General features: G+C 64.1%; 40 protein-coding genes and 1 pseudogene. 20 read left to right on the top strand and 21 right to left on the bottom strand.

Translation table 11 applies throughout. The features are described 5' to 3' along the window. Positions 1-193: 193 nt before the first annotated feature. Together AB7E35_RS08605 and AB7E35_RS08600 are read right to left on the bottom strand one after the other, a co-directional pair. Positions 194-1,555, bottom strand: a complete 1,362-nt coding sequence (locus tag AB7E35_RS08605; protein WP_428167413.1) for a TIGR03862 family flavoprotein — start codon at positions 1,553-1,555, stop codon at positions 194-196. A gap of 89 nt (positions 1,556-1,644) precedes the next feature. Next, entirely contained in the window at positions 1,645-2,601 is a 957-nt protein-coding gene (locus AB7E35_RS08600) for a LysR substrate-binding domain-containing protein (RefSeq protein ID WP_428163404.1), read from the bottom strand. A gap of 384 nt (positions 2,602-2,985) precedes the next feature. On the opposite strand from AB7E35_RS08600, the gene AB7E35_RS08595 reads away from it, so the two are divergent. Next, entirely contained in the window at positions 2,986-3,867 is an 882-nt protein-coding gene (locus tag AB7E35_RS08595; protein ID WP_428163405.1) for a pirin family protein, read from the top strand. After that, positions 3,864-4,835, top strand: coding sequence for a VTT domain-containing protein (locus AB7E35_RS08590; protein WP_428163406.1), 972 nt, complete (start codon positions 3,864-3,866; stop codon positions 4,833-4,835). Before AB7E35_RS08595 ends, AB7E35_RS08590 begins: the two co-directional genes overlap by 4 nt. A gap of 18 nt (positions 4,836-4,853) precedes the next feature. Here the strand turns inward: AB7E35_RS08590 and AB7E35_RS08585 are convergent, their stop codons facing one another. Further along, positions 4,854-8,198, bottom strand: a complete 3,345-nt coding sequence (locus tag AB7E35_RS08585) for a UvrD-helicase domain-containing protein (protein ID WP_428163407.1) — start codon at positions 8,196-8,198, stop codon at positions 4,854-4,856. Continuing rightward, positions 8,191-10,944, bottom strand: coding sequence for a PD-(D/E)XK nuclease family protein (locus AB7E35_RS08580; protein ID WP_428163408.1), 2,754 nt, complete (start codon positions 10,942-10,944; stop codon positions 8,191-8,193). Before AB7E35_RS08580 ends, AB7E35_RS08585 begins: the two co-directional genes overlap by 8 nt. A 115-nt stretch (positions 10,945-11,059) precedes the next feature. Here AB7E35_RS08580 and trxA point away from each other — a divergent pair, with 115 nt between their 5' ends. The 8 genes from trxA to AB7E35_RS08540 all read left to right on the top strand — a co-directional run bounded on the left by trxA (position 11,060) and on the right by AB7E35_RS08540 (position 21,697). Beyond that, the gene (gene trxA / locus AB7E35_RS08575; RefSeq protein ID WP_428163409.1) at positions 11,060-11,392 is read left to right on the top strand and encodes a thioredoxin TrxA; all 333 of its coding nucleotides are present in this window, start codon (positions 11,060-11,062) and stop codon (positions 11,390-11,392) included. 254 nt (positions 11,393-11,646) lie between these two features. Further along, positions 11,647-12,909: a transcription termination factor Rho gene (gene rho / locus AB7E35_RS08570; protein WP_428163410.1), complete on the top strand. Its 1,263-nt coding sequence runs from the start codon at positions 11,647-11,649 to the stop codon at positions 12,907-12,909. A gap of 162 nt (positions 12,910-13,071) precedes the next feature. Then, positions 13,072-14,118, top strand: a complete 1,047-nt coding sequence (locus tag AB7E35_RS08565) for an HlyD family secretion protein (protein WP_428163411.1) — start codon at positions 13,072-13,074, stop codon at positions 14,116-14,118. 40 nt (positions 14,119-14,158) lie between these two features. After that, on the top strand, positions 14,159-16,981 hold the full coding sequence (gene rbbA, locus AB7E35_RS08560; protein ID WP_428167412.1) for a ribosome-associated ATPase/putative transporter RbbA: 2,823 nt from the start codon (positions 14,159-14,161) through the stop codon (positions 16,979-16,981). Between the two features lie 4 nt (positions 16,982-16,985). Then, the gene (locus AB7E35_RS08555) at positions 16,986-18,113 is read left to right on the top strand and encodes an ABC transporter permease (RefSeq protein WP_428163413.1); all 1,128 of its coding nucleotides are present in this window, start codon (positions 16,986-16,988) and stop codon (positions 18,111-18,113) included. A 93-nt stretch (positions 18,114-18,206) separates the two neighbouring features. After that, entirely contained in the window at positions 18,207-18,461 is a 255-nt protein-coding gene (locus AB7E35_RS08550; protein ID WP_011805569.1) for a type B 50S ribosomal protein L31, read from the top strand. Positions 18,462-18,620: 159 nt separating this feature from the next. After that, positions 18,621-20,321, top strand: a complete 1,701-nt coding sequence (locus tag AB7E35_RS08545; protein WP_428167411.1) for a hypothetical protein — start codon at positions 18,621-18,623, stop codon at positions 20,319-20,321. Between the two features lie 20 nt (positions 20,322-20,341). Beyond that, the gene (locus AB7E35_RS08540; RefSeq protein ID WP_428163415.1) at positions 20,342-21,697 is read left to right on the top strand and encodes an MATE family efflux transporter; all 1,356 of its coding nucleotides are present in this window, start codon (positions 20,342-20,344) and stop codon (positions 21,695-21,697) included. Here the strand turns inward: AB7E35_RS08540 and phoR are convergent. From phoR to pstS, 7 genes are all read right to left on the bottom strand, one after another. Next, positions 21,663-23,060, bottom strand: a complete 1,398-nt coding sequence (gene phoR, locus AB7E35_RS08535) for a phosphate regulon sensor histidine kinase PhoR (protein ID WP_428163416.1) — start codon at positions 23,058-23,060, stop codon at positions 21,663-21,665. The genes AB7E35_RS08540 and phoR overlap by 35 nt on opposite strands. Before the next feature lie 97 nt (positions 23,061-23,157). Next, a complete protein-coding gene (phoB, locus tag AB7E35_RS08530; RefSeq protein ID WP_428163417.1) occupies positions 23,158-23,865 on the bottom strand; it encodes a phosphate regulon transcriptional regulator PhoB in 708 nt (235 codons plus the stop codon). Between the two features lie 17 nt (positions 23,866-23,882). Continuing rightward, complete coding sequence (phoU, locus tag AB7E35_RS08525) at positions 23,883-24,584, bottom strand: phosphate signaling complex protein PhoU (protein ID WP_428163418.1); 702 nt, start codon at positions 24,582-24,584, stop codon at positions 23,883-23,885. Between the two features lie 17 nt (positions 24,585-24,601). Continuing rightward, positions 24,602-25,384, bottom strand: coding sequence for a phosphate ABC transporter ATP-binding protein PstB (pstB, locus tag AB7E35_RS08520; protein WP_428163419.1), 783 nt, complete (start codon positions 25,382-25,384; stop codon positions 24,602-24,604). Positions 25,385-25,403: 19 nt separating this feature from the next. After that, positions 25,404-26,276 (bottom strand): phosphate ABC transporter permease PstA, encoded by an 873-nt coding sequence (pstA, locus tag AB7E35_RS08515; protein WP_428163420.1) that lies wholly within the window; start codon positions 26,274-26,276, stop codon positions 25,404-25,406. After that, entirely contained in the window at positions 26,273-27,298 is a 1,026-nt protein-coding gene (gene pstC / locus AB7E35_RS08510) for a phosphate ABC transporter permease subunit PstC (RefSeq protein ID WP_428163421.1), read from the bottom strand. The genes pstA and pstC overlap by 4 nt, the downstream gene beginning before the upstream one ends. A gap of 66 nt (positions 27,299-27,364) precedes the next feature. After that, entirely contained in the window at positions 27,365-28,405 is a 1,041-nt protein-coding gene (gene pstS, locus AB7E35_RS08505; protein WP_428163422.1) for a phosphate ABC transporter substrate-binding protein PstS, read from the bottom strand. A 200-nt stretch (positions 28,406-28,605) separates the two neighbouring features. Between pstS and AB7E35_RS08500 the strand changes: the two genes are divergently transcribed. The 4 genes from AB7E35_RS08500 (at position 28,606) to AB7E35_RS08485 (ending at position 32,307) form a co-directional block, all read left to right on the top strand. Continuing rightward, positions 28,606-29,100, top strand: coding sequence for a fasciclin domain-containing protein (locus AB7E35_RS08500; protein ID WP_428163423.1), 495 nt, complete (start codon positions 28,606-28,608; stop codon positions 29,098-29,100). A 28-nt stretch (positions 29,101-29,128) separates the two neighbouring features. Continuing rightward, the gene (locus AB7E35_RS08495; protein ID WP_428163424.1) at positions 29,129-30,259 is read left to right on the top strand and encodes an ABC transporter substrate-binding protein; all 1,131 of its coding nucleotides are present in this window, start codon (positions 29,129-29,131) and stop codon (positions 30,257-30,259) included. Between the two features lie 82 nt (positions 30,260-30,341). Beyond that, positions 30,342-31,820 (top strand): exopolyphosphatase, encoded by a 1,479-nt coding sequence (locus AB7E35_RS08490; protein ID WP_428163439.1) that lies wholly within the window; start codon positions 30,342-30,344, stop codon positions 31,818-31,820. Positions 31,821-31,890: 70 nt separating this feature from the next. Beyond that, positions 31,891-32,307 (top strand): hypothetical protein, encoded by a 417-nt coding sequence (locus tag AB7E35_RS08485; protein ID WP_428163425.1) that lies wholly within the window; start codon positions 31,891-31,893, stop codon positions 32,305-32,307. Positions 32,308-32,353: 46 nt separating this feature from the next. Here the strand turns inward: AB7E35_RS08485 and AB7E35_RS08480 are convergent, their stop codons facing one another. The 4 genes from AB7E35_RS08480 to AB7E35_RS08465 all read right to left on the bottom strand — a co-directional run bounded on the left by AB7E35_RS08480 (position 32,354) and on the right by AB7E35_RS08465 (position 36,634). After that, positions 32,354-32,818, bottom strand: a complete 465-nt coding sequence (locus AB7E35_RS08480) for a SixA phosphatase family protein (RefSeq protein ID WP_428163426.1) — start codon at positions 32,816-32,818, stop codon at positions 32,354-32,356. Further along, positions 32,818-34,995 carry a polyphosphate kinase 1 gene (ppk1, locus tag AB7E35_RS08475; protein WP_428163427.1) on the bottom strand — a complete coding sequence of 726 codons (2,178 nt, stop codon included), beginning with the start codon at positions 34,993-34,995 and terminating at the stop codon, positions 32,818-32,820. Before ppk1 ends, AB7E35_RS08480 begins: the two co-directional genes overlap by 1 nt. Before the next feature lie 117 nt (positions 34,996-35,112). Further along, a complete protein-coding gene (locus AB7E35_RS08470; RefSeq protein ID WP_428167410.1) occupies positions 35,113-35,949 on the bottom strand; it encodes a GNAT family N-acetyltransferase in 837 nt (278 codons plus the stop codon). Between the two features lie 277 nt (positions 35,950-36,226). Further along, positions 36,227-36,634 (bottom strand): PaaI family thioesterase, encoded by a 408-nt coding sequence (locus AB7E35_RS08465; RefSeq protein ID WP_428163429.1) that lies wholly within the window; start codon positions 36,632-36,634, stop codon positions 36,227-36,229. A gap of 280 nt (positions 36,635-36,914) precedes the next feature. Between AB7E35_RS08465 and AB7E35_RS08460 the strand changes: the two genes are divergently transcribed. Next, positions 36,915-38,183 carry an MFS transporter gene (locus AB7E35_RS08460; RefSeq protein ID WP_428167409.1) on the top strand — a complete coding sequence of 423 codons (1,269 nt, stop codon included), beginning with the start codon at positions 36,915-36,917 and terminating at the stop codon, positions 38,181-38,183. Positions 38,184-38,203: 20 nt separating this feature from the next. On the opposite strand, the gene AB7E35_RS08455 is transcribed toward AB7E35_RS08460, so the two are convergent. Next, positions 38,204-38,704, bottom strand: a complete 501-nt coding sequence (locus AB7E35_RS08455) for a flavodoxin family protein (protein WP_428167408.1) — start codon at positions 38,702-38,704, stop codon at positions 38,204-38,206. A gap of 167 nt (positions 38,705-38,871) precedes the next feature. Then, the gene (locus AB7E35_RS08450) at positions 38,872-40,509 is read right to left on the bottom strand and encodes a 3-(methylthio)propionyl-CoA ligase (protein WP_428163432.1); all 1,638 of its coding nucleotides are present in this window, start codon (positions 40,507-40,509) and stop codon (positions 38,872-38,874) included. A gap of 173 nt (positions 40,510-40,682) precedes the next feature. On the opposite strand from AB7E35_RS08450, the gene AB7E35_RS08445 reads away from it, so the two are divergent. From AB7E35_RS08445 to AB7E35_RS08425, 5 genes are all read left to right on the top strand, one after another. After that, on the top strand, positions 40,683-42,200 hold the full coding sequence (locus AB7E35_RS08445) for a protein adenylyltransferase SelO (protein ID WP_428167407.1): 1,518 nt from the start codon (positions 40,683-40,685) through the stop codon (positions 42,198-42,200). Continuing rightward, on the top strand, positions 42,197-42,610 hold the full coding sequence (gene msrB / locus AB7E35_RS08440) for a peptide-methionine (R)-S-oxide reductase MsrB (RefSeq protein WP_428167406.1): 414 nt from the start codon (positions 42,197-42,199) through the stop codon (positions 42,608-42,610). The genes AB7E35_RS08445 and msrB overlap by 4 nt, the downstream gene beginning before the upstream one ends. Continuing rightward, positions 42,607-43,167 (top strand): septation protein A, encoded by a 561-nt coding sequence (locus tag AB7E35_RS08435; RefSeq protein WP_428163435.1) that lies wholly within the window; start codon positions 42,607-42,609, stop codon positions 43,165-43,167. Before msrB ends, AB7E35_RS08435 begins: the two co-directional genes overlap by 4 nt. Continuing rightward, complete coding sequence (locus tag AB7E35_RS08430; RefSeq protein ID WP_428163436.1) at positions 43,164-43,442, top strand: BolA family protein; 279 nt, start codon at positions 43,164-43,166, stop codon at positions 43,440-43,442. The genes AB7E35_RS08435 and AB7E35_RS08430 overlap by 4 nt, the downstream gene beginning before the upstream one ends. Before the next feature lie 67 nt (positions 43,443-43,509). After that, a complete protein-coding gene (locus AB7E35_RS08425) occupies positions 43,510-44,295 on the top strand; it encodes a foldase protein PrsA (RefSeq protein WP_428163437.1) in 786 nt (261 codons plus the stop codon). A 70-nt stretch (positions 44,296-44,365) separates the two neighbouring features. Here AB7E35_RS08425 and AB7E35_RS08420 read toward each other — a convergent pair. From AB7E35_RS08420 to trbG, 4 genes and pseudogenes are all read right to left on the bottom strand, one after another. Next, positions 44,366-44,956 (bottom strand): annotated as a pseudogene (locus AB7E35_RS08420) (heparan-alpha-glucosaminide N-acetyltransferase); the annotation flags it as partial. A 279-nt stretch (positions 44,957-45,235) separates the two neighbouring features. Next, positions 45,236-45,481, bottom strand: coding sequence for a DUF2274 domain-containing protein (locus tag AB7E35_RS08415; protein ID WP_048629394.1), 246 nt, complete (start codon positions 45,479-45,481; stop codon positions 45,236-45,238). Further along, positions 45,478-46,746, bottom strand: a complete 1,269-nt coding sequence (locus AB7E35_RS08410; RefSeq protein WP_166311119.1) for a TrbI/VirB10 family protein — start codon at positions 46,744-46,746, stop codon at positions 45,478-45,480. Before AB7E35_RS08410 ends, AB7E35_RS08415 begins: the two co-directional genes overlap by 4 nt. Positions 46,747-46,748: 2 nt before the next feature. Next, positions 46,749-47,720: a P-type conjugative transfer protein TrbG gene (gene trbG / locus AB7E35_RS08405; protein WP_428167405.1), complete on the bottom strand. Its 972-nt coding sequence runs from the start codon at positions 47,718-47,720 to the stop codon at positions 46,749-46,751. Positions 47,721-47,722 lie beyond the last annotated feature (2 nt).

The following is a 47,722-nucleotide window of genomic DNA, read 5'->3' as shown; positions in this document are numbered from 1 at the left end:
CACGCGCACCGACCGGCTGAGAGCCCAGCCGCCCGTGACCGTACTGCGCGAAGAGCGCGGCGTGGCGCTGGTGCGGCGCGACGGGCCCTGACGAGCTGCCGCGCCCGGCCCGCGGCGACACGGCTGCGGCCCGCATCGGCCACACGCATCAGGCGCCCTTCACTGCGGTTCACGTGCCGATCACGCGCCTGCATCAGCTGCGCCGACAATCGGCGCCCGACAGCGATGCCAGCCACCGCGCCGCGCCCTCACCCGCCGCGCGCCCCGTGGCGCAGCAGGCCGTGAGCAGATAGCCGCCCGTGGGCGCCTCCCAGTCCAGCATCTCGCCCGCGCAGAACACGCCGGGCAGCGCGCGCAGCATCAGGTGCTCGTCCAGCGCCTCAAACGCCACGCCGCCCGCGGTGCTGATGGCCTCGTCAATCGGGCGGGCAGCCACCACGGTGATCGGCAGCGCCTTGATGGCGTGAGCCACTGCCACCGGGTCGCCCATACCCTCCTTGCCCAGATGCTCGTAGAGGATGCCCGCCTTGATGCCGTCCAGCCCCAGACGGCTCTTGAGGTGGCTGGACAGGCTGCGCGAGCCGCGGGGGTGGCGCACCTCCATCAGCACCCGCTCGGGCGCGTGGTCGGGCAGCAGATCCAGGTGAAAAGTCGCATGGCCGTGGGCCACGATCTCGTCGCGCAGCAGCTGCGACGCGGCATAGACCAGACTGCCCTCCACACCCGTGGCCGTGGCGACGAACTCGCCCCGCCGATCAAAGCTGCGGCCCTGGCTGTCGGTAAAGCGCAGCGCCACCGTCTTGAACGGCTGGCCGGCAAAGCGCTCGGCGAAGTGCGGCGTCCAACCCACGGGCGGCGCAGGCGTGCGGCCCAGCAGCTCTTGCAGGAAGGCGCGGCGCGTCTCGCCCGCTGGCGCATCGGCGCGCAGCACGTCAAAACCGCAGTTGGACGGGCGCAGCGGCGCCAGGGCCACACCGCGCTGCGCCAGCAGCGGCACCCACGCGCCGTCCGATCCCAGGCGCGCCCAGCTGCCGCCGCCCAGGGCCAGCACCACCGCGCGGGCGGCGACGCGCACATCGCCCGGTGGCGCGGCAAAGCGCAACGCGCCGTCATCCATCCAGCCCAGCCAGCGGTGGCGCATGTGAAACTGCACCCCCTGCCCGCGCAGGCGCTGCAGCCAGGCGCGCAGCAAGGGGGCGGCCTTCATGTCGGTCGGAAACACACGGCCCGACGTGCCCACGAAAGTGTCCACCCCCAGCCCTTGCGCCCAGGCGCGCAGCTCGGGCCCGCCGAACGCCTGGAGCAGCGGCTCGATCTGCGGCTGGCGCCCGGCGTAGCGGCTGGCAAAAAGCGTGTGCTGCTCGGAATGCGTGAGGTTGAGCCCGCCCTTGCCCGCCAGCAAGAACTTGCGCCCCACCGATGGCATGGCATCCAGCACATGTACGCGCACACCCGCGGCGGCGGCCGCCTCGGCAGCCATCAGACCTGCCGGTCCGCCGCCGATGATGGCCAGGTCGCACGCCAGCGCGCGGGAAGAACCGGAGGAATCAGGCATTGCAAAAGTCATGCGCCGATCATCCCACCAAGCTCACCGTCATTGCCCCACGCCGCAGCAATCCATGCCTTTTCGACGGACCCACCGCGTCACCGCCGCGCCGCCAGCTCCACGCACCGGCCGTCACGCACCAGGGCTTCAAAGCCGCTGGACAGCGCCTCCAGCAACTGACGCACCGCCGGCCGCATGCCCTGGCGGCTGGCAAATGCCGCCTGCACCAGGCCGGGCGCCGGAGCCCAGCCGGGCAGCAGCTCCAGCAGCTCGCCGCGTGCCAGCGGCCCGTGCACCATCATGCGCGGCAGTGCGGCGCAGCCCACGCCTGCCAGCGCGGCGCACAGCAGCGCGCTCATGTCGTCGGCCACCAGGCGCGGCGTGATGGGCACATCCGCCTGCGTGCCGGCCGGCCCCGTCAGGCGCCACAGGCTTTCGTCGGGCGAGTTGCCCAGCCCCAGCGTGGGCAGCCGGGCCAGATCCGCAGGGGTGACGGGTGCTGCGGGCGCACCATCGGCCCCGGCAGCGGCCAGCAGGCCTGGCGTTGCCACCAGCACATGCGGGCTGCGCGCCAGCGGCTTGACGATTTCGTCTTGCGGCAGGTCGGCGTCGGGCGCGCGCACGCGCACGGCCAGATCCACGCCGTCGTGCCATACATCGACATTGCGGTTGGTGGCCTGCACCTGCAGCCGCACCTGCGGCCAGGCGTTGAGAAAGCCCGCCAGCATGCTGCCCACGGCGTGCTGCAACAGCGCGGGCGGGCACGACAGGCGCACCGTGCCGCGCGGCGCGCTGACCTGCTCGTGCACCAGGGCCTGCACGCCGTCGGCCTCTGCCAGCATGGCGCGCGCGTGCTGCAGGGTGCGCTGGCCGATGTCGGTCAGCGCGAAGCGGCGCGTGCTGCGCTGGATGAGGCGCACGCCCAGGCGCTCCTCCAGCTCAGCCAGGCGCCGACTGAGTTTGGATTTGGGGATGCCCGTGGCGCGTTCAGCGGCGGCAAAACCGCCATGCTCGGCCACATGGGCGAAATAGGCCAGGTCGTTCAGGTCTTGCACTGCAAAGCTCCGGTTGCTTTTGATTTGATAGCTGCTTACGCTTGATTTATAAGGGCTTGAGGGTGTTTTGACGCTTGATTTTGATGCGCGCAAGCGCTGCGCAGCGCCAAACCGGCCTGATCTGGCAAGCTCTGGCCTCGCACTGGCTCAAAAGGCCCTGCTCACCCCGCTCCATCGTTCCAATTGCAGGATTATTTGGTGATAAATGGCTGTTTATCCATGTTTTATTAACACCTACAATACAATAAATCGACCATCACAGACCTTGCGGGCATTGCAGCCACCCACGCGGCAGCTATATTTTCAATAGCTGCTTGCGCTTGTGAATAAAGGGCTGCCGCCTTTTTTGCACCACAATCCACAGCCCCGCCGCCGGAGAACTGCATGACAGACCCCTTCATCCGCATCCCCGCCCGCACAGCCCACATTGGCGGCGGCGTGCCGGTGGCGCGCACGCTGCCGTCGCGGCTCAGGCGCACCATTGGCGCGTGGTGCTTTCTGGATCACGCCGGACCGGCCCAGTTTGCGCCCGGCGACGGCCTGCGCGTGGGCCCGCACCCGCACACCGGGCTGCAGACCTTCACCTGGATGCTGGAGGGCGAGGTGCTGCACCGCGACAGCCTGGGCAACGAGCAGCTGATCCGCCCCGGCCAGGTCAACCTGATGACCGCCGGCCACGGCATATCGCACACCGAAGAGTCGCCCGCCGGCGAATCCCGCCTGCACACCGCCCAGCTGTGGATCGCCCTGCCCGCGGGCGTGGCCGACATGGCGCCGCGCTTTGAACACTACCCCGACCTGCCCCGCTGGACCGAAGGCGGCGCCCAGGCGGTGCTGCTGGTCGGCGCACATGCCGGCCGGCGCTCACCCGTGCAGGTGCACACGCCGCTGGTGGGCGTGGACTGGTTCGCGCCACAGGATGCGGCACTCACGCTGGCGCTGAACCCCGCGTTTGAATACGGCCTGATGCCGCTGACCGGCCCCGCCACCGCGCAAGGCCAGGCGCTGGCGGCCGACGAACTGCTGTACCTGCCGCCCGGCGGCACGGCGCTGCAACTGGCGCTGCCCGCCGGCACGCGCGCCCTGCTGATCGGCGGCGAGCCGTTTCCGGACGACATCACCCTCTGGTGGAATTTTGTCGGCCACGGCAAGCCCTACATCACCCAGGCGCAGCGCGACTGGCAGGCCGGCAGCGCGCGCTTTGGCGAAGTGCGCGGCTTCAATGGCCCGCGCCTGGAGGCGCCCCCCATCCCCTGGGCACCATGACCAACTCCGCGCTGACCACCTCTTTTGCGCAATACGGCCCCTGGCTGGTCTTTGGCAACGTGCTGCTGCAACAGCTGGGCATGCCCGTGCCCGTGTGGCCCACGCTGCTGATCGCCGGCAGCCTGGCCGCGGGCTGGCTGCAGCTGGCAGCCGCACTGGCAGCGGCCGTGGCCGCCGCCATGGTGGCTGACCGGCTGTGGTACCTGCTGGGCCGCCGCTACGGCTACAAGGTGCTGGCGCTGCTGTGCCGCCTGTCCATCAACCCCGGCAGTTGCGTGACACAGACCGAGCAGCGCTTTGCCCGCTGGGGCGCGCCCGCGCTGCTGGTGGCCAAGTTCGTGCCCGGCTTCTCGGCCGTGGCGGCGCCAGTGGCCGGGCTGTCGGGCATGCCGGTGGTTCGCTTCACCCTGTCCGCCGCAGGCGGCGCGGCGCTGTGGGCGGGCAGCGCGCTGGCGCTGGGCTGGCTGCTGCGCGAGCAGGTTGCCCACGCGCTGGCGCTGATGCGCACGCACGGCCCGCTGGCGCTGATGGGGCTGGCCGCCGTGCTGGCGCTGTGGCTGGGCAGCAAGCTGTGGCGCCGCCAGCGCTTTTTGCGCTGGGCCACCATGCCGCACATCGACGCGCCCGCCCTGCGTGCCGCGCTGGCATCACCCACGCCGCCGCGCCTGCTGGACTTGCGCGGGCCGGCGCTGGCCGCCAGCGCCCCCATCGCCCAGGCCCACGCGGCCCAATTGCGCCGTCTGGCCCACCAGGTGCGCGACTGGCCGCGCAACGCGGCCATCGTCACCCTGTGCGCCTGCCCGCAAGACGCCAGCGCCATCCGCGCCGCCCAGGCGCTGCGCCGCATGGGCTTTGCCAACGCGCTGCCGCTGCGCGGCGGGCACGATGCCTGGATGGCCATGCTGGCGGGCTGTGCCGATGCACCGCAGGACACGCCCGCACAGGACGCATCGGTTTACGCGGCCTGAGGCCAGCCGCCGGGGCGGTCAGCCAGCTTCCAGAACCACCAGCCGCCCATCCCCGCTCAAGAACGCGGCCCCCACCGCTTCGCCCGGCATCTGCGCCTGCACGGCCTGGCGGTAGCGCTGCAGTTGTGCGATGAGCTGGGGCTGGCGCTCGGGGGTGGCTGCGGTTTTGTAGTCCAGCACCCACCAGCGTGCGCCCTGGCGCGGTTGGTGCAGACGCACCAGGCGATCCAGGCGCAGGCCCTGGCCCTGATGCACTAGGGGCGCTTCGTTGACGGCCAGCTCCACCTGCGCCGCGTCCCAGGCCCAGGCGCCCTCGCCCTGCAGGATGCGCCGCGCCATGGCGGCGGCCTGCGCGGCGGCGTCTGGGGTGATGTCAAAGTCGCGCGCCAGCTGTGCAAGACGCCGCGCGGGCCAGCCGCCGCCCTCGGGGGGCATGCCGGTCACGCCGGCCTGCTCCAGCAATTGGTGCATGGCCTCACCCTGGCGCGACTGCGCGGTGGTGACGGGCGGGCCGGCCTCGCCTGTGCGGCCGCCCTGGTCGGCTTCGGCAGTGCCTGCGGCGGCGCCCGCCTGGTAGGGCGGCAGTTGCGGCAGGGTGACGGCGGCACGGTCCTGCGCGGCGCCGTCCTGCGCGGCTGGCGGCACGGGCGCGTCCTGCACACTGGCGGCCAGGCGGTTCCACCAGCTGCCGGGGGTGGCCGTGCCGGATTGCACCGCCGACAGGGCCAGGCAGTGCTTGGCGCGGGTCATGGCCACGTACAGGGTGTTGAGTTCTTCGCGCTGGCGCTCTGCGCGCTCGGCCGCCAGCAGGTCCACGGCGCTGGGCGGCGGGTTGGTCTCGCTGGCCAGAAAGGCAAAGCGCAAGGGCGCGGGCTGCTCTCCCGGCCAGTCCACCAGGGCCCCCATGGTCTCGGCCTTTTGCGCGCGGGCGTCGGTGTCCAGCAGCAGCACGCTGTGGGCCTCCAGCCCCTTGGCGCCGTGAATGGTGAGCAGGCGAACGGCCTGCGCATCCACCCGGCCGGGCGCGCGCATGCCGGGGCGCTTCATGGCGCGCACGAAGGCGTAGGTGGTCAGATAGCGCCCCCCGCCCAGTTGCAGCGCGGCGGCCAGCAGCGCGCGCAGGTTGGCCAGCACGCTGGCGCGCTGCGTGGCAGGCGCGGCGGCGGCAAAGCGGGCGAGCACGTCGCGGTGCTGGTAGATGGCGTGCAGCGCGTCGTGCGGGGGCAGCGTGTCCACCCAATGCTTATACAGAGCCAAATCAGGCCCTAGCTCTTGTATATCAGGCGCTAGCAGCTCACTTTTTTGCAGCAGATCAAACCAGCTGCATTGGGCATGCGCGTCCTGGCGGGCCAGCAGCGCCAGCTGCACCAGCGCTTCGTCGTTCACACCAAACAGCGGCGACTTGAGCGCGCGCGCCAGCGACAGGTTGTGGCCGGGGGACACCAGCGCATCCAGCAGCGCCACGACGTCCTGCACCTCGGGCGCGTCGCCCAGGTCGGCCTTTTCGGGCTGCACGCAAGGGATGTGCAGGGCGCGCAGCGCGTCTTGCATGGTGGCCAGGCGGTCGCGCTTGCGCGCCAGCACCATGATGTCTTGCGGCGCGGTGCCCGCGGCGATCTGCGCGGCCACCCATTGCGCGGCCTGGGCGCTCTCGGCCATGCGCAGGGTTTGCTCGGCCTCGTGGCGTGGCTCGGTCAGGCTGTCGCGCCATGCGGGGGCGGCGCTGGTGTCCGCACCGTCGTCCGCATCGTCCGGGGCGACGATCGCAGGCAGGCGCAGCAGCTGGCCTGCCTCCTTGGATTCGGTGGTGTGGTCCCGAAAGCCCGCGTACTCGCCCAACGCCTGGGCCGCCTGCATGGCCTGGTTGACCGCGGCAATCACGCCGGTGGCGTTGCGCCGCGTGTGGTCGCAGGCCAGCAGGTCGCCGCCCAGGCCCTGGCGCACGAAAGCCTGCGCGGCCTTGAACACCTGCGGCTCTGCGCGGCGAAAGCGGTAGATGCTCTGCTTGGGGTCGCCCACGATGAACACGCTGGGCGGGCGCTGGCCGCTGGCGCCGCCGCCCGCGCCCGCGTAGCCCGCCAGCCAGGCATGCAGCGCCTGCCATTGCAGCGGGTTGGTGTCCTGGAACTCATCGACCAGCAGGTGGCGCACACGCGCGTCCAGGCGCTCTTGCACCCAGCCCGACAGGATGGGGTCGGACAGCATCACCAGCGCGGTGCGCTCCACGTCGTTCATGTCCACCCAGCCGCGCTCGCGCTTGAGCTGTGCAAACTGCGCAATGAGCGCGCGCGCCAGCCGCGCCATGCGCTGCTGGTGCTGCCAGGCGTGGTGCTGACGGCGCGCGGCGCACAGCAGCTGCAGTTCGGGCTCGGCCTCCTGTGCGGCGGGGTATTTCTGCAGGTGGTTGGTCAGGCGGTCCTGCGCGGCCACGAAGAAGGCCTTGCGCAGCATGTCCAGGCGCTGGCCCAGGTCGTCGCACAGCCAGGCGTCGATGATGGCATTGGCGGCCTTTTGCGGGGTCTTGTTCGACTCGGCGCCCAGCGCCTTGGCCCAGGCGTGCCAGCGCTGGCGTGCGGCGTCGCTGGCCAGGGCGCCGGCCGGGTCGGACAGGCCCGCCAGGTGCGGGTACTGCGCGCCGAAATGTGCGCCAAAGTGCGGGATGGACGCATCCACCGCGCCCGCCTCGTCGGCCAGTGTGAACTCAACACGCTTGGCCAGCGCGCCTTCGAGCGCCTTGTGCGTCTGCGACCGGCCGTGCAGCGCCACGCTGGCCTGGTAGTCGGCGCGCAACTGCGCATCCTGCGCCACGGCGGCCAGATACGGGCGCCAGACTTCGCGCACCGCCTCGGCGTCGTCTTCGAGCAACTCGTAATGCGCGGGCAGGCCTTGCTGCTCCAGCACCGACAGCGGCGCCGTGCCCAGCAGCGCGGCAAACCAGCTATGAAAAGTACGAATCTGCACCGGGCGGCCGGCATCCAGCGTCTGGCGATACAGTTTTTGTAGCTGCTCGCGCTTGTCCTGCGCGTGCTGGGGGCTGATTCCTCTTGCAGTCAGTTCGCGCTCCAGCTCGGGCAGCGGCTTGCTGGAAAACTCCTGCAGCCATTCCTGCAGGCGCTGGCGCATCTCGCCCGCGGCCTTCTTGGTGAAGGTGATGGCCAAAATCTCATGCGGCGCGCAGCCGTCCAGCAGCGCGCGCAGCATGCGCGAGACCAGCATCCAGGTCTTGCCCGCACCGGCGCAGGCCTCCACGGCCACGCTGCGTGCGGGGTCGCAGGCGATGGCGTAAAACGCCTCGCGGCTGACGGGCTGGCCATTGTGTTCGTAGGCGGCTTGCACGGCGCCCACCGGGACAAATTCACTCATTCCAGAAATCCTTGCGGCACAGGCCGCGTGCGGCGCACCAGTCGCAAACGCTGCCCTCGCCCAGCGCGGGCAGCGAGGCGCCCGCGGCAATGCGCTGCATGTCGTGCGTGATGCCCTCGATGAGCAGGTCGCGCAGCTGCACCACGTCGTCCTGTTCGTGCAGGCGGGTTTCACCGCGCTCGCCCACGTTGACGTAGGCGGCGCGCAGGGTGTCGTCCTGCAGCAGGGCCGCATAGAAGGCCAGTTGCGTGTCTTCGGCCCCGGCCTTGATGCGGCCGCGGGTGAGCGCATCGCTCTCGGTTTTGTAGTCGATCACCAGGGGCAGGGGCTCGCCGCCGCCGGGCGGGTGCACCGCGTCCACGCGATCCAGTGTGCCCACCAGTTCCAGCGCGCCCAGCGGCTGGCGCGCGCGCAGTTCGGCCTGGCGAAAGCTGGCGCCAGTGGCTTCATGCTGGGCCAGCCAGTCCAGGTAGCCGCCGCGCAGCGCGGGCCAGCCCGCGGCGTAGGGCAGAAAGTCGCCTTCGGGCAGCTGCAGCTCTCGCGTGGCGCGGGCGGCGGCCTGGTCCATCAGGGCGTTGCGCGCCGCGCCGTCGGCGGTAGGCGTATCGCGCAGCGCTTCGTGAAAGTGCTGCAGCACGGCGTGCAGCCAGGTGCCGAAGTCGCGCTTGTCCAGCGCCGCGTCCAGCTCGTCGTCTTCCTGCAGCTGCAGTTGGCGCAGCGCAAAAAACCGGTAGGGACAGTGGCGCAGGTCGGCATACGCCGATGACGACAGCCGCAGCACCGGCAACTGCGCGCCCACCGGCAGCGGGCGCTGCGTGGGCGCGGCGGGCACGGTGCGTGCCACGCGCGCGTCGGCACCGTTGCTGCACACGCCGTCCAGCTGCAAGGCCTGCACCAGCGGGCTGGGCAGCAGGGGCTCGCCGCCTTCGTCGCCCATGCGCCACAGGATGTCCACCCGCGGCGTGCGCAGGGCGTGACTCCACGCGGCGCGCTGCGCGGCGGCCAGCAGGTCGCGCGTGGGCAGGCCCAGGCCTTCGCGCTGCGCCTGCGTCCACGGGCCGGGCGGCTCGGGGGCGGCCTGCAGGCGCTTTTCGTCGCAGCCGGGCAAGACCAGCGCGGCAAACGGGCGCGCCAGCAATTGCGCCAGCGGCAGCACGACCACGGGCGCGTCGCTCAGGTATTCAGGCCGGTAGCGGGCGGACTCGAGCACCTCGCCCACCCAGCGGGTGAAATCCGACAGGCCCATGCGGGCACCTGCGCCTTCCATGTCCTGCAGGTCGGCCTGCAGGCCTTCGGGCAAGCGCAGTTCGGTCAGCACGCGCGCACCGGCCGGGTCTTGCTGCAGGCCGTCCCACAGGCCGCAGTCCTGCAGCAGCACGCGCAGCGCCTGCAGCCACTCGGCCAGTGGGCGTGCCGCGGCCAGGGGCGCGCGCCAGGCCTGCACCTGGGCGGCCAGCGCTGCCTCGGCGGGGCGCCGGTCCGCGCCAGCCTGCAGCTGCGCCGCCGCGCCAGACCAGCGCCCGGCGCCAGTGCGGCGCAGCCAGTGCTCCAGGAGCCTCTCGGACTTGGAAGTCGCCGGCTGCAAATCGACCGCAGCGGCCCATTTTTCACCGTCTTCTTGCCCAATAGCTCGGCTATTGGGCTGCAAATCCGGCGAAAACTGTGCTCGCTGGGGCCGATTTTGGTGAAACCTTCGGTTTTCGCTTTCGGCGCTGCAAGTTCGAGAGACTCCCGGCGCGCGCAGCGCGGCGGCGTCGGGCGCGGGCAATTGCTTGAGCCAGTCGAGCACGGCGTCGGACGTGGCGTCCCAGGCGCAGGCGTGCAGCGCGGCCATCAGCCGGGCGGCGGCATGTGTGGTGGACAGCAGCCAGCCGTTTTCATCATGCACGGCCACGCCCGCGCTGTGCAGCAGCGCGCTGATGCGGCGGGTGAGCGCGCGGTCGTTGGCCGCCAGCGCCACGGGCGCGCGCCCTTGCGCCAGGTGCGCCAGCACGCAGGCGGCGGCGCGCTGGGCCTCGTCTTCGGCATCGGCCACGGCATGCAGCGCGGCAGGGACGGTCGGCGCGCCAGTCACCGCCTGCGGCAAAGCCACGGTGCAGGCGGCATCGCCCCAGTGCGCGGCCAGGGCGCGCGCCAGCGGGTCGGGTTGAAAGCCTTCCACCACCATCAGCAAGGGCACGGCAGCGCGCACGCCGGGCGAGAACAGCACGTCGCTTGCATGGGGCGAGGCCAGCACCCATTCCAGCGCAATGTGTGCGGCAGCCGCCTCCAGCCGCAGGGCGCCGCCGTCGCCGGCCGCCGGCAGCAGCGCGCGGGCCGCATCAGCCCAGGCGGCACGGCCATCCGGCGGCACGGCGGCAACCACGGCGGCCAGCTGCGCGGCCATCTCCAGCAGCGGGGTGGCCAGCACCTCGCGCTGCTCGGCCAGGCCCGCGCGCTCCAGCAGGGCGCGCGCGGTGAGGGCGTCGCGCGCCATGTCGCCCGCGTATTCGCTGCCCTCGGGCAGCGGCGCGCCCAGCTGCCGCGCCCAGTTGCGCGTGGTCTCGAAACGCGGGGCAAAACCCTGTGGATAGGCACGCTGCCATTCGCGGCGCGCGTGCGCCATCAGCTGGGCATAAGGCACCAACACCACTGCGCTGGCCATGTGCGCGCCGCACCCGCCGGCCCAGGCCTGCACGCGCTCGAACACGGCTTGCCAGCATGGCGCGCCACCGCTGTCCAGATCGTTGTTTGCTATGGCCGTCATAGCATTGCAGGCACCAGCCACAGGCATGAGGAGGGATTGGGTTTCTGTCACAATATTTGGACTGTAAACGTATCGGCAGCATGCTCTGCCCACACAAGGAACCAAGGAACGCCCCATGGCCAGCGAACTCATCAAACATCTCTCCGACGCCAGCTTTGAAGCCGACGTGCTGCAAGCCGACACCCCGGTGCTGGTGGACTACTGGGCCGAATGGTGCGGCCCCTGCAAGATGATTGCCCCCGTGCTGGACGAAGTGGCCAGCGCCTACCAGGGCAAGCTGACCATCGCCAAGATGAACGTGGACGAAAACCGCGAAATCCCCGCCAAGTTCGGCATTCGCGGCATTCCCACGCTGATGCTGTTCAAGAACGGCGAGCTGACCGCCACCAAGGTCGGCGCCATGAGCAAGGCGCAGCTGACGGCCTTCATCGATCAGCAACTGGGCTGACCACCCCCTAAAAGCCCCTGCCGGCCGCCTGCGCACCCGCGGCCGGCGTTCTGCCCGGATGGGCTTGCAGCGCAAACACCTTCTGCTGCGTAAAAAAAACCTGCCATAATCGGCGCCGCCCTCCCCGCCGCACCTCCACCCAGCGGCTGGTCTCAGGTCAACGGCTCGCCCGGTCCGCCATCACCCTTGGCCCGCACGGCACGCAGCCCCTCCCCTCACACAGATTTGTTTCCACTCCGCTCTGGAGTCATTCCATGCACCTTAACGAACTCAAGGCACTGCACGTGTCTGAAGTCCTCAAGCAGGCCGAAGAACTCGAAATCGAAAACGGCGGCCGCATGCGCAAGCAGGAGCTGATGTTCGCCATCATCAAAAAGCGCGCTAAGGCGGGCGAACAGGTGTTTGCCGACGGCGTGCTTGAGATCCTGCCCGACGGCTTCGGCTTTCTGCGCAGCCCCGACACCAGCTACACCGCCAGCACCGACGACATCTACATCAGCCCCAGCCAGGTGCGCCGCTTCAACCTGCACACCGGCGACATGATCGAAGGCGAGGTGCGCACCCCCAAGGACGGCGAGCGCTATTTCGCGCTGACCAAGCTGGACAAGGTCAACGGCGGTCCGCCCGAGCAGAACAAGCACAAGGTGATGTTCGAGAACCTCACGCCGCTGTTCCCCAAGGAACAGATGAAGCTGGAGCGCGACATCAAGGGCGATGAGAACATCACCGGCCGCATCATCGACATCATTGCCCCCATCGGCCGCGGCCAGCGCGCGCTGATCGTTGCGCCGCCCAAGAGCGGCAAGACGGTGATGATGCAGCACATCGCCCATGCCATCACGGCCAACAACCCCGACGTGCACCTGATGGTGCTGCTGGTGGACGAACGCCCTGAGGAAGTGACCGAGATGCAGCGCTCGGTCAAGGGCGAGATCATTGCATCCACCTTCGACGAGCCCGCCGCGCGCCACGTGCATGTGGCCGAGATGGTGATCGAGCGCGCCAAACGCCTGGTCGAGCTGAAGAAAGACGTGGTGATCCTGCTGGACTCCATCACCCGCCTGGCCCGCGCCTACAACAACGTGGTGCCCTCCAGCGGCAAGGTGCTGTCGGGCGGTGTCGACTCCAACGCGCTGCAGCGCCCCAAGCGCTTCTTTGGCGCGGCGCGCAAGGTGGAAGAAGGAGGCTCGCTGACCATCATCGCCACGGCGCTGGTGGACACCGGCAGCCGCATGGACGAGGTGATCTTTGAAGAATTCAAGGGTACGGGCAACTGCGAAATCCACCTGAGCCGCCGCCTGTACGAAAAGCGCGTGTTCCCCGCCATCGAGCTCAACAAGAGCGGCACGCGCCGTGAAGAGCTGCTGCTGCCCCCCGAGATCCTGCAAAAAACCCGCATCCTGCGCCAGTTCATGTACAACATGGACGAGATCGAGTCCATGGAACTCATGATCAAGAAGATGAAGGAGACCAAGACCAACGTGGACTTCTTCGAGGCCATGCGCCGCGGCGGCTGAGGCCGCGCTGCCCCGCCAGGCCCCGCTGAGGACGGGGCTTTTTTTTGCACGACGCCATGACACTGACACGCGGGGTCGGCATACTTGGAAAGCATGACACGAGCTTCACCCAGCAATCAGCCCAGCTCATCCACAGCGCGCAAGCGCCCCGCCGCCTTAGTGATGCTGGTGTCCGCGGTTCTGATCCTTGCACTCGCGGGCGCTTATGCATGGATGCAATGGAGCGCAAAGCAACAAGACAACGGCCTGGCGGGCGGCAATGGACGCATCGAGGCCACCGAGGTGGACATCGCCACCAAATACGCTGGCCGCGTGGCCGAAGTGCTGGTGCAGGAAGGCGACTTCGTGCAGCAAGGTCAGCCCCTGGCGCGCATGCAGGTGGACAGCCTGCTGGCCCAGCGCCGCGAGGCCCAGGCCGGGATGGATCAGGCGCGCCAGTCCGTTGCCGCAGCCCGCGCCCAGGTGGCGCTGCGCGAAAGCGAGCACGCGGCTGCGCAGGCGCAGATCGTGCAGCGCGAGGCCGACCTGGATGCCGCGCAGCGGCGCGCCACGCGCGCAGACACCCTGGCGCGCCAAGGCGCCATGCCCTTGCAAGAACTGGACGATGACCGCGCGCGCGTGCGCGGTCTGCAGGCGGCGGTAAAAGCCGCGCAAGCCCAGGCGCAGGCAGCGCAGGCGGCCATCCAGGCGGCGCGCACGCAGGTGGACAGCGCGCAATCGGCCGTGCGCGCCGCCGAGGCCACAGTGCAGCGCATCGAGGCCGACCTGCAAGACAGCCAGCTCATCGCCCCCCGCGAGGGCCGCGTGCAGCTACTACTGGCCCAGCCAGGCGAGGTGCTGGGCGCGGGCGGCAAGGTACTCAACCTGGTGGATCTGACCGATGTGTACATGAGCTTCTTTTTGCCCGAAACTGTGGCTGGCCGAGTGGCCCTGGGCAGCGAAGTGCGCATCGTGCTGGACGCTGCGCCGCAGTACGTGATACCGGCCCAGGTGTCGTTTGTGGCCAGCACCGCGCAGTTCACGCCCAAGACGGTGGAAACCGCCAGCGAGCGGCAAAAGCTCATGTTCCGCGTAAAGGCGCGCATCGCTGCGCAGCTTCTGCGCCAGTACCGCGAGCAAGTCAAGACTGGCCTGCCCGGCATGGCCTGGGTCCGGCTGGATCCCGCGCAGGACTGGCCCGAGCACCTGCGCAAAACCGCGGCCCCATGATCCGTGACGCTGCGCGCCACGGTGGCACAAAGCCCGGCACATGCAAGAACGGCACACACCCCACCCCCTGCTGACTGCAGCCCCCGCGGTCAGCCTGCACGACGTGCATCTGAGCTACGGCAAAGCCGTGGCCCTGCGCGGCATCACTCTGGACGTGCCGCGCGGTCGCCTGGTGGGCCTGATCGGACCAGACGGCGTGGGCAAATCCAGCCTGCTGTCGCTGATTGCCGGTGCGCGCGGTTTGCAACAGGGCAGCGTGCAAGTGCTGGGTGGCGACATGCGCAGCACCGCGCACCGCAACGCCATCTGCCCGCGCATTGCCTACATGCCGCAGGGGCTGGGCAAAAACCTCTACCCCACGCTGTCGGTCGAGGAAAACCTGCAATTCTTTGCGCGCCTGTTTGGCCACGGTGCGGCCGAGCGGCGCAAGCGTATCGATACGCTGACGCACAGCACGGGGCTGCACCCCTTTCTGGCGCGGCCTGCAGGCAAGCTGTCAGGCGGCATGAAACAAAAGCTGGGGCTGTGCTGCGCGCTGATCCACGACCCCGATCTGCTCATCCTGGACGAGCCCACCACTGGCGTGGACCCGCTGGCGCGTGCCCAGTTCTGGGAGCTGATTGCGCGCATCCGCGCCGCGCGCCCGCACATGAGCGTGATCGTCGCCACCGCCTACATGGACGAGGCGCAGCGCTTTGACTGGCTGGTGGCGATGGACGACGGCGCCATTCTGGCCGCAGGCACGCCGGCCGAGCTGCTGGCGCGCGCTGACACCGACACGCTGGAAGCCGCCTTCATCGCCCTGTTGCCCGAGGCCAAAAAACGCGGTCACAGCCCGGTGGTGATAGAGCCGTTGCAGGCGGGCGACGACGACATCGCCATCGAGGCGCAGGGCCTGACCATGCGCTTTGGCGACTTTGTGGCGGTGGACAGCGTGAGCTTTCGCATCCGCCGCGGCGAGATTTTTGGCTTTTTAGGCTCCAACGGCTGCGGCAAGTCCACCACCATGAAGATGCTGACCGGCCTGCTGCCTGCCAGCGAGGGGCGCGCCTGGCTGTTCGGCCATGAGGTGGACCCGCACGACATGGCCACACGCCGGCGCGTGGGCTATATGTCGCAGGCGTTCTCGCTGTATGGCGAGCTGACGGTGGAGCAAAACCTGGTGCTGCACGCGCGCCTGTTTCATGTGCCTGAAGAACAGGTGCCCAGCCGCGTGGACGAAATGCTGCAGCGCTTTGGCCTGGAGGATGTGCGCGCCAGCCTGCCCGCCAGCCTGCCCGCCAGCCTGCCGCTGGGCATGCGCCAGCGGCTGTCGCTGGCGGTGGCCATGGTGCACCGGCCCGAACTGCTGATTCTGGACGAGCCCACATCGGGCGTGGATCCGGTGGCGCGCGACGCCTTCTGGCGCCTGCTGATCGAGCTGTCGCGCCGCGACCGGGTAACCATCTTCATATCCACCCACTTCATGAACGAGGCCGAGCGCTGCGACCGCATGTCGATGATGCACGCTGGCCAGGTGCTGGACAGCGACACGCCCGCAGCCCTGATGGCCCGGCGCGGCGCAGCCACGCTGGAGCAGGCGTTTATTGGTTACCTGCTGGAGGCCTCGGGCGCATCGTCCAGCACTTCTGCGCCAGATGGCGGCGCAGCCCATGCGGCAGTTTCAGATAAAAAACCGTCTCCAACCCAGGTAAAGCAATCGCCAGCAGCTACAAATAGAGTAGCAACCACGCGCCACGCATTCAGCCTGCAGCGCATGCTTAGCTACCTGTGGCGCGAAAACCTGGAGCTGCGCCGCGACCCGGTACGCGCCACGCTGGCGCTGGCGGGCTCGCTGATCCTGCTGGTGGTGATTGGCTTTGGCATCAGCATGGATGTAGAGAACCTGCGCTTTGCCGTGCTCGACCGCGACCAGACGACGGTGAGCCACGGCTACGTGAATGCGCTGTCGGGCTCGCGCTATTTTGTGGAGCGCGCACCCATCGCAGACCATGCCGAGCTGGATCAGCGCATGCGCAGCGGCGAGCTGGCGCTGGCCATCGAGATACCGCCGGGCTTTGGGCGCGACGTGCTCAGCGGGCGCAGCACAGCCATCGGCGCCTGGGTGGATGGCGCTATGCCCATGCGCGCAGAAACGGTGCAAGGCTATGTGCTGGGCATGCATCAACATTGGCTGGTGTCGCAGTTGTACGAGCGCACGGGCCAGCGCGCCACGGCGCTGGTCACCATGGAAACACGCTTTCGCTACAACCCCGACGTGCGCAGCCTACCCGCCATGGTGCCGGCCGTCATCCCGCTGCTGCTGCTGATGCTGCCAGCCATGCTCACGGCGCTGGCGGTGGTGCGCGAAAAAGAAATGGGCTCCATCCTCAACCTGTACGTCACACCCGTGACGCGCACCGAATTTTTACTGGGCAAGCAACTGCCCTACGTGGCGCTGGCCATGCTGAACTTTGTGCTGATGAGCCTGATGGCCGTGACCGTGTTTGGCGTGCCCATCACCGGCAGCTTTGCCGCGCTGGCGCTGGCTGCGCTGCTCTACAGCTTTGCCGCCACCGGGCTGGGGCTGCTGGCAAGCGCCGTCACGCGCAGCCAGATTGCGGCGATGTTCTTCGCCATGATCGGCACGCTGATCCCGGCGGTGCAGTTTTCGGGGCTGACCGACCCGGTGTCGTCGCTGGAAGGCCCGGCGCGCACGATTGGCAACGTGTATCCGGCCACCCACATGTTCACCATCAGCCGCGGCGTCTTCAGCAAGGCGCTGCAGCTGGGCGACCTGCAGCAGCCCATGCTGGCGCTGGCGGCCGCGGTGCCGGTGATCACGCTAGTGGCCATTGCGCTGCTCAAAAAACAGGACGCCTGAGCCCATGCGCCGCCGTCTGCTCAACATCTACCGCCTGGGCGTCAAAGAGCTGTGGAGCCTGCTGCGTGACCCGGCCATGCTGGTGCTGATCGTTTATGTGTTCACCGCAGCGGTCTATACGGCAGCCAAGGCCCTGCCCGAGACGCTGAACACCGCGCCCATTGCCATCGTGGACGAAGATAGATCGCAGCTGTCGCAGCGCATCATCAACGCTTTTTACCCGCCGCACTTTTTGCCGCCCCAGATCATCACCACGCAGCAGATGGACGCAGGCATGGACGCGGGCCGCTATACCTTTGTGCTCAACATTCCGCCGCGTTTTCAGCAGGACGTGCTGTCCGGGCGCGGCGCCGAGGTGCAACTGAACGTGGACGCCACACGCATGAGCCAGGCCTTCACGGGCAGCAGCTACATACAGCAGATCGTGATAGCCGAGGTGACCGAATTCATGCAACGCGTGCGCGGCACCGGTGCATCCCCCGTGGATCTGGCGCTGCGCATGCGCTTCAACCCAACGCTGGACAAGTCCTGGTTCGGCAGCCTGATGGAAGTCATCAACAACGTGACCATGCTGTCCATCATCCTCACCGGCGCCGCCCTGATCCGCGAGCGCGAGCACGGCACCATCGAGCACCTGCTGGTCATGCCCGTCACGCCTGTCGAGATCATGCTGGCCAAGGTCTGGTCCATGGCTCTGGTGGTGCTGCTGGCCGCCGCGGCGTCGCTGGTGTTTGTGGTGCAGGGCCTGCTGCATGTGCCCATTGGCGGGTCGATGGTCTTGTTTTTGGCCGGCGCGGCGCTGCACCTGTTTGCCACCACTTCCATGGGCATCTTCATGGCTACGCTGGCACGCAGCATGCCGCAGTTCGGGCTGCTGATGGTGCTGGTGATACTGCCGCTGCAGATGCTCTCGGGCGGTACCACGCCGCGCGAGAGCATGCCCGAGCCACTGCAATACCTGATGGCGCTGGCACCCACCACCCACTTTGTCGAGCTGGGCCAGGCCATCCTGTATCGCGGCGCAGGGCTGGATGTGGTGTGGCCCAGGTTCCTGTGGCTGGTCGCCATTGGCGCGGTGTTGTTTGCGCTGGCGCTGGCGCGCTTTCGCCGCACCATCAGCAGCATGGCGTGAGAAAGCTGCTGTGCGATAATTGCGGGCTTTTTTGCGGAAAGTACGCCGGAATAGGCTGGCGCGGCTACCGCAGCTGACTCAAAAAGGAAGATCATGAAAGAAGGCATTCACCCCAACTACCGCGAAGTGCTGTTCGTGGACCTGTCCAACGGTTTCAAGTTCGTGACCCGCTCGTGCGTGAACACGAAGGAAACCGAAACCTTCGAGGGCAAGGAATACCCGCTGTACAAGCTGGACACCTCGTCCGAGTCCCATCCGTTCTACACCGGCACGCAAAAGTCCGTGGACAACATGGGTGGCCGCGTGGAGCGTTTCCGCAACCGCTTCGGCAAGACCGCAGCAAAGTAAACGACGCGGCCCCGCAACTTGCTGCGAGGGCCCGCGCGAAAGTGCCAGCCGAAGCGCGGCGCACGCACCTTCGCACCAAAGGCAGCCCGGCACTACCGCGCTGCCTTTTTTGTTGCTGCCTTGCCATTGCCTTCATCCCCACACAAAGCACTACATCGCGTGAGCCACCCCACCCCCGCCATCGTCCCCCAAAGCGCCGTGCGGCCCCTGCCGCGCTGGGCGCTTGTGTTGCTGTGTCTGGCATACGCCATCGCAGGCTTTGTCGGACGTGCGCCCTGGCGCAATTCGGACATGGCATCGTTTGGCTACATGCGCGAACTGGCCCTGGGCCACACGGCCTGGATGCACCCCCTGCTGGCAGGCATGCCGCCCGATGGCGACGAACTGCTCCCCCTGTGGCTGGGCGCCTGGGCCATCCAGCTACTGGACGGCTGGGTGGCTGCCGAGCTTGCCGCCCGCACTCCTTTCATGGCATTGCTTTTGATCACGCTGGTGGCCACCTGGTACGGCGTGTACTACCTGGCGCGCAGCCCTGGCGCGCAACCCGTGGCTTTTGCCTTTGGCGGCGAGGCGCAGCCTGCCGACTACGCCAGAGCCCTGGCCGATGCAGGCCTGCTGGCTCTCATCGCCTGCCTGGGCCTGGCCCAGCTATCCCACGAAACCACCAGCCATCTCACCCAGTTGGCCAGCACTTCGCTGCTGTTCTTTGCTGGCGCCGCCATGCCCCGGCGCATGGCATGGTCAGTGGCGTGCGCCGCAGCCGGGCTGTTCGGACTGGTGCTCAGCGGTGCGCCTATGCTGGCCACGCTGCTGGGACTGGGCTGCACCTGGCTAGTGTGGAGCAGCACCCGCAGCACTGAGGCACGCCTGCGCACCACTGCCACCACCGTGCTGGCGGCCCTGACGCTGGCCGCCGCTGTGCTGGCCCTGCAGCTGGACTTGTGGCGCTGGCGCATTGCCAGCATGGACTACGCCCGTGAATGGCAGGGCCTGCTGCGCCTGTTCATCTGGTTCAGCTGGCCGGCCTGGCCGCTCGCACTATGGACCCTGTGGCGCTGGCGCCGCCAGATCACCAGCCGCGAATACCACCGCCACCTATTGCTTCCTTTGTGTTTTGTGCTGGTCACTGTTGGCGCCACGCTGACCACCCAGCCCGCCGACCGCAGCCTGCTGCTGGGCCTGCCTGCCCTGGCAACCCTGGCGGCGTTTGCCCTGCCCACGTTGCGGCGCAGCATTGCGGCGCTGATCGACTGGTTCACGCTGCTGTTCTTCAGCGCATCGGCCATCGCCATCTGGGTGATCTGGCTGGCGGTGCAAACGGGCGTGCCCGCCAAACCTGCCGCCAACGTGGCCCGGCTGGCGCCAGGCTACGAGCCTGGCTTCAGTGCACTGGCTTTTGGCGTGGCGCTGACCGCCACGGCTGCCTGGTGCGCTCTGGTGTACTGGCGCGCAGCACGCAACCGGGCCGTCATCTGGAAAAGCCTGGTGCTGCCCGCCAGCGGCGCGACGCTGGGCTGGCTGCTGCTGATGACACTGTGGCTGCCGCTGTTGAACTATGGCCGCAGTCTGGAACCGCAAGTGGCTGGCGTTGCCGCGGCCATTACCGACAAGCAAGGCTGTGTGGCGGGCTACAGCCTGACGCGCGCGCAGATCGCTGCGCTGGCTTATCACGGCCAGCTGCGCGTGGCGACTGTGTCGCAGCAGCACCTGTGCGATTGGGCGGTCGTAGATGCGGATCTGGGGCCCGCCCTGGATACCCTGCTGCCCGCCGCACAATGGCGCCTTGTCGCCCGCGTCAAGCGCCCCACAGACCGCAACGACGTCCTTCTGGTGCTACGGCGCGCGGGCAACCGGCCCTGAGAGGCTAAGGGTCTGAGACCATGTCCGACCTGTCCACCATCTCACGCCACGCGCTTACGGTGCTGGCGGGTCAGCTGGCGGTGATGGCTTTTGGCGTGACGGACACCATCGTGGCCGGCCGACATGCCCCAGAGTCGCTGGCGGCCCTGTCCATCGGTTCGGCCGTGTTCGTCAGCGTGTATGTGGCGCTGATGGGCGTGCTGCAAGCGTTGCTGCCCGTGTGGGCCGAGCAGCGCGGCGCCAACGCGCAAGCGGCCCTGGGGGCCAGTGTGCGCCAGTCGCTGTACCTGTGCGCCACCGCCAGCGTGCTGGGCATGGCAGTGCTGCTGTCGCCCGGCCCCATCCTGCACTGGACTGACGTGCCGCCGGCATTGCACGCCGAGGTGAGCAGATATCTGGCCATCTTGGCCCTGGGTCTGCCGCCGGCACTGCTTTTTCGCATCTACAGCACCCTGAACCAGTCACTGGGCCACCCGCAATTGGTCACCTGGCTGCAGGTGGGGTCGCTGGCCCTGAAGGTGCCGCTGTCAATCTGGCTCACCTTCGGCGGCGGGGGCTTGGCGCCCCAGGGAGCTGCGGGCTGCGCATGGGCGACACTGGCAGTGAACTACGGCCTGCTGCTGGTCAGCTGGATGATGTTGCGCCGTCATGCCATGTACGCGCCGCTGGCACTGTGGCGCTCGATGGAACGGCCAGACTGGGCGCAGTTGGCGCGCTTTCTGCGGCTGGGGCTTCCTGCCGGACTGGCCATTTTGGTAGAGGTCACCTCGTTCACTCTAATGGCCCTTTTCATCGCGCGCCAAGGCGCGCTAGCGTCTGCCGCGCACCAGATTGCCGCCAACCTCGGCGCAGTGCTCTACATGGTGCCGCTTTCGCTCGGTATTGCCACCAGTGCGCGGGTGAGTTTTTGGCGCGGCGCTGGCGATGAGCGCCGCGCTGCCGCCGTTGCACTCCGGGGTTTCTGGCTTGCAACAGTTATGGGATGCGTGCTAGCGGCTTCCCTCTTCGTGGCCAAAGACAGGCTGGCCGCGCTTTATTCGGGCGACGACGCCGTAGTGGCGCTGGCTGCGGCACTCCTGGCGTGGGTGGCTGCCTACCATGTGGCCGACGCGGTGCAAACGCTGTGCATCTTTGTGCTGCGCAGCTACCGCATTACGTTGGCGCCACTGGTGGTGTATGGCGTGCTGCTGTGGGGCGTCGGGCTGTATGGCGGCTATGTGCTGGCCTATCAAGGGTGGCCGGGCTGGGAGCCCCAGCCCTCGCCAGTGACATTCTGGGCAGCCAGCGCTGCCGCCCTGGGCATCACCGCGCTGGTGTTTGGTGCGCTGTTGCAGTGGGTACTCAGACTGCAGACGCGCCCCGAAGCACGTCAGTGACGCCAGCACTGGCGCACTGTTCGCTCCGTTCGGGCGCTCGCAAGCGCGCAGCCGGAAAGTCAACACTGAATATCGAGCCCTGGCCCACTTCACTGGAAATGTGCAGGGTTGCCCCGTGGCGTTGCACTACATGCTTGACGATCGACAGACCCAACCCCGTACCTCCCGTGCCACGCGAACGGCTGCGATCCACACGGTAAAAACGCTCGGTAATGCGGGGCAAATGCTCCGGCTCGATGCCAGGCCCTGTGTCAGTGACAGAAAAACGTGCGCCGCCATCCCGCAGCACGTCCCAGGCGACGGTAATGCGGCCTCCCGGCGGCGTGTAACGCACGGCGTTGTTGACCAGATTCACCAGAGCGCTTTGCAACTCCGCCGCAATACCGGCGATCTGCCCGGCAGCCTGCGCCTGTTCGGACGTCGGAAACACGATCTGATGCTGTCGCTCCTCATCGCCCTGATTGAGCATGGCCGATAGCGCCCTGGCTTCTTCCTCGCAGTAATGCAGCAGTTGTGCCACCGCAACCCATTCATGCATGCCCGGCAGAGGGCTACCCTCCAGCCGCGAAAGCGCAAGCAAGTCCTGCACCAATTTCTGCATGCGCTCCGCCTGCTGCGACATCATGCGCAAGTAGCGCGACTGTTCGTCAGAGCTGAGTTGCAGCGTCTGCAAGGTTTCGACAAAGCCCATCAACACGGTCAAAGGCGTGCGAATCTCATGCGAGACATTGGCCACAAAGTCTCGGCGCATGGCATCCGCCTGCTCCAACGCGGTGACATCGCGCGACAGCATCAGCTTGCGCCCATCTCCATAGGGATGCAAGTGCACGGAAATACGAACCGGCCGCGAGGGCGTACTGTCTCGGCCCTGCAGCACCAAGTCATGCGTGAAGTTGCGGGTAGCGTAATAAGCGCTGAACTCCGGGTCGCGCACCAGATTACCGATCGACTGCAGCCTGTCGCGCTCCGCATTGATGCCGAAATGCTGCTCGGCCATCTGGTTGCACCATTCGATGTGCCCCTCGGCATCCAGCAGCATCACGCCGTTGGGCGAGGCCTGCAAGGCTTCCAGAATCTCCTGGAGCCGAGCATCGCCGGCCCGCGCCTGCGCCTGGCCCTGCCGCACCAACCGCCGCGCGCGGTCGGCCACCTCGCCCCACATGCCGCTCAGACGGGGCGCCTGGGCCAAATCGCCATGACGAAGCCAGTTGACTACGCGAACCCCGCGCCACAAATCCCAGGAGAACCACGCCCACGCAGCAAGAGAAGCGCCGATACAGGCGCCCCAAGACCCCGCCTCTAACCAACCTAGCGAGCCGCCAATCCCCTGGCACAGTAAAAAAAATAAGAAACGCTTGAGCATGTGACCGACACGGAGTCGCTAGAAACAAAAAAGCGCCCGTTTGCGTATGGGCGCCCGAGACAGACGTATGAGTTAGAAAGCGCCTGGGTTTGGCCAATCAGGCACGCATAAGAGCCTGCGGCTGCGCCGTGAGCCGATATCCCGCACCGCGCACTGTCTCTACCATGACTCCAGCAGTGCCAAGCGCTTCCCTGAGGCGCTTGACATGTACATCCACCGTGCGCTCCTCGATGAACACATGGTCACCCCAGATCTTGTCGAGCAACTGCGCACGGCTGTGCACACGCTCTGAGTGCTTCATGAGGTAATGCAACAACTTGAACTCGGTAGGGCCGACCTTGAGTTGCTGCCCCTGGTAACTGACGCGGTAGGTTCCCGCATCCAGCACCAATTCGCCAATCGTCACGCTATCGCTCACCTGCTCCGGGGCACGACGGCGCAGCACCGCACGAATGCGAGCCAGAAGCTCCTGAGTTGAGAAAGGCTTGGTGATGTAGTCGTCAGCACCCGCATCCAGGCCGGAAACCTTGTCCGGTTCGTCACCACGAGCGGTCAACATCAGGATAGGGATTTGCTTGGTGCGAGCATCGGCGCGCCACTTACGCGCCAGCTGTAACCCGCTTTGCCCCGGCAGCATCCAGTCCAACAGAATCACGTCAGGCAAAACGGCATCCAACTCGCGCTGGGCAGATTCGCCATCTTCCGCCCAGATAGGCTGGAACCCGTTGTGCCGCAGATTCACGGCAACCAATTCTGCAATCGGCGACTCATCCTCAACAATGAGTACGCGTGGAAGCTTCTTCATGGGATGCACCGTCTTTCTCAGGATACGGCTGACTCAATTTGATCCAAGGTTGAATGACGGACGTCTTTGCCTTCGACCAGGTAAATGATCAATTCGGCAATATTCTTGGAATGGTCACCAATACGTTCAATGGCTTTGGCAAGAAATAGCAAGTCCAGGCTGGGAGAAATGGTGCGCGGGTCTTCTAGCATGTAGGTGACCAGCTTACGCACGAAACCATCAAACTCCTTGTCAATGAGATCGTCTTCTTTGAGGATGTCCACAGCCGATTTGGTATCCAGACGCGCAAAAGAGTCCAAAGCCTTGCGCAGCAGGCCAGACGCCAGATCGGCGGCCAGTCGTAGATCCCCTGTAGGCAGCGAGCGTGCCGCACCGCTTGCGATGATGGACTTGACCATGCGCGCCATACGGGTGGCCTCATCGCCCACGCGCTCCAAATTAGAAATGGCTTTGGAGTAAGCCATCAGCAAACGCAAATCGCGCGCTGTAGGCTGGCGGCGCGCAATGACGGTGGACAGTTCGTGATCAATCTCGACTTCCATCGTGTTCACGCGACGCTCAAGCGCTTCGACCTGCTCCACCGCTTCCATACTGAAACGTGAAAGCGCATAGATCGCCTGACGAATCTGCGACTCCACCATACCGCCAAGTTCCATCACCCGGGCAGAAATATTGTTCAGCTCGTTGTCGAACTGCGAAGAAAGATGCTTGTCGGTCATACAGGTTTCCGCTTCCATCAGCCAAAACGGCCGGTGATGTAATCTTCAGTTTCTTTGTGCTGCGGCTTGAAGAACATCTGCTCAGTCTCACCGAACTCCACCAGATCGCCCAAATACATATAAGCGGTGTAATCGCTGCAGCGCGCTGCCTGCTGCATGTTGTGGGTCACGATCACGACCGTGTAGTCGTCTTTGAGCTCCGAAATCAGCTCTTCAATCTTGGCAGTAGAAATCGGATCCAGTGCCGAACAGGGTTCGTCAAGCAACAAAACTTCGGGCTTGATGGCAACGCCGCGAGCGATACACAAACGCTGCTGCTGCCCACCCGACAGACCCGAACCACTTTGATCGAGTTTGTCTTTGACCTCATTCCACAAAGCCGCTTTGCGCAAAGCCCATTCGACGCGGTCATCCATGTCTGTTGCGCTCAAGTTTTCAAATAGTCTCACCCCGAAAGCGATGTTTTCATAGATGGACATCGGGAAAGGCGTGGGCTTTTGGAAAACCATTCCTACCTTGGCACGAATCAATGCCACATCTTCTTTGCTGGTCAGCAGATCCTCGCCATCCAGAAGAATTTGACCCTCGGCGCGCTGTTCGGGATAAAGCTCGAACATGCGGTTAAAAGTACGCAGCAAAGTCGATTTACCGCATCCCGATGGACCAATGAACGCGGTGACCTTTTTTTCGGGAATCTCAAGATTGATGCCTTTGAGCGCGTGGAACTTGCCGTAATAGAAGTTCAGATCGCGAACGCTAAGTTTTGACCGAGCTGCTACGGAATTCGTGGTGGGCTGCATAAAAGTCGTTCCAAAAAAATTACTTTTGACGCGTGAGCACGCGAGCGAGGATGTTCAATCCGAGAACAGCAAGGGTAATGATGAACACAGCTGCCCAAGCAAGCTGCTGCCAATTTTCGTAGGGACTCATCGCAAACTTGAAAATAGTCACAGGCAAGCTTGCCATGGGCTTGCTCAAATCGTTGTTCCAGAATTGGTTGTTGAGCGAAGTGAAGAGCAGTGGCGCTGTCTCACCTGCGATACGAGCCACGGCCAGCAAAATGCCCGTAACCACGCCCGCCCGAGCAGCACGCAAGGTGACGAGAGTAATCACCTTCCACTTGGGAGTGCCCAATGCATAAGCGGCTTCGCGCAGGCTTGCGGGCACCAGCAACAACATGTTCTCTGTAGTGCGAATGACCACAGGGATCACGATGAGTGCAAGCGCCAAGATGCCCGCGTAGGCCGAGAAGCTCTTGAACTGCGCGACGACAACGGCATATACAAACAGACCCACCACGATACTAGGGGCAGACAACAACACGTCATTCACAAACCGGGTACTAGAAGCCAGCCAGCTGTGCGTGTCATATTCAGCCAAGTACACGCCGGCCATGATGCCAATGGGGGTGCCCACGAACGTTGCCAGCATCACCATGACAAAAGACCCGAACAAGGCGTTGCTGATACCGCCAACCTCATTGGGAGGCGGCGTCATTTCAGTGAACAGGGACAAACTGAGGCCGGATACTCCAAGGCGTACGGTTTCCCAGAGAATCCACATCAGCCAAAAAATGCCAAATGCCATTGCCGCCAAAGCCAATACGAGGGCAATCTGGTTTACCCGCTTGCGCGAGGCAAAGCGAGCGTGACGGGCTTGGATCGCCGAATCGATTTTGAGTGAGGTGCTCATGAACGTGTACCTTCGCCCTTCTTCAGGCGTGCAAGCAGCAACTTGGAAAGAGACAGCACCACAAAGGTGATGAAGAACAGCACCAGACCGAGATAAATCAGCGACGCCTGGTGCAAGCCTTCGCCAGCCTCTGCGAACTCATTGGCCAAAGCAGACGTGATGCTGTTGGCAGCTTCGAACAACGACAAGGAATCGAGCTGATTCATATTGCCGATCACAAAGGTCACCGCCATCGTTTCACCCAGGGCTCGCCCCAGGCCCAGCATGATTCCACCCAGCACGCCGGACTTGGTATAGGGCAAAACCACCTTCCAGACTACCTCCCAGGTCGTGGAACCGAGGGCATAGGCTGACTCTTTGAGCATAGGAGGCGTAACCTCGAAAACATCCCGCATCACGGACGCGATGAAAGGGATGATCATGATGGCCAAGATAATGCCAGCCGACAAAATACCGATACCTACGGGCGGCCCGGACACCAATGCACCGAGATAAGGCACGCCGTTGAACAATGCCTGCAACGGCTGCTGCACGTAAGTTGCCAAAATGGGGCCGAACACCATCAGGCCCCACATACCGTAGACAATAGACGGAACTGCCGCCAGCAGCTCGATGGCCGTGCCCAGTGGACGTTTGAGCCAGGCAGGGGACAATTCGGTCAGGAAAAGTGCAATACCGAAACTTACGGGAACGGCAATCAGCAAAGCAATCAAGGATGTAGCCAGCGTGCCGTAAATCATCACCAGCCCGCCGAACTCTTCTTGAACGGGATCCCAGACGGTGCTCGTCAGAAAACCAAGTCCATAGCGCTCGATGGATGGCCAGGCACCATAAACCAGAGAGGCCATGATTCCCAGCAGAAGCGAAAGCGTCAGCAAAGCCGCACCACGCGCCAACCAGCCAAAAATGCGATCTATGAATACACCAGAGAACATGCTAGGACGAGGAGTAGGTGAGCCGCTGGAAGCACCAATAGCCGCCTTGAGCGGCGGCGCCTGACGGACGGGCAGCGTAGTGGACACGTGGGTTGCCTTATAACAGAAGACGTCAGGCGGCCCGCCCCATCAGAAACGAACCGCCACGCGAACTTACTTCAGAGCGATAGCCTTACCGGAAGTGTCCTTGATGTTTGCCCAGGACTTGATGATCACATCCTTGACAACATCAGGCATGGGCACGTAGTCCAGATCAGATGCAGTTTTGTCACCCGACTTGTAAGCCCACTCAAAGAACTTCAGGGCAGTAGCGGCCTGCACAGGCTTGTCCTGCGTCTTCTGCATCAGAATAAAGGTTGCAGAAGTGATAGGCCAAGAATCCTTGCCAGGCTGATTCGTCAGGATTTGATAAAAACTCTTGAGCCAATCCGCGCCAGCAGCAGCGGCCTTGAAACTTGCCTCGTCAGGGGAAACAAAGTTACCCGCGCTGTTTTGCAACTGTGCGAATGTCAGCTTGTTTTGCTTGACGTAGGCATACTCAACGTAGCCAATCGAGTTAGGCAGACGACCCACAAATGCTGCCACGCCTTCGTTACCCTTGCCACCGGCACCAGTAGGCCAGTTAACAGCCGTGCCCTCACCAACTTTGGCCTTCCACTCAGCGTTCACTTTGCTCAGGTAGTTCGTGAAACCGAATGTGGTTCCAGAACCGTCTGCACGACGCACAGGAGCAATGGTTGCGTCAGGCAGATTCAAACCAGGATTCAGAGCCTTGATGGCCTCGTCATTCCACTTCGTGATCTTGCCAAGGTAAATATCGCCAAGCACTTGACCGCTCAGCTTCAGCTGACCAGGCTGAAGACCCTTGATATTCACAACGGGAACGATGCCGCCGATCACAGTGGGGAACTGCACCAACCCCTTCTTGACAAGATCTTCATCCTTCAAAGGCGCATCAGAAGCGCCAAAATCCACTGTCTTGGCCTCGATTTGGCGCAGCCCAGCACCAGAACCCACGGACTGGTAGTTGATTTTCACACCAGTCGCCTTGTTGTAGTCGGCGGCCCACTTGGAGTAGAGCGGCGCGGGGAAACTGGCGCCAGCACCTGTAGCTTCTTGCTGCGCCCAAGCAGCGGACATAGCGCCCATTGCTACGGCACCGGACACCAGAATTCGAATCGCGGAGAGCTTCATGGAAGAGACCTCTTGGTTAAAAAAACTCGATGAGCGCACTCTATGATCGATTTATGACAATCGAGTGACTTCACCCCGAACAGCGGGTACCCCCTATGGACATGAAGGCATTAATGTGTCACGCAAATGTCGCAATCGAAGCTTACGCTCAGGCCGCCGGCAACAGTCGGTAACACACATACACCCTTCGGGAGAACTCAATGTTCCGTCGCATCACTCTTAAAACCGCCCTGGCCCTGACTGTCGTCGCAACTCTGGGAGCTTGCGCAACCCAGTCCACGGCACCCAAGACCGTGGCATCCGTCGCCGCTCAGTCCAAGGATCTGACAACTTTCAACAAACTGGTGGCTGACGCAGGCTTGACATCGACGCTGAACGGCGCTGGCCCCTTCACCGTGTTCGCCCCCAGCGATGCAGCTTTCAAGGCCGTACCCGCCAAGACACTGGACGCACTCAAGGCCGACAAGGAACAGTTGAAGGCGGTGCTGAGCTACCACATCGCTACTGGCAACCTCACAGCTGCGAACGCCAAGGCTGGCAAAGTCAAGACCCTGCAGGGCTCGGATATCACCCTCTCGCGCGCAGCCAACTTTCTGACCGTGGAAGAAGGTCTGGTCGAACAAGCGGACATGACAGCCAGCAATGGCGTCGTTCATGTGATTGACACCGTGCTGATGCCCCCCAAAAAGAAGTAATCACCGGTAGGCCTTCAGTTTCCTGACCATGCCCCTCACCGAATTCCGCGGTTCGCAACTGACCAGGCGCGCCATCCTGCGAGCAGCAGGTGCCACATGTGCGGTTGGCGCCATGCCGTGCATGCCTGCCCATGCACAGGATCAGCGACCCCTCACCGTGGTTCAGATCGTTGATTTATCCCCTCTGCACCAAGACGTCAGCCGTGATTTTTTTGTCGGCTCGCGTGCTGCATGGACAGATATCAACGCTCGTAACGGCGGTATTCGCGGACGGGCGGTACAGCACGTGGTTTTGGAGACTGACGGCTCGGAGCAGGCCGTCCGCGCTGCCTGGCAGGCCGCGCAAGAAAATCCGTCTTGCGTGGTTCTCTCGGGCTGTGCCAGCGACAGCGTTGCTGCTGCCATCGCGGCACTGCAATCAGATAGCCCAACCATGGCCCATGCTGCGCCGTGGCTGCATCGCAAGTGGCTTGACAAGAGTGACACCGTTTTCCACATCTTTCCTGACTACCAGGCCCAGATCTCCCATGCCATTCGGTCTCTGGCTGTCATGGGCGTGCAACAGGCTGGTGCCGTATTTGCCAGCCAGGTGTTACAGCAGCAACTACAGGATTTGGTGAGCGAAGCCGGAAAGGCTGAGGGACTGCGCATCCAGACCTTGTCGGCTATCGGTGGCAACTCAGCCCCTCCTGCGATGGTTTTGTTCATTGGCGGCACTCCCGAATTGCACGACTATGTGACTCGCCTGGCCCTGCCTCAGGGACGACAATGCTTTGTCATTGCGCTTGCCGATGTCAATTTGCAAGTGTTGGCACAACTCGGTGGTATTCCCCGAAACATCTCCGTGATCGCGACCCAGGCGGTTCCACTGGTCACCAGTGGTATGTCCATCGTGCGCAGCTATCGCGATGTGATGTCCAGGCTCTATGACGAACCGCCTTCGCCGCAGGGTTTGGCGGGCTTCATTGCGGCACGCTACACGGCAGAGGTCATGGCTTCGGTCTCCGGGCCTATCACTCGCGCCAATCTGCTGTCAGCGTTCAGAAAACGCGCTGAAATCAGGATTGGGGGATACACGGTTACGTACCGTGACCGCAAGCTGTCACATTCACAGGTCACGCAAAGCATGCTGACCTCCGATGGACGCATCGTCGGCTGAAATAGCTGCTGAGCAGCAATTTTTGGTGCAACACAAATGCTATGCTGCGCCGCTTGAAAACCTGCGCACTGCGTGCACACCAATGCAAGATGGAACATTGCTTGCGGCCGTTGATTTGGGATCGAACAGCTTTCGCCTCGAAATCGGCCGCTTTGAGCATCAGCAAATTCACCGCGTCGAATATCTCAAGGAAACAGTCCGTCAGGGCGCCGGACTCGACGAAGAACGGAAACTGACTCCAGCGGCCATGCAGCGAGGATGGGACTGTTTGGCCCGATTCGCCGAACGACTGGCGGGGTTTCAGAGAAATCATGTCCGTGCCGTGGCAACGCAAACCCTTCGTGAGGCCCGAAATCGTGACGAGTTCATCGGGCGCGCAGGTGAGATTCTTGGCTTTCCCATTGACATCGTTTCAGGCCCCGAAGAGGCCCGATTGATCTACCAGGGTGTCGCTCGCCTGTTGCCGCAATCGGACGAAAGACGGCTGGTGGTGGACATCGGAGGACGCTCCACGGAACTGATCCTGGGCCAGCAATTCACGCCTGGCACGGTAGCCTCTTATCGGGTAGGTAGCGTTGCTTGGTCTGCACGCTATTTCAATGACGGCGCACTCACACGTCACGCATTTGAATCTGCAGAAATCGCAGCGAAAGCCGTTCTGGATGAAGCCATGGACAGCTTTCAGCACTCCAGCTGGGATGTGGCTTATGGTTCCTCTGGCACGGTGGGTGCGGTTGGGACGATCCTGGCAGCTGCCGGTGGCGAGGAAGGCGTCATTAAGCGCGATGGCTTGGATTGGTTGCGCGAGCAATTGGTTCGCGCGCGCCATGTTGATCGCGTGCGTTTGGAAGGTCTCAAAGATGATCGCCGAGCCGTGATTGGTGGTGGTGTCAGCATTGTTCGAGCCATCTTCGACTTGCTGAATATCGACAGGATGACCGTGGCACAAGGTGCGCTGCGCCAAGGCGCACTCTACGATTTGCTGGATCGTGAACAGCCTGAGACGGACTTGCGTACGGAGTCCGTGCGTGCGCTGATGCGCCGCTTCGCAGTAGATCACAGCCATGCCGAGCGCGTGGCACAGTTGGCATGTCGTCTTTTCAAAGATGCTGCACCCGAAGTGGAACGCGCAACGCGCAAGCTGGATTGGGCAGCGCGTCTTCATGAGATTGGTTGTCGCATATCGCACAGCGAGTACCACCATCACAGCGCTTACATCCTTGACAACACCGATGCTGCAGGCTTTGCTCTTGCCGAACTCCATCGCCTGAGCCGCTTGGTGCTGGGTCACCGCGGCAAGGTTCGCAAGTTGCAGGATGCAGAACTCGATGACCCGGTATTTGCGCTACAACTCATGTGCTTGCGAGTTGCGGTGGCGCTGTGTCATGCGCGGCGTGAGCCGGACATAGAGGGCTTTACCCTGCGCCTTGAAGGCCATTGCTGCATCGTTCAATCCCGTCCAGGCTGGTCTGCCGCTTATCCGCAATCTGCGCATCTTTTGAGCGAGGAATCCAGTGCCTGGCAGAAGACGCCCTGGGAATTTGTAGCGGATCTATCGTGAGAAATGGTGATAAGGCTGTCGTAATGCACATAAACTATACAAACTGTTTATTCCGTCATTTGTCATAGCCATGTCACAAGTTAAGTTCACCGAAGCAATCCTACCCCAGGTTCCCGCCCCCAGCTCCAGCCCGGAAGCCACCAAAGAGCCCAAAACCAAGCCTTCGCCAACAACCAAAAAGACTGTCCCGGCAAGCACTAAAGCCGCACCAGCCGCCCAGGGGGTAGTGGAAGCGCAAGCTGACAAAGACGCCAAGACAAAAAAGCAGAAGCTGGTGCGCGACAGTTTCACGATTCCCAAGGATGAATACGTAGCGATAGAAGAACTGAAGCAACGCGCGCTCAACCTTTCCCATCCGGCAAAAAAGAGTGAACTGATCCGCGCTGGCATCAAGCTACTGACGCAACTCGACGATGCCGCCCTGCTCCAGGCCATGCAAACCGTGCCCGCCATCAAAACAGGGCGCCCGAAGGCCGAGAAAAATTAAAGTCATCGGGGCCTATGCTTCAGGCGCACGCCACTCTGGCAAGGCATCACAAAAAATCTGGGGATTGAACAGCCAGCAAAATGGTCTCGGCAGTTTCTTGGCGCTGCCGGTGCCTAAGCCACCAGACAGCGCCTTTGCGAATCGCACAGTCCTGCGATCGCAGGCCCAGAAGTTGGGCCACCGTCTGACCCAACATGGGTTGATGCCCTACCACAAGGACGGCACCGCGAGCACGCGGCCACTGCGCCAGTTCCAGCAAATCGTCGGCACTTCCACCAGGCAGCAATTCAGCCCGCAGCTTGTATTTGCGACCCAGTGCGCGCGCCGTTTGCTCGGTGCGGCGCGCAGGACTGGAAACCACACGCAAGCCGTCAGGCAACTGTCGATCGAGCCACACGGCCATACGAGCCGCCTGTTTTTCACCGCGCTGTGTCAGTGGTCGCTCGAGATCTTCGCCCTCTTCGAGGAAATTTTCCGCCTCGGCGTGGCGCCAGAGTATGAGGTCCATCATCAGTTTTGACTCCCGCGAAACGGCGCGCCGTTGGCCATGGATGCGTAGCGCAACATGAGCGCATTCTGTGCACTTGCGCCGTCCAGCACACGCGGTGCACGGGCATAGCGACCATCCGACTCAAGACGCCACGCATCCCGGTCATCGTGAAGGTAAGCCACCAGGCACTCATCGATGATGCGTTGACGCAATTTTTTATTTGTGACCGGCCATGCCAGTTCCACGCGGCGCAGCATGTTGCGATTCATCCAATCGGCGCTGGACAGATACAGGTCTTCCTGCGCGCCACTACTGAAATAAAAGACACGCGTGTGCTCTAGGAAGCGTCCGATGACGGACCTCACCCGAATGTTGTCGGTCACGCCAGGCACCTGTGCCGGCAACATGCAGGCACCGCGCACAATCAGATCGACTTTGGCGCCGCGCTGAGCGGCGCCAATCAAGGCGTGAATCATGGCCTCGTCGGTCAGCGCATTCATCTTTGCGACGATGCGGCCTCCCTCTCCGCGCTCCGCAGCCGCACCCGCCGCATTGATCTTGTCGATCAGGAACTGGTGCAGGTGAAATGGTGCGACAACAAGTTGGCGCAGCTCTGGCAATCGGTTCTGATTGGCCAAATGATCAAAGACCGCATCCATATCGGCAGTGAGCTCGGCGTTCGCGGTGAGGTAGCTCAAATCTGTGTACAGGCGTGCCGTACGCGGGTTGTAGTTACCCGTTGACAAGTGCCCATAACGCCGAAGTCGATTCCCCTCACGCCGGGTTACCAATAGCATTTTTGCGTGCGTTTTAAGCCCCACAACGCCATAGACCACTTGCGCCCCCACCGACTCCAAGGCCTCCGCCCAGTTGATGTTGGCCTCTTCATCAAACCGCGCCTTCAACTCCACTACGGCCGTCACTTCTTTGCCACGGCGAACCGCCTCGCGCAGCAGTTCCATTAACTCGGAGTCAGAGCCTGTCCGGTAGATGGTTTGCTTGATCGCCAGCACCTGAGGGTCATTCACAGCTTCGCGAAGGAAGGCCAGAACACCATCAAAACTCTCAAAGGGTTGATGGATCAGCAGGTCTTTGCGGCGCATTTCAGCCATGATCGACGCAGTGCGCGGCAACTGAACAGGCCACGACGGGCGCCAGGGCGGAAAAAGCAGCGATGGATCATTGATGAGCTCCACCATTTGGACCAGACGCACCAGATTGACAGGCCCTTGAACCCGATACAGCGCCGCGTCGGGTAGTCCAAACTGCAATTGCAAGAAATCGGACAGAAAGCGCGAGCAGCCCGAAGAGACCTCCAGCCGAACCGCCTGACCAAAGTGTCGGTGCTGCAGCCCCTGGCGCAGCGCAGTGCGCAAATTGCGCACATCTTCTTCATCCACCGCAAGATCCGAATGGCGGGTGACACGAAACTGCGAAAACTCGTACACCTCCCGCCCTGGGAAAAGATCCGCCAAGTGAGCGCGAATGATGCTGGAAAGACTCACAAACTGCATGCCGTCCGCTGCAACATGCTGCGGCAGGCGCATGATTCTTGGCAGCACACGAGGTATCTTGACAATAGCAATCTCGTTTTCACGGCCAAAGGCATCCTCGCCCCGCAAACGAACAATGAAGTTCAAGGACTTGTTCGCCACTTGCGGAAAAGGATGTGCCGGGTCCAAACCCACCGGAATGAGCAACGGTCGGACGTCGCGCATGAAGTACTCGCGCACCCAGCGCCGCTGGGCTGCAGTGCGTTCGCCGTGGGGCACGATGCGTATGCCACGCAGCGCGAATGCGGGGGCCAATGAATCGTTGTAAAGCGCGTACTGCCGCGCAACCAGGTCATGGGCACGAACGGAAAGTTCTTCGAAGGCGCGCTGCGCGTCGCCACATCGCTCTGCCTCTTCGCCCTCGACCGCATCGAGGTGGGCGGCCGCCCGAACCTCAAAAAACTCGTCCAGGTTAGACGACACGATACACAGATAACGCAGACGCTCAAGCAAGGGCACATCTTCTCGAATGGCCCAATCGAGAACACGCTCGTTGAATGCCAGAATGCTTTGATCGCGATCCAGCAATCGATAGGCTGCTTCAGGCGCTACCGCACCCTCTGCCGGAGACTCAAGTACACACTGTCCGCCAGCCTTTCCAGAGGCGCTATCAGTGGATACGAATGAGGGCTGCAACGGTGTCATGGGTTCAAGCAAGGATGAGAGTTAACCAAGTATCTCCCACGCAAGCTACGAATTCACCGCAATGACATTTTTTTGTCACTGACGGACGCCCAACATTCTTGCGCGCCCTCCCCCGGCTCAACTACCCAGAAAATGCTTGCGGTAGCGCGCAGGCAGATCAGCCAGACGCATCAGCATGGGCAGGTCTGCCGTATTGAAGTCAGGATCCCAGGCCGGAGCGCCGAGAACCTTGGCCCCAAGACGCAAATAGCCCTTGATCAATGCAGGGGGCTCGACATCCATGCTGGCGTTCAAATGTTCGACAGGCAAAGCCAGCCGCGGAAGCACGTGGTATTCGATGGGAGCCATGTGCGTTTGGCGCAACTGATGCCAGATGCTCGCGGCCACATCCCCGGTGACGATGCCGCCATGCAGCATGGGAATGCTGGCGCAGCCAATCATGGTGTCGAGACGGTTGCGCACCATGAAGTCGGCAAGCGCACCCCACAGAGCCAAAATCACACCACCGTGGCGATGATCGGGATGCACGCAGCTGCGCCCCAGCTCCACCATGCGCTCACGCAGACCGCGCAGGCGCGTCAGATCAAACTCGGTGTCGCTGTAAGTGCTGCCCACGCGCTTGGCCTGCGCAGGGGTGAGTACGCGGTAGGTCCCAATGACCTGCCGGGTTTGTGAATCACGTACCAGCAGGTGCTCGCAATAGTCGTCGAACAAGTCAACATCGTGCAGCGGAACGGAAGTCTGCAAACGCGCACCCATTTCGGATGCAAAGACTTCAAACCTCAGTTTCTGGGCTTCCCGGATCTCATCGAGATGCCGCGCCCAGGCAACTTCCACCCCACCGCGCGCCGACGTACCGATGCCCATACTTTCCGTGCTGCATGGGCGGTGAAGAGACCCCCTGGGAAGGGTGGCAGGGCTTAGCGGCATGGTGGGGTTTGGCAAATCGCTCATTCGGCACTCCTGGTTGCTTTTGCAGCGGATCAGCCCCGACCCCCAGTCAGGTCTGCCGCCTGTGTGCGTTCCAATGTGCCCGCCACACGTGACATTACCGTGTCGTCAATATGTCCAAGCCATGTCACGCAAGTAGCAACTGAACGAATGCAGCCGCAACGGCGCATCAGCGGATCAAGGCCGCTTCTGCGGAAGGGATTTCAACCAGAATTTGCTATTTTATTAATAGCTGACAGCGTCTAAATAATTTAGGCTGCCGTCACGTTGGCATTAAAAATCAGTCGGTGGACACGCCACCGGGAACGGCCTTGGGCACATATTTGAAAGTGCCTGTCGCGTGGCTGCACAGGCGGCCCTCGGCGTCGTACACCCAGCCTTCCGAGAAAGCCATGGAACGCGTGCGTTCAATCATGCGTCCCTTGGCCACCATGGGGCCGCGCGCCGGTCGAATGAACGAGGTTTTCATTTCGATGGTGACTACGCCCCACTCCGGCGTATCGCTGCGCGCGGCGGTAGCCATAGCCACGTCCAGCAGCGTCATCATCGCGCCGCCATGCATCACACCATATGAATTAGTGTGTTCAGGACGAGCTTCGAAACGCAGTTCCGACGTTCCTCCCTGCATGTGATGCAAAGCAAAACCGAGCTCTTTGACGAAGGGGATGTCAGCACCAAAATCCAGCACGATTGGCTCCTTGTTCCAAGTAAAAAGACCGCAAGGATAGTGCCCAGCGGCGCGCGCTTGCGACTCGCATGGCGTACCTCAGGCGGCGATGACCACGCTCACGTCGCCTTCCACGGCCAGCCACTGAGCGGCAAGGGGTTTGCTCGCCTGGCTGACTTCGCACGCCACGTTAAGTCCCATCGCCATTGGATATGCATCGCCGGCTGCAGCCCATGTGGGAGACTTGCAGTTGCCGGTACAACCCAGGGGTGCTTTTTCAGCGCCCTGCGCCGCTTGCTCCATGCCCTCTCAAGACTCTTCATCGCCCCGCTGGTATTTCGGCTGGAACATCGTGGCCGCCGCCACAGTGCTCACTGCCCTCACCGTGGGCCTGCGCCTGGGGCTGGGCCCGCTATTTCTGCCCATGACCGAAGACCTGGGCTTCTCGCGAAGCCTGCTTTCGTCCATCGTCGCCGTGGGCATGCTTTGCTACGGCGCGGCGATGCCGCTGGCGGGTTGGCTGGTGGCGCGCCGGGGCACGCGCTTTGTGCTGCTGGCAGGCACGGGAATGCTCGTGGCGTCCACACTCTGGGCGGTCAATTCACGCACGCCGCTGGGGCTGTTACTGAGCTTCGGCATGCTGATGTCCGTCGGCGCGGGCTTTACCAGCCCGGTAGCGCTCACGCCGGTCATCAGCCGCTGGTTCAACCGTCGCCGGGGCATGGCGCTGTTTTTTCTGTCCACGGGTTCGATGGCCGGCATTGCCATCATGACGCCCGCCTTGGGCGTTGCGCTGCAGCACGCCAGCTGGCAGGCCACGCTACTGGGCTTTGCCGCACTGTTTGCCGCCGTCACGGTGCCCACGGCGCTATGGGTGATCCGCGATGAGGCGCCCGCCGATGGTGACGCCCCGCTGCCTGGCAGCCCGGCGCGCGCGGCCAACCCGATGGCGCCTGCGGGGCAGCACTACACAGTGCTGCAGGCCATGCGCACAGGTACCTTCTTCAAAATCACACTGGGCCTGTTCGCCTGCGGCTTCAGCATGAACCTGCTGGGCACGCACGGCATGCCCATGCTGATGGACCATGGTTTTGACGCCACCACCAGCGCCTTTGGCATCGGCCTGATCGGGCTGGTGGCCATTCCCAGCACCATGGTGCTGGGCCGCATGGCCGACCGCCTGCCGCGCCGCAAACTGCTGGCCGCCATCTACTGTGTGCGCGGCATGGGCTTCTTCGCGCTGCTGCTGGCGGGCAGCACGCTGGAGCTGTACGGCACCTCGGTGATCGGCGGCATTGCCTGGGCGGGCAGCATTGCGCTGTCGTCGGCCATCCTGGCAGACACGTTCGGGGTGCGCCTGGTGGGCGTGCTGTACGGCTGGGCCTACCTGGGGCACCAGGTGGGGGCCATGATCAGCGCCTGGCTGGGCGGTTGGGGGTACGAGCACTTCGGCACGCACTGGGTGGCGTTCGGCCTGTCGGGCGCGCTGCTGCTGGTGGCCTCTGGCGTGGCGCTGCTGCTGCCGGGGCGGCGCCCACCGACGTTGCCCGCGCCGCAGACGGCCGGCTAGCCCCTGGCGCTGCCCTCGCGCTAAAACACCCCCAGCGCCAGCCCCGTGGCCAGAGCCTCGCCCAGCGCACGGCAGCGCTCCAGGTCATCGGCGCCAATCTGCTTGGGGGCCAATATCGCCTCGGGCGTCTGGGCGTGGGTGCAGACGATCAACGGATCGGCCACGGCCTTCAGGCGCCAGCCCGTGGCGATGCGTGCGATCTGGCGCGCGGCGTTCTGGCCGTCGCTGCCGGCGCAGATCAGGCTGACGTAGGGCCGGCCGTTGATGCGGTCCAGCACCGGGTAGTAGCAGCGGTCGAAAAAGTCCTTGAGCTGGCCGCTGATGGCCGCCAGGTTTTCGGGCGTGGCAAACATGTAGGCCTGCGCAGCCAGCACGTCGCCCGGATCCGCCTGCGCCGCGTGCAGCAGGCGCACCGCCACGGCGGGCTCGGCCGAGGCGCCGGCGCACGCGGCCTCGGCCATCTGGCGCGTGCCGCCGGTCAGCGAGTGATAGACGATCAGCAGGGTGTGGGTTGCTTGCATGTGACAAGTCCAGAAAACGCTGCGCGCCTGCGCGCTGGCCAGTCAGCTTCCGGGTGGCAACGGGTCAAAAAATCACAATGATTTATGTCTCAAGCTCTTATATTCCAAGCGCCTGAAGCTATCAAAATCAAAGCAAAAAGACGCCTAAAACCGAGCGCCTTCAAGATTCACAGGCCCGGCAGCTTGTACCCCACCAATACTTCGCGCAGGCGGGTCTTGAGCATCTTGCCGGTAGCACCCAGCGGGATCGCATCTACAAACACCACGTCGTCCGGAATCTGCCACTTGGCCGTCCTGCCCTCATAAAAGGCCAGCAGCTCTTCGCGCGTGAGCTCGGCGCCCGGCTGCCTGGCCACCACAACGATGGGGCGCTCGTCCCACTTGGGGTGTGGCATGCCGATGCACGCGGCCATCGCCACGGCCGGGTGCGCCATGGCGATGTTTTCGATATCGATGGAGCTAATCCACTCGCCGCCGGACTTGATCACGTCCTTGCTGCGGTCAGTGATGTGCATGTAGCCGTCGGCGTCGATGGTGGCCACGTCGCCCGTGGGGAACCAGCCCAGGCCGTTTTCGTCGGTGACCAGCGGGCTGTCGCCCTTGAAGTAACGATCCACGACCCACGGGCCGCGCGCCATCAGGTCACCAAAGGCTTTGCCGTCGCGGGGCAGCTCGCGGCCGTCGGGGCCCGCGATCTTCAAGTCCACGCCAAAGAAGGCGCGCCCCTGCTTTTGCAGGATGTGCATCTGCTCGTCGCGGCCCAGTTGCAGGTGCTTGTTCTTGAGCGTGCACACCGTGCCCAGCGGGCTCATCTCGGTCATGCCCCAGGCGTGTAGCACCGACACGTCGTACTCGTCCTGGAAGGCCGTGATCATGGCCGGCGGGCAGGCCGACCCCCCGATTACCGTGCGCCGCAGGGTGCTGAACTTCAGGCCGTTGGTCTTGACGTGGTTGAGCAGCATCTGCCACACCGTGGGCACGCCAGCGGCAAAGGTCACGCCCTCGGCTTCCACAAGTTCATAAACCGACTTGCCATCCAGCGCCGGGCCGGGGAACACCACCTTGGCCCCGGTAAGGGCCGCCGAATACGGCACGCCCCAGGCGTTGACGTGGAACATGGGCACCACGGGCAGCACCGCATCGCGCGCCGACAGGCTCATCACGTCGGGCAGCGCCGCCGCGTAGGCATGCAGCACGGTGGATCGGTGGCTGTACAGCACGCCCTTGGGGTTGCCGGTGGTTCCGCTGGTGTAGCACAGGCTGGATGCGGTGTTTTCGTCGAAGCTGGGCCAGCGGTAGTCGCTGGAGGCGCCGGCAATCCAGGCGTCGTAGCTGGTCAGGCCGGGAATGCCCGAGTCCGCGGGCAGCTTATCCGCATCGCACAGCGCCACCCATTTCTGCACCGTGGGGCATTTGGCATGCACAGCCTGCACGATGGGCAAAAAGGTCATGTCAAAACACAGCACCTGGTCTTCGGCGTGGTTCACGATCCAGGCGATCTGGTCGGGATGCAGGCGCGGGTTGATGGTGTGCATCACGCGGGCCGAGCCAGCGACGCCGTAGTACATCTCCATGTGGCGGTAGCCGTTCCAGGCCAGCGAGGCCACGCGGTCGCCGGGCTGCAGGCCCTGCGCATCCAGCGCGTTGGCCAGCTGGCGCGCGCGCCGTGCCAGGTCACGGTAGGTATAGCGATGGATATCGCCCTCCACCCTGCGCGAGACGATCTCGCCGTCGCCGTGCCAGCGCTCGGCATACGCAATCAGCGAAGAAATCAAGAGGGGTTGGCTCTGCATCTGGCCCAGCATGGGTGCTCCTTTTTTTGGTTGGTTGGTTGGAAACAAGCCGCTCCATGTTAGCGACGATCCGCCGGGCTTATCAGCCTGCGCGGCCAACAGGCCCTGCCGCATCACCCCAGTGTGAGGCAGGTCAAGGCCTTGGCGCAGTCCCGGTCATAGTGCTGCGCGGACAATCACGCCCCATGACGCTTGCCACAGCCCATGATGCAGCCCCAAACGCCCTGACCGACGCTGCCCCTGATGCCGCCGCACCCTTGGTGCCCGCCTGGCAGCCGGGCTTTGCCGCGCTGGGCCCGGCGTTTTTTACCGAACTGCGCCCCACGCCCCTGCCCGACCCGCACTGGGTAGGCACCAGCGCCGACGTGGGCGCGCTGCTGGGCCTGCCGCCCGACTGGCAGCAACGGGGCGACGCCCTGCAGGCCTTCACCGGCAATGCCCTGCTGCCGGGCAGCCGGCCGCTGGCCAGCGTTTACAGCGGCCACCAGTTTGGCGTGTGGGCCGGCCAGCTGGGCGACGGCCGCGCCATCTTGCTGGGCGAGACAGCCAGCGGACTGGAGGTGCAGCTCAAGGGCAGCGGGCGCACGCCGTACTCGCGCATGGGCGACGGCCGTGCCGTGCTGCGCTCATCGATCCGCGAGTTTTTGTGCAGCGAGGCCATGCACGCCCTGGGCATACCCACCACGCGCGCGCTGTGCGTGACCGGCTCGCCCGCGCCGGTGCGGCGCGAAGAGGTGGAAACCGCCGCCGTGGTCACGCGCGTGGCGCCCAGCTTCATCCGCTTTGGTCACTTCGAGCACTTTGCCGCGCGCGGCCAGCACGACCAGCTGCGCCAGTTGGCCGACTACGTGATCGACCGCTACTACCCCGACTGCCGCACCCCGCAGCAGCGGGACGGCAACGCCTACGCGGCGCTGCTGCACGCGGTGAGCGAGCGCACCGCCGCCCTGCTGGCACAGTGGCAGGCCGTGGGTTTTTGCCACGGGGTGATGAACACCGACAACATGAGCATCCTGGGCCTGACCATCGACTACGGGCCATTCCAGTTTCTGGACGCCTTCGACCCGGGCCACATCTGCAACCACAGCGACGCGCGCGGCCGCTATGCGTTTAACCAGCAACCCGGCGTGGCCCACTGGAACCTGCTGTGCCTGGCGCAGGCGCTGCTGCCGCTGATCGGCGAGGCGGACACCGCCCGCGCCGCGCTGCAGTCGTTCGAGGGTGTTTTCAGCCAGCAGTTTCTGGCACGCATGCGCGCCAAGCTGGGCCTGCAGCAGCCGCGCGAAGGAGACGCCGCGCTTATCAACAGCCTGCTGCACCTGCTGGCGGCAGAGCGCGTGGACTACCCCATCTTCTGGCAGCGGCTGACGCAGGCCGTGGCCAGCGCAGACTTCGCGCCCGTGCGCGAGCTATTCATCCATGGCGACCCCGTCAACGCCTGGCTGCTTCAATATCAGGAGCTACTAGCGCTTGAAACACAAGGGCTAGCGACCGATTTGATGCTAAATACCAACCCACGCTTCGTACTGCGCAATCACCTGGGCGAGCAGGCCATACGCGCTGCGAAACTCGGGGACTTTTCCGAAGTCCAAACGCTGCACAAGTTATTGGCGCGCCCCTTCGAGGAGCACCCTGGCCACGAGGCACGTGCCGACTTTCCGCCTGACTGGGCGGCCCACATTTCCATCAGCTGCTCCTCATGACCTACCCCGTCCAGAAAACCGATGCCGAATGGCAAGCCGAATTGCAGGCCAAGGGCGCAGAGCCCGTCGCCTACCAGGTCACACGCCATGCCGCTACCGAGCGCCCGTTCACCGGCAGATACGAAAGCCACTGGGCCGACGGCAGCTACCACTGCATCTGCTGCGGCGCCAAGCTGTTTGATTCCGACACCAAATTCGACGCAGGCTGCGGCTGGCCCAGCTTCTGGCACGCGGTGCCAGGCGCCATCCAGGAAATCGAAGACCGCAGCCATGGCATGCTGCGCACCGAGACCGTGTGTGCACAATGCGGGGCCCACCTGGGCCATGTGTTTCCCGATGGCCCGGCACCGACGGGCCTGCGCTACTGCATGAACTCCGCCTCCCTCGCCTTTGAACCTCCGGCGCCATGAAACTGCTCATCGACTTCTTTCCCATCATCCTGTTCTTTGCCGCATTCAAGACCTGGGGCATCTATGTGGCCACGGGCGTGGCGATTGCCGCCACCATCGTGCAGATCGGCTACCTACGCCTCAAGCACGGCAAGATCGAGCCCATGCAATGGCTTAGCCTGGGAGTGATCGTGGTGTTTGGCGGCGCCACGCTGCTGGCGCAAAGCGAGACCTTCATCAAATGGAAGCCCTCGGTGCTGTACTGGCTCATGGGCGGCACGCTGCTCGTCGGCCAGCTGGTGTTTCGCAAGAACTTCATCCAGTCGCTGATGGGCGCGCAAATCGAGCTGCCAGCGCCGATATGGCGCAACCTCAACTGGGGCTGGGCGGGCTTCTTTGCAGGCATGGGCGCGCTCAACCTGTGGGTGGCCTACCACTTCGACACCGACACCTGGGTCAACTTCAAACTGTTTGGCGGCATCGGCCTGATGTTCGCCTTCGTCATCGCCCAGGCGCTTTACCTGAGCCGCCACATCAAACAGGACGACTCAGCCCTACCGGAAGACGCAAAGCCATGAACAACACGCCCGCCATCGCCGTCACAGCCGAAGCCATGGCCGAGCGCCTGCGGCAAGCCCTGAGCCCCACCCACCTGGAAGTGACCGACGAGAGCTGGCAACACCAGGGCCACGCTGGCGCCAACGACACCGGTCAAGGCACCCACTTTCGCGTGCGCATTGCCTCGCCACTGTTCACCGGCAAACGCCGGGTAGCTCAGCATCGCCTTGTGTATGATGCGCTGCAAATTTTTATTGACCGCGGCGCCCACGCCATCGCCATAGAAACTCTCTGAAACAGCCCCAACCCGGGGCTTTTGCAGACGAACCGACTGCAACCCATTTCCTACTTGTGGATTCCCAATGAAGAAAAAGCTCTTGTCCGGCCTCGTGGCCGCAGCCATGCTGGGCACTCTGGCATTGCCCGTCACTGCACAAAACCTCGCCATCGTCAACGGCAAGGCCGTCCCCAAAGAGCGCGCCGAATTGCTGAAGCAGCAAGTCGAACGCTCGGGTCGCCCGGTCACCCCCGAGATGGAAAACCAGATCAAGGAAGAAGTGATCGCCCGCGAAATCTTCATGCAGGAAGCACAAAAGCGCGGCCTGGAAGGCTCGGCCGATTACAAGGCCCAGATGGAGCTGGCGCGCCAGACCATCCTGATCCGCGAACTGTTCGTGGACTTCCAGAAGAAGAACCCCGTGACCGACGCCGAGATCAAGGCCGAATACGACAAGTTCGCGGCCGCCAACGCCGGCAAGGAATACAAGGCGAGCCACATCCTGGTGGAGAAGGAAGACGAGGCCAAAGCCATCATCGCCTCCATCAAGAAGGGCGGCAAGTTTGAAGACATTGCCAAGAAGCAGTCCAAGGATCCCGGCTCCGGCGCCCGTGGCGGCGACCTGGACTGGGCCAGCCCAGGCAGCTACGTTGCCGAGTTCACCGAAGCCTTGGTGAAACTGGAAAAAGGCAAGATGACCCAGACTCCTGTGAAGAGCCAGTTCGGCTGGCACGTCATCCGCCTGGATGACACACGCGACGCCCAGCTGCCCAAACTGGAAGACGTCAAACCCCAGATCGCACAGCAACTGCAACAGCAAAAGCTGGCAAAGTTCCAGGAAGACATGCGCGCCAAGGCCAAGGTAGAGTGATACCCGGCTGAGGGCTCAGGCTCTCTTGGCCCCTCCTACCATCGACAACGCGGCCCAACGGCCGCGTTTTTCATTGTGCGCGGAACCCACCAAAAAGCATCAGCGCGCCGATCATCACGGGCTGATGCAGCATGTAATAGCTCAGACTGTGGCGACCCAGCCAGGCCAGCGGCGCTACAGAACGCGGCAAGCGCCGGGAGACCCAACCCGGGCGCCGCGCCAGCAGCCACTGACCACCCGCCATGGCCCACCACATCACGCCTAACCAGGGAAACAGGGGCACGTAATCCTCGGTATAGGGCTTTTGCGTCACCCAGCCCAACCAGTTCAAGGCACGGCTGTTGAAAGCCCCCGCCAACGCTGACAGCGGCCCCTCCAGCACCCAGACTGCCAGACACGGTGACAACACAGCCAGCAAACCAGCCAGCCAAAGCCAGCGCCCCCAGCCGGCCGTCAAACGCACGATGAGCAACAGAACCGCCACGCCGTGCAACACCCCGAAATAGATGAAGCTGCGCGGAAACATGAAAAAAGAACCTACCGTCACCAGCACAGCACAAGCGACAACCTGACCCCAGCGTCGGAAAAAAGGCCGCCATTTCACCCGGCGCTGCCATGCCACAGCCTGCCCGAGACCCGCACAACATAAAAAACTGCTCGTGTCAAGCCATTTGTGCAAATCGCACGAGGTCTAAAACTCTATATGGGACGCAAAGTTAGCTCTGTTTAGGGCCGCTTGAAGCGACTCGGGCATCGTGGGCTAGGTGCCACATAAGAGCGACAGGAGAGAAAGCCGGAGCGCGTTGCATCGGGCACGTTTTCCAACAGCAGACCGACTTGCGTTTCCATAATAGCCCAACTGACCGACTCCCAGAACGATGAAAGCGCAGCCCGTAGGCTGCGCTTTCATCGTGAGTGACTGGTGAGTGTGTCTGCATCGTCAGCCCGATTGAGGCGGTGCGGCCTTGCCCCTACCTCCCTTCCTGAATCCCCGATCCGCTGCCATGAACGCCTCCAGCATGTGCGGAATCAACGTCGTCGCATCGACCGCTTCGCCGTATGCCTGCGCGTGCAACGCGGCGTAGCGGTCGAGGTCGGCTTTCAGGCTGGCCGGGCAAGCGAAGGTCAGCTTCACATTCTCGGTCTTGGGCAGCGGGCCGAGCCGCAGTTTCTTGGTCGTGCTCATTGCATCGCTCCCCGCTGGAAGAACATCGGCTGGTACGGACGCAACACCAGATCGCGGTTGACGATGATGCGAACCGGTAGGCCCGGCCGTTCGGTCAGCGTCGGCTGGATGTTCATGTTGCGCCGGGTCATCTCCTGTCCGACCTGATTGATGCTGTCCTGTGCGCTATCGCGCCCGGCGATCACGATGCGGTTGCCGTTCTGCCGGTTCTCCGGTGCGGCCAGCTCGGCGCCCACGCCCAGCAGCGTCGTCAGCGCCGCGCCGGCAAAGACGCGATCCCAATGCCAATCGACGCCATCCTCCAGGCCGGAATAGCCGGCCGGGTCGGTGCCCGCGAGGTTGTCGAGCTTCAGCGAAGACGTGTCCGGCAGGATGACGCGGTTCCACACCACCTGCACGCGGCTCTGCCCATAGCTCACCTGGCTGTTGTACTTGCCCAGGATGCGCGACCCTTGGGGGATCAGCAGGAACTTGCCCGTGGCCGTGTCGTAGACCGGCTCCGTCACCGTGGCGATCACGTCGCCCGGTAAGTCCGACTTGATGCCCGTCACCAACGCCCCGGCGATCACCGTTCCCGCCATGACCTGATACGGCGAGGACGGCATTTGCAGATTGCCGGAATTGCGGGTTTCCGTAGAGCCGCCTTTCAGGAACGCCTCTTTCTGGTCTTGCCGGTTCTGCATGGCGATGGGATCGGATGGCTGGGCCGCCGTCGAGGCCGGCCCAGCGGCCAGCGGGTCGAAGCCCGCCAAGGCACTGCCGGGCGCAGCCGCAGCGGCTTGCGCCGTGACCGGCGCGGTGGCCTTGCCTTGGTTGCCCGAGCGGAAGAACACCGACGAACCCGCCGCCGCATCAGCCTCCTTGCGCCGCGCATCCTCCGGGTCGTGGCCCGGTGGCGCATACGTCGGCGTCGCCGGCTGCTGCGACTTCACGATGGCCGGGCCGAGATCGCCCGGCAGCGGTGGCCCCAACTCGGGCACCTTCGGCGGCAGCTTCGAGTAGTCGGCCGGCAGGCCGTCCAACCCTTCGGACTTCGAGACACGATCCACGTTGTAAAGCTCGGTCTGCTCGCCCGCGCCGCGCCGGTGCGGCTGCAATGACCAGATCGTGGCCCCGAGCACGGCGACCGACAGGCCGCCCGTGAGCATGGCCAAGGTGCGCCGGTTCAGGCGCGTGACCGGGCGCGGTTGGGCGCGCAGCGCCACTGCCTCGGGTGCGACCTTGCCCGCCTGCGGTGCAAGATCAGGAGAATCGTCCTGGCTCATGGTCAGTTCCTCCGCGTGCCACCGGAAACGCCATCAGTGCGCTCGATCCGCACCACATCACCCTTGTCTCCGCCCAGGCGCAGCTCGGCGGCGCCGAACAGGCGATCCACGATGTAGTACGGGGAGCGGAAGCGGTAGTTCACCAGTTGCCCATCGCCCTGCGCGCCGATCACGAACAGCGGCGGCAACTCGCCTTGGGCAATGCCCGGCGGGAACTGGATATAGACCTTCTCGCCGTCATCGAAGGCGCGCAGCGGCTTCCACGGCGGATTGCTCCCGCTGACCGCGTAGCGGAATCGGATCTTCTCCAACGACAGGCCGCTATCGACCGGCGCGGCGGCGCTGGCCGCCTGCGCCTGGCGCTGCAAGGCCAGCATCTTGTCCTTGGGATATTCCCAGGACACCGACGCCATCCACGTCTTCTCGGTCGAGGTCAGTTCCAGCAGATAGGTACGCCTGCTGGTGGTGATGACCAGATTGGTCTTGAGGCCCGAGCGGATGGGCTTGACCATGACATTCACGCGCAGCGCATCACCGCTGCTGCTCGATGTGTCGCCCACGATCCAGCGCACCGTATCGCCCGCCGCCACCGTCACCAGCTCCTCGCCCGGCTGGAGCGCGATCACCGTCACGCGACCCACAGCCGCATAGACCTGATACAGCGCGCCGTCCGTGAAGGGCCAGACTTGAATCGCATTGACGTAGCCCTCGCGCGTAGGCGCAATGCGCGCCTCGGCGTTGGCGCGGGACACGCGCACGGTTTCATCGGCGGGTTCCGGCGTGGGCTTGGCATCCGGCACAGGTTTCATCTGCGCCGGCATCGGCAGCACTTGCGGAACGGCCACCACTTCCACAGGCGCAGGCGGCTCCGGCAGCGGCTGGGCCTGCACCGGCTCATCGAGCGAGATGGACGGCGGTGGCTTGCCTTGCGTGGCGCAGCCAGAGAACAGCACGGTCGAAGCCAGAAGCATCACCG

Source organism: Diaphorobacter sp. (genome assembly GCF_050251835.1).
Taxonomy (GTDB): domain Bacteria; phylum Pseudomonadota; class Gammaproteobacteria; order Burkholderiales; family Burkholderiaceae_C; genus JBFXIE01.
This window is presented reverse-complemented; position numbering and strand designations above follow the sequence as displayed.

What these genes read in the sequence shown, in the direction of transcription:
- AB7E35_RS08605 (WP_428167413.1), bottom strand. Translation starts at nt 1,555, where the DNA reads ATGCCTGATTCCTCCGGTTCTTCCCGCGCGCTGGCGTGCGACCTGGCC.
- AB7E35_RS08595 (WP_428163405.1), top strand. Translation starts at nt 2,986, where the DNA reads ATGACAGACCCCTTCATCCGCATCCCCGCCCGCACAGCCCACATTGGC.
- AB7E35_RS08590 (WP_428163406.1), top strand. Translation starts at nt 3,864, where the DNA reads ATGACCAACTCCGCGCTGACCACCTCTTTTGCGCAATACGGCCCCTGG.
- AB7E35_RS08585 (WP_428163407.1), bottom strand. Translation starts at nt 8,198, where the DNA reads ATGAGTGAATTTGTCCCGGTGGGCGCCGTGCAAGCCGCCTACGAACAC.
- AB7E35_RS08580 (WP_428163408.1), bottom strand. Translation starts at nt 10,944, where the DNA reads ATGACGGCCATAGCAAACAACGATCTGGACAGCGGTGGCGCGCCATGC.
- trxA (WP_428163409.1), top strand. Translation starts at nt 11,060, where the DNA reads ATGGCCAGCGAACTCATCAAACATCTCTCCGACGCCAGCTTTGAAGCC.
- rho (WP_428163410.1), top strand. Translation starts at nt 11,647, where the DNA reads ATGCACCTTAACGAACTCAAGGCACTGCACGTGTCTGAAGTCCTCAAG.
- AB7E35_RS08565 (WP_428163411.1), top strand. Translation starts at nt 13,072, where the DNA reads ATGCTGGTGTCCGCGGTTCTGATCCTTGCACTCGCGGGCGCTTATGCA.
- rbbA (WP_428167412.1), top strand. Translation starts at nt 14,159, where the DNA reads ATGCAAGAACGGCACACACCCCACCCCCTGCTGACTGCAGCCCCCGCG.
- AB7E35_RS08555 (WP_428163413.1), top strand. Translation starts at nt 16,986, where the DNA reads ATGCGCCGCCGTCTGCTCAACATCTACCGCCTGGGCGTCAAAGAGCTG.
- AB7E35_RS08550 (WP_011805569.1), top strand. Translation starts at nt 18,207, where the DNA reads ATGAAAGAAGGCATTCACCCCAACTACCGCGAAGTGCTGTTCGTGGAC.
- AB7E35_RS08540 (WP_428163415.1), top strand. Translation starts at nt 20,342, where the DNA reads ATGTCCGACCTGTCCACCATCTCACGCCACGCGCTTACGGTGCTGGCG.
- phoR (WP_428163416.1), bottom strand. Translation starts at nt 23,060, where the DNA reads ATGCTCAAGCGTTTCTTATTTTTTTTACTGTGCCAGGGGATTGGCGGC.
- phoB (WP_428163417.1), bottom strand. Translation starts at nt 23,865, where the DNA reads ATGAAGAAGCTTCCACGCGTACTCATTGTTGAGGATGAGTCGCCGATT.
- phoU (WP_428163418.1), bottom strand. Translation starts at nt 24,584, where the DNA reads ATGACCGACAAGCATCTTTCTTCGCAGTTCGACAACGAGCTGAACAAT.
- pstB (WP_428163419.1), bottom strand. Translation starts at nt 25,384, where the DNA reads ATGCAGCCCACCACGAATTCCGTAGCAGCTCGGTCAAAACTTAGCGTT.
- pstA (WP_428163420.1), bottom strand. Translation starts at nt 26,276, where the DNA reads ATGAGCACCTCACTCAAAATCGATTCGGCGATCCAAGCCCGTCACGCT.
- pstS (WP_428163422.1), bottom strand. Translation starts at nt 28,405, where the DNA reads ATGAAGCTCTCCGCGATTCGAATTCTGGTGTCCGGTGCCGTAGCAATG.
- AB7E35_RS08500 (WP_428163423.1), top strand. Translation starts at nt 28,606, where the DNA reads ATGTTCCGTCGCATCACTCTTAAAACCGCCCTGGCCCTGACTGTCGTC.
- AB7E35_RS08495 (WP_428163424.1), top strand. Translation starts at nt 29,129, where the DNA reads ATGCCCCTCACCGAATTCCGCGGTTCGCAACTGACCAGGCGCGCCATC.
- AB7E35_RS08490 (WP_428163439.1), top strand. Translation starts at nt 30,342, where the DNA reads ATGCAAGATGGAACATTGCTTGCGGCCGTTGATTTGGGATCGAACAGC.
- AB7E35_RS08485 (WP_428163425.1), top strand. Translation starts at nt 31,891, where the DNA reads ATGTCACAAGTTAAGTTCACCGAAGCAATCCTACCCCAGGTTCCCGCC.
- AB7E35_RS08480 (WP_428163426.1), bottom strand. Translation starts at nt 32,818, where the DNA reads ATGATGGACCTCATACTCTGGCGCCACGCCGAGGCGGAAAATTTCCTC.
- ppk1 (WP_428163427.1), bottom strand. Translation starts at nt 34,995, where the DNA reads ATGACACCGTTGCAGCCCTCATTCGTATCCACTGATAGCGCCTCTGGA.
- AB7E35_RS08470 (WP_428167410.1), bottom strand. Translation starts at nt 35,949, where the DNA reads ATGAGCGATTTGCCAAACCCCACCATGCCGCTAAGCCCTGCCACCCTT.
- AB7E35_RS08460 (WP_428167409.1), top strand. Translation starts at nt 36,915, where the DNA reads ATGCCCTCTCAAGACTCTTCATCGCCCCGCTGGTATTTCGGCTGGAAC.
- AB7E35_RS08455 (WP_428167408.1), bottom strand. Translation starts at nt 38,704, where the DNA reads ATGCAAGCAACCCACACCCTGCTGATCGTCTATCACTCGCTGACCGGC.
- AB7E35_RS08450 (WP_428163432.1), bottom strand. Translation starts at nt 40,509, where the DNA reads ATGCTGGGCCAGATGCAGAGCCAACCCCTCTTGATTTCTTCGCTGATT.
- AB7E35_RS08445 (WP_428167407.1), top strand. Translation starts at nt 40,683, where the DNA reads ATGACGCTTGCCACAGCCCATGATGCAGCCCCAAACGCCCTGACCGAC.
- msrB (WP_428167406.1), top strand. Translation starts at nt 42,197, where the DNA reads ATGACCTACCCCGTCCAGAAAACCGATGCCGAATGGCAAGCCGAATTG.
- AB7E35_RS08435 (WP_428163435.1), top strand. Translation starts at nt 42,607, where the DNA reads ATGAAACTGCTCATCGACTTCTTTCCCATCATCCTGTTCTTTGCCGCA.
- AB7E35_RS08430 (WP_428163436.1), top strand. Translation starts at nt 43,164, where the DNA reads ATGAACAACACGCCCGCCATCGCCGTCACAGCCGAAGCCATGGCCGAG.
- AB7E35_RS08425 (WP_428163437.1), top strand. Translation starts at nt 43,510, where the DNA reads ATGAAGAAAAAGCTCTTGTCCGGCCTCGTGGCCGCAGCCATGCTGGGC.
- AB7E35_RS08415 (WP_048629394.1), bottom strand. Translation starts at nt 45,481, where the DNA reads ATGAGCACGACCAAGAAACTGCGGCTCGGCCCGCTGCCCAAGACCGAG.
- AB7E35_RS08410 (WP_166311119.1), bottom strand. Translation starts at nt 46,746, where the DNA reads ATGAGCCAGGACGATTCTCCTGATCTTGCACCGCAGGCGGGCAAGGTC.